A 56541-nucleotide genomic window follows, 5' to 3' on the forward strand; every position below is an offset into this window, starting at 1 on the left:
ACATCCAGCACGACCAGGTCGACCGGACCAGCATCGAAGGCGACCCACATTTCCGGTCCCGAAGAGGCGGGGCGGACCTGATAGCCATGTTCCTGGAGTGCGCGGGCCGTAAGCGTGCGCAGCGGCGGATCGTCTTCGACGAGGATGATCGACGGGGCGGTCATGAGAACGTCAGCGCACAAAATGTCATGGTGGGGAGATAGAGCCGGCCGGAACGGGGGTCAACCGCGCCGCCCCTCCGAAACCGCCGATCGCGACAACAGCAACACTTTGTCACGGCGGAGAAAAGCGTTCGCCGGGCAAGAGCCGGGCCTGGTGAACCAGGCCCGGCAATCGCATCCGTCAGAAAGCGGCGGAAAGGGAAAACACAATCTTGCCCTTCGCGATGGAAGACCCGTCGGTGTCCGCGAAGTTGGGCCACAGATAGGCGGCGTCCCCACGGCTGATATTGGTGCCGACATAGGCGATGCCCGCTGTCACCGGCGTGCTGGGGATGGCGACGTCCGCGCCGACCAACCAGTCGAGATATTTGCCCGTGGGCGCAATCGACGTGCCGTTCGGACCAAGGCCGCTATTGCCCTTCGACCAGCCCAGATGCGCCTTCAGCGAGACCGGCGTGTTCGGAACGGCGCCGCTCACGTCGCCCCAGACGTAGAAATTGTCCTTCTTGGCGCCCGGATGGTCGGGAATGCCGGTCGCGATGCTGGCGGCATCATTATACCATTTGCCCAGCGCTTCCTGCTTGGGCGCATAAGCGACGCCGATCAGGCCCTTGACCGGCCCGAACTCGCTCGACAGCTTGACATAGGGTTCGGCGAAGTCGGTCTTGTCCGCGCCCGACGGGTACATGTACCAGGTCAGGCCGACGTCCAGCGTCGCGCCGCCCAGCGGAATGGCATAGCCCGCGAACAGGTCCAGTTCCATGCTGGAACCACCGAAAGTGCCCCAGCCGGCCAGGTTGGACCCCCAGGTGCCGACATAGGCGCCGCTTTCATGAGTCGCGGTGATGCCGCCCTGGATCGCCATGCCCTTGTCGGTCTGCGACACGCCACGGAAGCGATAGTCGGAAACCAGCGCGACGCTGCCGGAAACGGTGATGGGGCTGGCTGGTGCTTCCTGAGCGAATGCCGGTGCGCTGGAAAGGAGCGCGAGGGCGACACAGGCGATTTGGTATTTCATGAACATTCCCCTTTACGAAAGAATGTTCCGTCCTGCATCCGAAGCGGCCCGAAGATCTTTGGTTGATCGTCCTCGATGCCGGCGGATGCGTTTGGACTATGCTGTCCCGCCCGGAAGGAAAACCGGTTTTCCCGCACCTGCGAAAGGATCGGGGATGCTGTGATATGGGAAGCACGGTTCTTTTCTTATCACGCAATGAATATTGCTATTATGTTTCCATATTGAAACAAGAAAATGCCGCCGTGCCAGGGGGCACGGCGGCACAAGACGTCGCCTATCTGAGGGGGTTGGTTCAGGCGACGAGCTGACGCATCCGTCCGGTTGCGCCGAACAGTTCGACCGGCGCCCCCGCGCCGCGACGGCGATCCACCCATTCGCGCAGCATTTCCGCGCATGTATGGTCGATATGGCCGAGGCGCTCGACATTCAGGATGACCAGACCGGCGGCCGGCAGCGATTCGAGCTTCGCCGACAGCTTGGGCAGGCTGAGGAAGGTGGCGGTGCCGCGCAGCGCCACTTCATGCGCGTCGGCCCGGCTTTCTTCCTCGACCTTCAGGCTCAGCCGCTTGGCGTGCGGCAGCAGTTCGAGCATCGACAGGCCGATGCCCACCAGCACGCCGGTCAGCAGGTCGGTCGCCACGACGCAGATCAGCGTTGCCGCCCACACCACGGCCGGAAGCGGACCGTAGAGGTGGAAGAGATGCTTGACGTGGGCCACGCTCACCAGGCGGACGCCGGTGATGACGAGGATGCCGGCCAGCGCCGCCATCGGGATCTCCCGCAGCAGCCAGGGCAGCAGCGCGACGAAACCCAGGATCCAGACGCCGTGCAGGATAGCCGAGACGCGGGTCTTGGCACCGGCCTGCACGTTGGCCGAGCTGCGGACGATGACGCCCGTCATCGGCAGCGCGCCGGCAAAGCCGCAGAGCAGGTTGCCGACACCCTGCGCGCTCAGTTCGCGGTTATAGTTGGTGCGCACGCCGTCGTGCATCCGGTCGACAGCAGCGGCCGAGAGCAGGGTTTCTGCGCTGGCGATGAAGGCGATGGCGAAGGCGGTGGTGATGACGGCAGGGTTCATCAACTGCGCCAGCAGACCGGCTTCGGGCAAGGCGACCGCCGCGACGATCGATTCGGGCACGGTCACGCGCGCCACCTGCAGACCAAGCGTGAAGGCGACGAGCGTCGCCAGCACCACGCCGACCAATGCGCCCGGCACCAGTTTCAACGAGGCGGGACGGAATTTTTCCCATCCCAACATGCCGAAGATGGTGACGAGGCCCACCGCGAAGGCCGTAGCAGCGTCACCGTTCGACAGGCCCAATATCTGACCCGGCATGGCGATCAGGTTATGCAGGCCGCTCGACAATGGCTTGTCGTCGAACAGCACATGGAACTGGCCGACCACGATCAGCACGCCGATGCCCGCGAGCATACCATGCACCACGGCGGGCGAAATGGCGCGGAACCAGCCACCGACCCGAAGCAGGCCCGCGACGACCTGGATCGCGCCGGCCAGGATCAGGATAGGGCCAAGAGCGGACAGTCCCTGTTGCCGCACGATTTCAAAGACGATGACCGCCAGGCCAGCGGCCGGGCCGCTGACCTGCAAGGGCGAACCCGCGAGCACGCCGACGACGATACCACCGATGATGCCGGTGATGAGGCCCCTTTCCGGTGGCACGCCGGAAGCCACGGCGATGCCCATACAGAGCGGCATCGCCACCAGGAAGACGACGATGGACGCCGTAAAATCGCGGCCGAAATTACCGCCGGAAAGAGCCTTCAACATTATTTACTCCGCCGCTTGGGCATAGACCGTTTCGCCGGCGAGGCGACGGCCGTGGGGAAGTGCGATCGGCATCGGTTGGCCTTCACGCAGGGGTGAGAAGCGGCCGGTTTCGCCATCCAAGCCGAGCACCTGACCGGCATGGATGTCGACATACCAGCCGTGCAGCGCGATATCGCCCCGGGCGATCCCCGACGCGACCGACGGATGCGTGCGCAGATGGGCGAGCTGGGCGACGACATTTTCCAGCGCCATGTTGCGCAGCTTTTCCACGTCGCTCAGATCATCGGGGTAGCTTTCGCGGCAAACCTGTTGCGCGGCGTGGCTGTGACGCAGCCAGGCAGCAACATTGGGCATCGCGGTAAGATCGGCATTCGTGGACAGCGCCTTCATCGCACCGCAGTCGCTATGGCCGCACACGATGATGTCGCGCACGCCCAGGACCATCACCGCATATTCGACGGTGGAGGTGACGCCGCCATTCTGGGTGGCGTGCGGAGGGACGATGTTGCCAGCGTTACGGCAGACGAACAGATCGCCCGGCGCCGCCTGCATGATATGTTCAGGCACGATGCGGGAGTCGGCGCACGAGATCATCAGCGCCTTGGGGCTCTGCCCATCGCTTGCCAACTGGTTGTAGAGCGCGCTTTCGTTCGGGAAGACCTTGGTCTCGAAACTGAATACGCGACCGATAAGCTCGTTCATGGAGACTATCCTCTTCTTTCTATGGCGTTGCCGGCCCAGGGGGGAGGTCGGCGTAATGTGAAGGATAGGGAAGCGACTTTGCTGCAGCGCAGCGGGTTTGTTAAATAACATGTCTGGCTATTGAAGCGTGCCCTCGCCGCGCCGAGCCGCTGAAATGCGCGGATCGGCGCAGAAAACGGGCGCTCAGCGCCGATCCACGACCGCGCTGAACATATAGCCGACCCCCCGCACCGTAACGATCGGTGCGGACCGGCCGCTTTTCCCCAGCTTGCGGCGGAGGCGGCTGACCAGCACGTCGATGCTGCGGTCGGACGAGGGCGTATCGCGGACGCCGGCCAGTTCCATCAGCCGGGCGCGCGCAATGACCGCCTGAGGATGATCGAGAAGCACCGCCAGCAGCGCAAATTCCGCGGCAGTCAGTTCCACCGGCTGGCCCCGCGGATCGCTAATCTCGCGCCGGGCGAAATCGACCACCCAGCCATCGAAGACCGCCTGGGTCTGCCGGCGCAGCCCCAGCGCCCGTTCCCCCCGCCCCCGGCGCAGCACCGCGCGCAGGCGGGCGGCGAGTTCGCGCGCGGAATAGGGCTTGGCCATATAGTCGTCGGCGCCCAGTTCCAGCCCGACCACCCGGTCGACCTCCGAACTGTTGGCGCCGACCAGGATGATCGGCACGTCGCTGCGTTCGCGCACGTCCCGGCACAGATCGAGACCATCCGAGCCACGCAGCGCCGCGTCCAGGACGACGACGCCGACCGGCGCACTGGTCAGGGCATTGAAGATATCGTGCGCGGAAACGGCAGGAAGCGCGCGAAACCCGCTCTGCTCCAGAAATTCGCGGACATTATGTCGCAAATCCTGCTGGGTTTCAGCGATCAGGACCAGCGGCGGATTCATCCGCTCTACTTGGCGCCCTGCATGGTCAGCGTACGTACACCGTCCAGTTCGTTCATCAGCACGGCGCGATCCTGCTGCGCAACCGCCACGGCTTCGGCTGACTTGGCCTTCGAATAGCGGGCGACTTCCGCGTCGATCTGGCTGCGCGCGGCGGTGCAGCTACCCGCATAGCTGCCCGAAAGCGGGGCGAAGCGGTGGATCGCCTTGCCGAAGGCAGGTACGGCATGGCCCTGCGCGGCAACCGCGCGATTGACGGTCAGGTCGGCCTGCCAGCGGCACACCGGGATCGCGCCGCGATTGGCGAAGCGCGGTTCGACTTCACGCAGGCTGACGGCCGGCTGGGCATGATAGCTGGCGGTATAGACCCGCGCACCATGGCTGATTTCGGCGCTGTGGACGGGGGTGACGGCGGCGGCCATGGCGGCCACGAACTGCGATGCAACTATGAGGAACATGGACGCACTCCTTTGCGCCCGGCCGGAACGACCGGGTGATTGCGTCGGGTGTAGGTCCGATGAATGTCTACGTAATTGGCCGAACGTAACAAATCATTGCTAGCGCAATTATCTGCGCCTCATTGCGCCGCGAGCAAAACCGGCTGGGGCTGCGCCAGCCCCGCGACATGCGCGACCAGCGCCGCCAGCCACAATGCGTCACCCGCCGCCCGATGCCGCACTGCACCCTGGCTGTCGGCATGAACGACCGCCGCGGCGATCCGCGCCTCGTCCGCGCCCTGTTCGTCGAACAGGGTTGCGACATGTTCGATCCGAAATGGTGTCGGCGTACACACCGCCTGCGCCAGCGTGTCGAGCCAATATTGATCGATCAGGCTGTCGGCGATGACCCGCCGGCCCTGCACCGCAAAGCTCAGCTCCGCCAGCACGGTCTCGACCGGCCGCCCTTCCGCCTCGATCCGCGCGCGACTCAGACCATGAAGCGCCTCCGCCTCCGCCGTCCAGTCCCAGCCGGCCCAGCTCTTATGCGGCCGGATCAGCCAACTCCGCGCGATCCCGTCGCCCGCGATACCCACCTCAATCGGGAAGGAACGTCCGTGGCGGGGCAGGCAGGATGCCTCGAAATCGATTGTCATTATGGTCAAGTGTCAGGCTCCGGTCGTGCGCGCTGCCGGCCCTCTCCAGCCTGTACAACGCGCTTCGTCTTGCGCCCCTTTCTCTGCCCGAACTATGTCAGGCCGAAGTCAGGCGCCACCCCCTTTGGCAAAAATCATATGAGCGGAAGCAGCGATGCGGCCAAATGCAGTCAAATGAGACGGAGCCGCCAGCTTCTGCTAATCGACGGAAACAGCTAGGAAACAGAAGCGAATATGACAGTCATTGCCGCTTATCTCTACCGCGCGGGCCAGCGCGTGCGGACGGTTTCGATCGACGAGCGAGTCGCACCCAGCGAGGACAAGTCCGAGTTCGTCTGGATCGGCGTCGCCGACCCGACCGTGGAGGAGATGCAGACGCTGGCCAAAGCCTATGATCTGCACCCCCTCGCGGTGGAAGATGCCCTCAACGCCAACCAGTTGCCCAAGGTCGACATCTATGGCGATCAGTTGTTCATCGTCGCCCGCACCGCCCATGTCGAAGGGGACGCCATCTGCTATGGCGAAACCGCGATCTTCGTCGGCCATGGCCATATCATCAGCGTCCGTCACGGATCGGCCCGTGCCCATCTCACCCTGCGCAAGGAGCTGGAGGCTGTGCCGTCCCGCCTGACGCAAGGGGTGGATTATGTGCTCCACGCTATCCTCGATTTCGTCGTCGACGGCTATCTGCCGATCATCGAGAGGATTGAGGATGAGGTGCTGACGATGGAGCAGCAGGTCATCGATCACTTCCTTGGCCGCGATGAAATCACGCGCATCTTCAACCTGCGCCGCCAGTTGATCCGGTTCCAGCGCATCCTTGGGCCGATGCAGGAAGTCGCCACCAAATTCGTCAAGCTGGACCTGCCCTGCATCGATGCGGAGGCGCGCCCCTATTTCAGCGACGTGCGCGACCATGTGCGCCGCGTCCAGACCATGGTGGACGATCTGCGCGAGGTGCTGAACAGCGTGTTCGAATCCTCCAACCTGCTCGAACAGCAGCGCACCGGGGACATTACCCGCCAACTCGCCGCCTGGGCCGCGATCCTGGCGGTGCCGACCGCGATCGCCGGCATATATGGCATGAATTTCGAGCATATGCCCGAACTCAAGACTCTCTTCGGTTATCCGGTGGTTCTGAGCGTGATCGCGGTGGTGTGCACCCTGCTCTACATACGTTTCAAGAAGCTCAAATGGCTGTAGCGATCGGGGTCACGCCCCCTTCACGATCTTCTTCGGCAATAACTGGCTATCGGCCCGCAAAACCTGTATCCTGACGACGGCTGATACAGGCTGGAATCAAATGGCCGATGGGCCGCGAGTCGAAAACAGAAAGCGGATATGACAGGTCTTCCGGCCGAACCGAGGGAGAGGATTGGCGACAGCGGCGTAAAGCCCGCATCGCCCCGACATGATCCGCTGTCGCGGATCAGCGGTCGCCTCACTGCACCTTCCACCGATCGCACGCCGATCTACGAGCGGGCCGTCCAGCATCTGTCCCGCTGGGCGGGTCCGGCGGTCCTGATCGGTACGGTCCTGCTGATCGGCTGGTGGATCGTCCGCTGATTCGGGTCTGACCGCGATACGGCTTTTGTTTCTGTTCATTTCTCCCGCAGCGCAGCGGTGGGCGCGCTCGGATCGTCGTAACTTTGGGGCAACATGTCCACGACGCCGCTCAGGTCGTCGAAAAAGCCTGTCTTCGTGCCTTTCTACCGATTGCCAGCGCCCGTTTATTGTGGCGTGCTGCTGCGCAACATAAATCAACACAAACCAAAGCGTAGTGGATGTCCTGATCACCGAACGGCCATGGCAGCATGGTGCGGGGCGTGACGTCATGACGCGAAAAGGGTTGCAGATGTCGAAAATCGATCTGGCGATCAAAGATATTCCTCGCTTTCAGCCCGCCACCGCAGCCAGCCTGCGGAACATACGGCTGATCCTGTGCCTGCTGCTGCTTGTCGCGGACATGCTGGCGCTGGCCACAGGCTTTGCGGTGGGGCTGAAGGTCGCGGGCCTGCCGGTGCTGACGAACCCGTTGTGGCAACCGCTGACTGGCGGGATGATCGTCTATGGCGTCCTTGCCTTCCATAATCAGGCGTTCAACCCGCGCTGCCTGACCGGCATCACCGCCACTTGCCGCAGCGCGATCATGGCGCTGGCCGGCACGCTGCTCATCTTCCTGCTGGTCGTCTTCTCGCTGAAGGCGACGGACGATCTGTCGCGCCTGGGCGTAGCGTCGGGCATCCTGTGCAGCGCCGCGCTCATCATGCTGCAACGGACGATGATGGTGCAGGCGGTTCGGCGTCATTTCGGCGACGGGCTGTTCGCCCAGTTGCTGATCGTCGACGGCGGCGTGATACCCGATCATGTCGACGGGATGACGGTGGTCGAAGCGGACGCGGCCGGCCTGCGCCCGGACCTAGACGATCCCTACATGCTGCACCGGCTGGGCATCATCCTGGAAGAGTTCGACCGGGTGGTCATCGCCTCGGCCGTCGACCGCAAGGACGATTGGGCGCAGATGCTCAAGGGCGGCAACATCATTGGCGAAATCATCGTGCCCGACCTCGATTCGATGGCGCCGCTCGCCGTCCAGAGCTGTCGCGGCGTGCCGACCCTGGTGGTGGCGCGCGGGCCTCTGAATCTGGCCAACCGGGCAAAGAAGCGGTTGCTGGACATCGCCCTGACCGTGCCGGTGCTGATCCTGCTCGCGCCGCTGATGGCGGTGGTGGCCATCCTCATCAAGCTCGACTCGCCCGGCCCGGTCTTCTTCCGTCAGGAACGGATCGGACGCGGCAACCGCATTTTCCACATCCTCAAGTTCCGCAGCATGCGCGTGAACCAGATCGGCATGGATGGCGCCACATCCACCCGGCGCGACGACGACCGCATCACCCGCGTCGGCGCCTTCATCCGCAAGACCAGCATCGACGAGCTGCCCCAGCTCATCAATGTGCTGATGGGCGAGATGAGCCTGGTCGGCCCGCGCCCCCACGCCCTGGGATCGACAGCGGAAGACCAGCTTTTCTGGCAGGTCGACCGCCAATATTGGCACCGCCATGCATTGAAGCCCGGCATCACCGGCCTGGCGCAGATTCGCGGCTTCCGCGGCGCGACCGAGACCCGCCGCGACATATTGAACCGGGTCGAGGCGGACCTGGAATATCTGCACGGCTGGAGCCTGATGCGTGACATCGGCATCCTGGTGGGCACGCTCAACGTCCTGGTCCACCGCAACGCCTATTGATTGGCCCTATGATCGGGGTGGGACGAATGCGACGAACCGTTGCCCCGCCGCCCCGCCTGCGCATCTTTCGTTAACTTTGATCCGGTAATCCCGTCCGCAGAAAGAGCGGGCGGGATTTAGATTTTATGCGGAACCACAAATCGGCTGCGACCATCGCAGCCCGATCGATCAGCAAATTGGATTCGCCGACGCACATAGCTGCCCAGCCTGGCGCCCCGCTCCTTGCCGACCGTCTCGAAAATCTCGTTCAGTTCGTCTCACGCTGGGCCGGAATCGCCGCTTTGTTGGCGACCGTCGCCGCAATCGGCTGGATGATTTTCTAGCCCGGATTCGCGAGCTTTAGCTTGCTGCCAGATTAACAAGAACGACCTTGCAGGCTCCAGCCTGTAAGCCGCGCATTTCGGACAATCCGAAGCGTTGTTTTGCTGCGACCAACTGCATCTCGCCGAGTGTGCACGGGATGTAAACGCCGCTAGCATGGCTCTATTGCTGCAACGCAACAAGGGTTTCTGTTTTTGATTGAATTATATCGTCCGCATTTGCGGAGGGGTTTTCGTGCGCCTGGGATAAACGTCAGGCCGCGTCGGCCGTGCTTCATGCGCGCCGCGATCGGTACGGCTGCGCTCCTCGCCGCCACGCCTTTTGCTGCATATGCGCAGGAAGATGGCGCACCCTCCACCCCGCGCCGCGCGACAGAAGATCCGCGCCTGGCCGACTATGGCTTTCATCTGACGGCGGGACTCGATTTCCTCTATGACGACAATGTCTATCGCGTCGACGATGCGGTCGATAATCCGAAAAGCGACCTGATCGTCACGCCATCGATCGAAGCGACCTTCGGCCGGCCGATCGGGCGGCATGACATATTGCTGCGCGGCAAGATCGGCTATGATCGCTTCCTGTCCGAAGAGCAGCGCAGCAAGCTGCGGATCGACACCGAGGCGAAGGCCAATATTCGTTTCGGCGCCACCTGCCTGGTCACGCCACGCGCCTCCTACCTGCAACAGCGCGCCGATTATGGCGACCTCAACAGCGCGACCGAAAATCTCCAGCGCTTCACTTCGTTCGGGGCGAAGTTCACTTGCGAGCGGCCGGGCCTGTTTCCCGTCGCCGCCTACAGCCATGACCTGACGCGCAACGCGAACCGGTTCGACTATGCCGACCAGACCAGCGACAGCTTCCTGGGCGGCGTCGGCTTCAACAAGCCCAGCCTGGGCACGCTCACCGCTTATTATGAGCGGGTCAACAGCAAGCGCGATACGCTGGGGATCGAGAACCGGATCAACAGTTGGGGTCTGCATTTCGAACGATCGGTGTCGCCACTGACCCAGATCGACGCCGACCTGCGCTGGCTGAACGTCGACAGCGATTCCGCGGCAGTCGGCAGCTATGACGGGCTGGGCTGGAAGGTCAGCCTGTCGACCAGCGCCATTCCGCGCCTGAAGCTCACCGCCACGACCCAGCGGGGCATCACCAACGACAGCCTGATCGCCGCCGGATTCGCCATCGAGACCAGCTATCGCGTGCAGGGCGAGTTCGCCATTTCCGAACTGACATCGGCGGGTCTCTATGCCGAATGGGAACGGCGGACGTTCCGGCAGGACGCTGCGCTGCGCCCCTATACGATCACGGCCGACCGCAACCAGCGGCTGGGCGCGATATTGAGCCGCAAATTGTCCGACCGCTTCGCACTGACGCTCGACGCGCAACATTATCGACGCCGGACCGACACCGACATTTCCCAGTTCAGCGGCACGCAAGTGACGCTGGGCGCGACCATGAAATATTGATTCAGCCAGGGAGTCCCGACCTGTGAGAACAGCCAAAACCCTGACCATCCTCCAGGCCGCGATCTTGATCGCGCTACCGGTGGGGGGAGCCATCGCCCAGACAGCAACAGGGCCAGCGGCGGGGCCGACCCCGGCCAGCAGCGCCGTCGCCACCACCGCTGCGCAACAACCTGCGGCCGACGCCGGCTATCTGCTCGGCGCGGACGATGAGGTGAAAATCGCCATCTTCGGCCAGCCGGACCTGTCCACCACCACCCGCGTCAAGGCCGACGGCACCGTCCTGCTCGCACTGATCGGCGCAGTCCGGGCGACCGGCAAGAGTTCGACGCAACTCGCGCAGGACATCGCCAACGGCTATGCCAATGGCGGCTACCTGACCAAGCCGTCGGTCAGCGTCGAAGTCAGCAATTATGTCAGCCGGTTCGTGACCGTGCTGGGCAATGTACCGCAGGCGGGCAATTATCCGCTCGACCGGTCCTATACGGTCGCGTCGATGCTGGCCAAGGCGGGCGGGTCAAGCAAGGACGGCGCCAATGCCGTCATCCTGACTCCAGCCGATGGCGGCGGGCCGGTGCGCATCTCGCTGGCCGACATGTCGGCGGGAGCCAACCGGCCACTCAAGCCAGGCGACATATTGTTCGTGCCCCCGGCCGAGAAAATCTACGTCTACGGCCAGGTGCAGCAGGCAGGCGCTTTCTCCTACGCGCCGGGACAAAGCTTCCGCCAGGCGCTGGCGCTGGCAGGTGGACCGACGTTGGCCGGTTCGACCAAGCGCATCATGGTTCGCCGGGCGGGCAAGGAAATCCAGGCCAATCTGGACGATCCGGTCCAGCCTGAAGACGTCCTCATCATCCGGGAGAAGCTGTTTTGACCGCGATCGATCAAGGATTTTTCGAAGAGCGCCCCGGCCTGCTGAGTCGCTTCTTCTCCTCCGCCCGCGGCAATGCGCAGCGGCGCGACGACCAACCCATCCCCGACGAGGCGGCCCCGCAGCCGGACAGCCGTGCGCTGCCCGGTTTCCGCCACGATCCTTCGGGTGGGGAGGAGGTGCGCGCCCAACCGCTGTCCCTGTCGATCAGCGCCATGGCAGCGCCGATCCGGCCGATCAGCCTGCGCCGCGACAGCATCTATGCCGCCTTCAGCACGGCCATGCCGGTGACGGACCGCCATGGCCTGGCCGGCCGCAACAGCGAGCTGGAAAAGCTGGTCGAGGCGATCGTCGTGCAGCGCAAACATGCCGTGGTGTTCGGCACGCGCGGGTCGGGCAAGACGTCGCTGGCGCGCGTGTTCGGCGACCTGGCCGATGAAGCGGGCTGTATCGCGCTGTACGCTTCGGCGAGCGGGGAATCGGACTTCGACGCGCTGTTCCGTCCTTTCCTGACCGAATTGCCGATGAGCACGGCCGGGCGCGAGCGGTTGCAGACGATGCTGGGCGAGCGGCTGGACGTCGCGCGCCTCGCCGCGCTGCTGGTCGAGGAGGTGCGCGAACGCGCCATCCTCATCATCGACGAATATGACCGGGTTCAGTCCGACAATGCCAAGCTGGACGTCGCGACGCTGCTCAAGCTGCTGACCGACATTCATTCGCCGGTGCAGGTGGTGCTGGTGGGCATTGCCAGCGACATTGACGGGCTGATCGCGGCCCACCCCTCCTTACGCCGCCATCTGGTGCCGCAGCGGGTGATGCCCATCCCCCGCCCCCAGTTGGAACGGCTGCTGGCAAGCTGCGCCGCCAATGCGCGCCTGACGATAGCGGGCGACGCCATGGAGGCGCTGGCGAGCGCAGCCATGGGATCACCCTATCATGCGCGCCTGTTCGGGATGCACGCCGCCCTCATCACGGAGGCGGCGGGACGCGAGCAGGTGACGCTGGCCGACGCAGAACAGGGACTGGCCGATGCGCTGACCGGCTGGGCGGAAATGAGCGACGCCACCCATGCGCTGTTCCGTCGCATCCTGTCGGAAGCGGGCGCCAGCCGCCGCATGATCGGGCTGGCCGCCGTGGTCGGGGCGCAGATGTCGGCCATTTCCTACGAACGGCTGGTGCGCCTGGGTCATGAAGTGCTGGGCGGCGGGTCGATCAACGAAGGCCAGGCGCGCGACGCCATGGCGCGGTTGCAACCCGCGCTGGTCGCCACGCCCAATGGCGAATTGTGGATGTTCGAGGACACGCTGGCCCCGCAATTCCTGCTGTTGATGGCCAAGCAGCCGGTGCCGGCCGCACCGTCCGAAATATCACTGGCCGAAGAAATGCGCACATTGCTGCGAGGAGTAGACGGGCTATGAGCATGAACCCCATCGATTTGCTGGCCGCGCTCCAGGCGCGCTGGCGCATCGCCGCGATGATCGGCGGCATCCTGTTTCTGCTGGTTGCGGCCGCCGCCTTCATGCAGCCGCGCCAATATTTGGGTACGACGTCGCTGCTGCTCGACCTGTCGCAGACCGATCCGACGGATACCAATACGGCGCAGGGCGTGCGGCCGGACACGGATTCCATCCTGGGCACCCAGACCGACATCATCCGCAGCGCCAAGGTCATGAACGCTGTCGCCAAGGAATCGGGCTTCGTCGACGCCCTGCCTGCCGAACTGCCCGCCGACGCCAGGCTGCAACAGGCCGCCACGCAGGTGAGCAAGAACATGATCGTCACCACAGGGCGTCAGAGCAATGTGTTGCAGATACAGTATCTGGACCCCGATCCACAGGTCGCGGCCAAGGTCGCCAATCTGATCGCCAGGACCTACATGCGCGAACAGGTGGAATTGCGGGCGTCCCCGGCGCGCGGATCAGCCAAATGGTTCGACGAGCAGACGGAGGAAGTGCGCCACCGGTACGAGCTGGCGCAGAAGAAGCTGTCCGACTTCCAGCGGGCGCATGACATCATCGGCATCAACCGCATGGACCTTGAAGCCGAGAAGATGAAGAACATGTCCTATCAGTTGACCCAGGCGCAGGCGGAAGCCGCCGCCGCCCGGTCGAAAGCCGGCGCGGGCAGCGTGTCCGACATCGAAGGATCGCTGATCGTCCAGAATTTGCAGGAGCAAGTCGCGGAACAGTCGGCCAAGGTGTCCGAACTGCAAAAGACGCTTGGTCCCAACCACCCGACCATGGCGGCGGCCGATGCCCAGCTATCCGAGCTTCAGTCGAAGCTGGCGGCGGCGCGAGCCAGCCAGGCCGGCGCGGTCAGCGCCAACAGCGTGGCGGCCAACCGGCGTGAGGGCGACCTCAAATCCAACATGGCGGGCCAGGAAGATCGCATGATCCGCATGTCGGGCGTGCAGGACCAGTTGATGGTGCTTCAGCGCGACGTGGATGCCGCGCGACAGACCTATGACACGGTGCGCCAGCGCTTCAACGAAGCGGTGCTCAAGAGCCAGATCTCCCAGCCCAACGCCAGCCCGCTGGACGAGGCGACCGTGCCCCTGCTGCCCGCCAAGCCGAATATCATGCTGTGGCTGGTGGCGGGCATGGCGCTGGGCCTGGTCGGCGGCGTGGCCGCGGTGATCCTGATGGAGATCGTCCATCCCCGTGTCCGTTCCGCCGCCGGCGTCGCCCGTGCCACCGAAGTCGATGTCATCACCGAACTCAAGCCCATCCCGGTTCGGGCCGGCTGGTTCTTCAAGCAGAAAGAGGCCGCATGAGACTGCGTTCCACGGCGGGTGCCCCGCCGCAGTTGACCCCTGGCGGCGTCGCCGCCTCTCGCCCCCGCACCCGCGACAGCAAGGGCTTTGCCCGGCTCGCGGTGGAGCATGGCTTCCTGGCCGAAGCCGATGTCGCGCGGATCGAGGCCCATGCCCGCACCGAAGGCCTAGCGCTGCATGACGCGGCCGTCGACCTGGGGCTGCTGGACAGTGAAGACGCCGCCATGCTGGCCGCGCTGCAGGGCGGTTTCGCCCTGCTACCGGTAGGCGATCCGCGCATCGACCCGCTGGTCGCCGCCGCATTCGACCCGGCCGATCCCTATGCGGTCAAGATCCGCACCATCCGATCCAAGATGCGGGCCATCGCCAGAAATGGCGATCCGGCCGCGCTCAAGCTGGCCGTGCTGTCGATTGAGGCAGGCGACGAAGGCGCGATCATGGCCGCCAACCTTGCCGTCGTCATGGCGCAGATGGACGGGCCGACCATGGCGGTCGATGTCGACATGGACCGCCCCTCGCTCGACCGGCTGTTCCGCGTCGCCAACAAGGCGGGCCTGGCCGAACAACTCATCGGCAGCGCCGCGCTGCTGCCCGCCGCCAAGACCCCGGTCGAAGGGCTGTGGCTGATGACCGCAGGCCGCGCATCGGGCAGCGCATCCAGCCTGGTGACGCGCGGGCCGCTGGCTGAAACCGCCAGTGGCTGGGGCCTCAAGGACATGACGATGCTTTTCTACCTGGCCCAGCGCAAGGGCGAGCAGACGCCCTATGGCAGCATCCTCTCCGGCTTCGACGCGGTGACTTTGATCGTGCGGCGCGGGGACACCGCCATCGCCGACATGCGCCGCGTCATCGACGATCTCGACCGCCATAGCGTGCCTATCGCCGGGACGGTGATCGCATGAACGACCTGACTGTTGGCAATCCGCTGCCCTGGCCCGAAGGGGCGCGGCCGGAACCCTTCGTCGCGCATGTGGGCGGCATCCCTGTTTCGACCCTGTCGCTCCAGGGCCTGATCGACAAGATGGTGCTGGAAGCGCCGCTGCGCCGGTCGCTCGACCAGCCTGCCTGGCTGGTGTTCGACTGCAACGGCCAGGGCCTGTCGATGAATGCCAGCGACCCGGCCTTCCGCGCCGACCTGGCGCAGGCGGACCTGATCCATGCCGACGGACAGGTCGTGGTGGCAGCATCGCGCTGGCTCAAGGGGCCGGTGATCGCCGACCGGTCGAGCACCACCGACATGTTCATCGACAGTCTGAAACCGGCGGCAGCTTCGGGCGCCCGCTATTATCTGCTGGGCGGCACGGAGGCGGTGAACGCCGAATGCGCGCAGCGGATCACCGCCATGGCGCCGGGGCTGCAACTGGCCGGGCGGCGCAACGGTTATTGGACGACCCAGGACGAGGATGCGGTGATCGACGCGATCAACGCGGCCGCGCCGGATGTGCTGTGGGTCGGCACCGGCAAGCCGCGCGAGCAGGCCTTCTGCGTGCGCAATCGCCACCGCATCAAGGCGGGGTGGATCGTCACTTGCGGCGGGCTGTTCAACTATGTGACCGGCGATTATCCGCGCGCGCCGATGTGGATGCAGAAATCCGGGCTGGAATGGCTGCACCGCATGGTGACACGCCCGCGCCAGCTTGCCTGGCGCTACCTCACCACCAATCCCCATGCGCTCTGGCTGATCTGGAAACATCGCCATGGCTGAAGCCCAGATCGCTGAAGATCGCCCGGCGGCGGGCCGGATCCAGCGTCTGGGCAGCGTGCTCGGCCGCTTCGGTCTGGCCAGCCTGTCGTCAGCGATCGTGTCGGTCAGTCATCTGGCCGTCCAGCTTTTCTCCATTCACCATCTGGGGACAACGGCGATCGGTACGCTGGCGTTCCTGCTGGTCATCATCCAGTTCGGTTACAGCCTGTCCAACGCGCTGGTGTCCACGCCCTATACGATCGCCGTCAACCAGGGCGAGGATGCGGATGCGCGCCGCTTCGACTTCTTCTTTCCGGTCAATCTGCTGCTGGCGGCGAGCCAGGGGCTGATCTGCGCCGCCATCGCCTGGGCCACCGCCTCTCCCCTTGCAGCCTTGCTGTTCGGGCTGGCGGGCACATTTTCGCTGATCCGCTGGTTCGGCCGGTCCAACGCCTATGCCCATCACGCGCCGATGCGCGCGGCGCGATCCGATCTTGCCTATGCTGGAACGATCATCATCGGGCTGATCGTCGCGATGCGCACCGGGGCCAGCCTGCCAGCCATCGGCGCGATGCTGGTGGCGGCCAGCCTGATCGGGATGCTGCCCTTCGGCCTTGCCTTCCTGCGCCGCCATGGCGCGATGAGTCCGGGCCGCGCGCTCAGCGCCTATCGCCCGGTATGGCGCGAACAATCCGCCTGGACGCTGGTGGGCGTGCTGTCGACCGAGGCGACCTCCAATTCGCACAGTTATATCGTGACGTTGCTCGCCGGCCCGACCGCCTTCGCTCCGATCGCGGTGGGTATGTTGTTCTTCCGCCCGGTCAATGTCTGCATCACCGCACTGACCCAGTTGGAACGGCCGCGCATGACCCGCGCCGTAGCGCGCGGCGATCATGACGCGGCGATCAAGTCCGAACGCATGTTCCTGGCCGCGCTGATCCTGCTCTGGCTGGGCACCTGCGTTGTGGCGGCGATCGTTCTGGAAGTCTTTCCCGGCCTGATCCTCAAGCCCACGCTCGACCATCGCGCTGTCATCATCGCGGTAGCATTGTGCGCCCTGCTCTCGCTGGTCCAATGCGTGCAGACGCCGATGAGCGTGATGACGCAGGCGCGCCGCGCCTTCCGCCCGCTGGCCGCGCAGAGCCTGCGCAGTTGCGGCGTCGGCGTCGTCGCGGTGACGCTGCTGATCGTTCTGGGCGCCGATCCGGTGCTGTCGATCGGCGGCGTGGTGCTTTCACAGCTTGTGATGATGCTCGGCATCTGGCGGCTCGACCGCCAGTGGCGCCGGACCCAGCGGGTGGAGGGCTGATCCATGGCCACAAGCTGGCACCGCATCGGCTACGCGCCCGCCGCCACATCAACGGACAATGGAAGCGAACGCCTGGTCTGGGTCGCGCAGATCTTCTACTTCATCTTCCTGATGCTGGTCTTCATCGGCCAGCAACCCTTCGCCACGCGCACGCAGGACGAACTGGTGGCGATGGCGCAGGACAGCGACGGCTCGGACATCTTCAAGCAAGCGCTGTTCATCGGCTTCGCGCTACTGCTGACGGCGGTGCAGATCCTGCGCAAACAACCGCTGCGGTATAAATTCAGCTTCTGGCCACTGGCCGTCATGCTGGTCTGGTTCTTCATCACCTGCGCCTGGGGCGTCGATCCCTTCGTATCGTTCAAGCGGGCGATGCAGCAGTTGATCGTGATCTACATCACCTTCTGCGCCCTGTCCCTGATCGGGCCGCAGCGACTGTTCGACGCGCTGCGGGCGGCGCTGATCACATCGCTGCTCATCTGCTGGATTTCGTTGCCGTTGACGTCGGCCGCCGTCCACCCCCCGACCGAAAGCGACAAGGCGCTGATCGGCGCGTGGCGCGGCTTTTTCTTCCACAAGAATATCGCGGGCGCCGTCATGGCGCTGACCTTCATCGTCTGCGGCAATGCGTGGATCGACCGGCGGAAATATTATTATGCGCTCTTTGCCGTCATGGCCTTCGTCTTCGTGATCGGGACGAAGAGCAAAACGTCGCTGGCATTGTGCGTGGGCATGTTGGCGATCAGCAACGTCTATCGCGCGCTCAGCGGCAATACGCAGAAGCGCGCTATCCTGCTGCTGATGCTGGCCTTCGGCATGGTCGGCTTCCTGGGGCTGTACGTCGCCTATCAGCCGACGATCGAGCGGCTGTTCGCCGATCCCACCGCCTTTACCGGGCGCGTGTCGATCTGGCGCGTGGTGTTCGACTATCTGGCCGATCACCCGTTCCTGGGCGCCGGTTTCGGCGGCTTCTGGCAGGTCGGCGCCCAATCGCCCGCGCATGATTATCTGAACCAGGCATTCCAGATGCTGACTGCCCATTCGCATAATGGCTATCTGGAAATCTGGGTCACGACCGGGCCGCTCGGCCTCATCATGCTGCTGATAAGCTTCCTTGCCCTGCCGGCCTACTGGTTCCTGACGGGGTCCACCCGCGAGAACCAGCATCTGATGGTGCCGGCCTTCGCCATATGGGTTTTCGTCATGTACCAGAATCTGCTGGAAACCTCCTTCTTCGACAAGGATCGCCAGGTCTGGGTGATCTTCCTCGCGGCTGTCGCGACCGCGCACGCCACCTTCAAGGCGCGGCCCCAGACCGCCTGGAACCGGCGTTATCTCTCACGCAATGAGGAGGCCACCCATGGATAAAATCCTCATCGGCATCGCGACCTGCAACCGGCCCCAGGGATTGCTGCGCACGCTCGAATCCATCGCACGGCAGGACAGCAGGCTCCAATTGGAGATACTGATCGCGGACAATGACGCCTCCCGCCAGGAAGGCATGGCCGTGGTCGAACGGGTCGCGACTCAGGGCTATCGCTGGCCGATCCGCGCCATATTGGTCGAGGAACGCGGCATACCGCGCGTCCGCAACGCGCTGGTCGCGCAGGCCCTTGGCGATCCGGCCGTGACGCATCTTGCCATGCTGGACGATGACGAGGCGGCCTCCCCCCGCTGGATCGAGGCGATGGTCGCCACCGCCCGGCAATGGAATGCCGATGTGGTCGGCGGCGCGGTGCTGCGGGAAATGGACGCGCCCGTCCCCGCCTGGGCCGCACCCCATCCCCTGCTCCAGCCCAAGAAGCGCGGCCAGTCCGGACCGGTCGAACTGGTCGACAGCACCGCCAATGTCCTGATCGCCGCCCCGGCGCTACGTGCCATGGGGGCCGCCCCCTTCGACGAGCGCATGGCGCTGACCGGTGGGTCGGACAAGCAGCTTTTTTCCCGGATGCAACGGGCCGGCCACCGTTTCGCCTGGTCGGAGGAGGCGGTCGTCACCGAGCTGATCCCCGCCAGCCGGGTGACGGCGAAATGGCTGCTGATGCGCGGCTATCGTATCGGCATGACCGACATGATGGTCGAACGCTTTCACAAAGGGCGGGTGCGCGCGCTGCTGGGCGAAACGCCACGCATCCTGGGCGGCGCGGCCTCCGGCGCGCTGGGCGCTGTGCTCACGCTCGACCGGGGCAAACGGGTTCAACGGCTTGGCCGTCTCTATCGCGCGGCCGGCAAGATCGCCGGCCTCGCTGGCTTTCATTATGAGGAATATCGAAAGGTGCATGGCGCATGAGCGATGCGGCGCATCCGGGCGACCGCCCCTTCTTCTCCATCGTCATCCCGCTCTATAACCGGGCGGCGATCGTCGGCGACACGATCCGGTCGGTGCTGGCGCAGGATTGGCAGGATTTCGAGATCGTCGTGATCGACGACGGGTCGAAAGACGATCCCCGCCCGGTGATCGACGCGATCGGCGACCCGCGTATACGCTATATCCGGCAGGACAATGCCGGCGGCGGCGCGGCGCGCAACCATGGCATATTGGCGGCGGACGGCCGGTATATCGCCTTTCTCGATTCCGACGATCTGTTCCTGCCCGGCAAGCTGTCGATCATGGCGCAGGCGCTGGCGAGCGACGACGGACGCGCCGTGCTCTATTCGCGGATGCGGGTGGACCGGGGCGTCGACCGCTACTGGATACGGCCCGACCGCGGCATTCGCGAGGGCGAGGATGTCGGCGAATATCTGTTCTGCGCCAACCAGTTCATACAGACATCGACCATGGTCGTGCCCACCGGCATGGCGCGGCAGGTGCTGTTCGACCCGGCGCTGAAGAAGGGGCAGGATCTCGACTTCTGCGTCCGGTTGCAGGGGGCGGGTGCACGTTTCCGCATGATCGACCAGCCGCTCACCGTCTGGCTCGACGCGACGGAGGCGGGACGGACATCCTATGTGAAGGGTTATGAAACCTCGCTCGACTGGCTGAACCGGTGCGGCCATATGCTGACGCCGCGTGCGCGGCGCGGCTATCGCGCGACGGTGCTGGCCTATCATATGGCGCCGATCCGGCCCGTGATGGCGATCCGCGACCTTGTGGTGGGGCTAGTCGCAGGCGGCGTGCCGCCCAAGATCATCGCCCGGCAGGTGCTGCGATCCTATCTGCCCAAGCCGCTCTACCGATCGCTGGTCAATCGGTTCGTGCTGCATTTCGGCAGGGCGGAATCCACCCGCCGCCCCCCGCAGCCCTCATGAAGCTGATGGATATCGCTCCTACCCGCACCGGCACCACGGCCACGCCGATCTTTTCGGTCGTCATTCCCAGCTATCAGCGGCGGGAGGCGACCGTCGCCGCCGTCATTTCCGCGCTGGAACAGAGCATTGCGGAAATCGAGGTGATCGTCGTCGTCGATGGATCGACCGACGAGACCGACGTCGCGCTACGCGGCATCGACGATCCCCGGCTGACCGTGATCGTCCAGTCCAATCGCGGCGCGGCGGCGGCGCGCAACACCGGCGTCGACCATGCGCGCGGCCTCTATATCGCCTTCCTGGACTGCGACGACCTGTTCCTGCCGCATCATCTGTCGGACCTGCTGGTGTTGTTGCAGCATGGGGAGGATGTGGTCGCCTATGGCCAAGTCGTCGCCGACCGGGGCGCCGGACGCCATTTCCTCAAGCCCCCCCGCGCCATAGCAAGCGGCGAGGCGATGGACCGCTATCTGATGTGCGAGCGCGGCTTCATCCAGACCAGCAGCATGGCGCTCAGCCGTGCGCTGGCCCTGAAGGTCCGCTATCGCGAGGATGTAGGCTTTGGCGACGATACCGATTTCGCGCTGCGCCTGTCACTGGCGGGCGGGCGCTTCCTGATGACGGAGCGGCCCGGCACCATCTGGACCGACCGGCAGACCGGCGACCGGCTGTCCCAGGTACGCGACAATGTCGGCAATTTGGTCTGGCTGCGCGACCTGCGCCCCCATATCTCACCCCAGGCCTTTTCCGCCTATATGGGCTGGCACGCGGCCAAGAGCATCTGGCCCACCAGCCGCCGCCAGGCGATGCGCTATTATTTCAGCGCCCTCTGCCGGGGGGCGTTCGGGCCGCGCCTGGCCGCGACCATCCTGCTCCAGATCGTCATGCCCGATCCGGTTTATCGCCGCATGTCGGATCGCTGGATCGACTTTTCCCACATGCTCGCAGGCAAAGGACAACGACTATGAGAAGGCGTGAATTTCTGGCCGGGTCATTGGCCCTCTCCGCCTGCGCGCCAATGCCGAAAAGCTACGCGCGTGACGACATGGCCAGCGAAAGCCTCTCCGGCTGCGCCCGCCGATCGGGCCGCTGGTACGGCGCGGCGGTCAAGTCCCGCCTGCTGCGCGAGGATGCGGATTTCACCGCGGCTGTCGTGCGCGACTGCGACATGCTGGTCGAGGAATATGAACTGAAACGCGGCACGACCGAACCCAGGCCCGGCCAATATGACTTTAGCGGCGCCGACCAGATCATCGCCTTCGCGCAGGAGCACAAGATGCGCGCGCGGGGCCATGCGCTGGTCTGGTACGCCGCCCAGCCGCCGTGGCTGGAGCCGGCATTGCAGGCGGCGCCCGGCCCGGAACGGCAAAGGCTGATGACCAGCTATATCGACGCCGCCATGCCCCGCTATGCCGGGAAGATCGCCGAGTGGGACGTGGTCAACGAAGCGCTGGAACCCAATCAGGGCCGCGCGGACGGGATGCGGCAGGACAGCATGTGGATGCAGGCGATGGGCGAGGACTATATCGACATCGCCTTTCACCATGCGCGTGAGACGGACCCGAACGCTATGCTATTCCTCACCGATTTCGGCCTGGAGCATGATTCGCCGCGCTGCGAACGGCGGCGCACCGCGATGCTCAAGCTGCTGGACCGGTTGATGGCCCGCAACGTGCCGGTCGATGCGATCGGGATACAAGGGCATCTCAAACCCTTCAAGGAAGGATTCAGCCAGGAGGTTTTCGCCAAATTCCTGAAACAGCTCAGCGACTACGGCCTGGCGCTGTCGATCACCGAATTCGATGTCGCCGACCGGGGCGGGCCGCCCAATCCGGACAAGCGCGACCAGGACGTCGCCGCCGTCGCCAAGGCCTTCCTGGATGTCGCCTTCGACAATCCGGCGACGCAGGCGCTGCTTAGCTGGGGGCTGTCGGACCGCTATAGCTGGCTGTCCAACTTCCCCGAATATAAATGGCCCGACGGGCAATTGTCGCGCGGCCTGCCGCTGGACGACAAGATGCATCGCAAGCCGCTCTGGGACGCGATCGCCGCCGCCTTCGACGCCGCCCCCGCCGCGCAACATATGGCCGGTCTCAGGAGGCGCGATTCATGAGGATATCCTCGCTTACGGGCCTGCGCGGCGTGGCGGCGGTATCGGTGCTGCTCTACCACATCCCACATAATCCCGCCTTTTCCGGCTTCGCCATCCCGCTCTTTTCGCGCTCCTATCTGGCGGTCGACCTGTTCTTCATCCTCAGCGGCTTCGTCATTTCGCTGGGCTATCATGAGCGGGTGATGGGCCGGCCCGGCTGGGCCAGCTATGCCGACTTCCTGGTCAACCGCATGGCTCGCGTCTGGCCGCTGCATCTGGTGGTAACGCTGGTGTTCATGGCGCGCCACCTGCTCAACATATCGGGCAACCAGGCGATCGACCTCAACGCCGCCAATGTCGTCAGCAACCTGTTGATGGTGCAAAGCTGGGGCTGGGGCACGGAGCCGATCGCGGGCAATAGCTGGTCGGTCAGCACGGAGGTGGCGGCCTATCTGCTCTACCCCCTGATCGCCCTCTTCGCCTTTTCCCGCTGGGCCTGGGTGCAGGGCATTGCCGCCGTCGCGCTGCTGGCGCTGGTGGCGGCGTCGGGGCGCGGGTCGAGCGGACCGCTCGACGTCAATGACAGCGACACGGTGCTGACCTTGTTGCGCTGCCTTGCCGGCTTTTCGATGGGCGTGCTTGCCTATCGTGTCGCCGACCGCCGCTGGTGCCGGGCGCTGATCGACCGGCCGGGCGGCTTCGCGGCGGTCTGCGCCGTGATGGCGCTAGCGCTCTGGCTGCCGGGCAAGATCGACCTGCTCGTGGTCTGCCTGATGCCCGCGCTGGTGCTGAGCTGCTATTATAACGGCCCGGTGGTGCGCGCGGTCATGTCCAACCCGGTCAGCTTCCACCTGGGCCTCATCAGCTATTCCATCTATCTGTGGCATCCGCTGGTGCGCGATGTGATGGCGCGGGTCATGACCATGGCCCATCGGCACGGCATCACCGGCATGGACGGGCTGTTCATCGCCGCGATGCTGGTCGCGACCTGGCTGCTCTGCTGGGCGAGCTATGCGCTGGTCGAGGTTCGTGGACACCGTCTGGTCAAATGGCTGCAACAGGGTGGACGCCAGCGCGACGGCAGGCAGGCGACCGCATGAATGCAGCGGGCAAGCCGATCTGGATCGCGATTCCGACCTTCCGCCGGCCCGAACAATTGCGGCATTTGCTGGAGACATTGCCGGGGGCCGTCGCCGGGCATGACGTGATGCTGCTGGTCGCCGACAATGATCCCGCCCGGCAGGAGGGCGCGGCCGTCGCGCAGGAATTGATCCGGTCGGGCTATGACCTGCCGATGCTGCTGCTGCCCGTGCCGGAGCCGGGCCTGTGCGCCGTGCGCAATGCCATCGTGGCGGCTGCGCTCGGCGATCCGGCGATGCGCTTCCTCGCCATGATCGATGACGACGAATGGCCCCAGCCCGGCTGGCTCGACGCGCTGCTCGCCTGCCAGGCGACCATCAACGCGGATGTCGTCGCCGGCCCGGTCGATTCGATGTTCGTCGGCCCCGCGCCGCGCTGGGCAAGGCAGACTTTGGTGTTCCGCGCGGAGGAACGGCCCGCTGGCGCGACCGACATGCTGTGGGCCAGCAACAATCTGCTGATCCGCCGCCGCGCGCTGGAGATGCTGGAGCAGCCCTGGTTCGATCCCCGCTTCAACCGCAGCGGGGGCGAGGATCTCGACTATCTGGCCCGGTTGTCGCGGGCCGGCGCGCGTTTCGGCTGGGCGCCCGACGCGCGGGTCAGCGAATGGGTGCCGCCCGAACGCGCGCGCCTGTCCTGGGTGCTCCGGCGCATGTGGCGCATCGGCTGCACCGAAACCATGGCCCGGCGCAAGGAAACGCCCATGCCGCTGCTGCTGATCCGCTCCATCGGCATATTGGCGGTGCGCACGGCCGGCCTGGCCGCCCTCCTCCTGCCCGGCGCGCGTCGGGTCGACATCGCCGGGCAGTGGATCAAGAGCTGGGGCCGCCTCTACGCGCTCGCGGGCGGCGCGCAGAAGGCTTATGGCGCGCTATAGATCTTGAAGCTGCGGATAATCATGTCGCCCGATCCGTCGGCATAGGCGCCGTCGGTCTTCACCGCGACATCCATGATCGGGTAGAAGCGGAAACCCTGGAAGGGGTTGACCGACTGGTAGGTTTCCACCCCGTCCACGAACCAGGTGATATAGTCGCGCTGGATATCGACGGCGAATTTGTGGAAATCCTGCGAATAGCCGCTAAGGCCATAGGCCTGCTCGCTCTGGATCACGACCCCGCGCGAAGCATAGCGCGTACTGTTCTCGCCGATATGAATGGTATGGGAGATATGCCGGTCGAAATCCCAATAGCTCTGATAACCAAAGCCCTCATAAATATCGATTTCGGGCGGCCAGCCGCTGGTCGAAATCAGCCAAAATGCGGGCCACGACCCACGCCGATTGGGCATTTTCGCTTCCCATTCATATTGGCCATAGCCAATCTGCGTATCGGTGAAATTGCGCCCGTCCAGCACCGAAGCGCCATAATTCCAGGTCTGCCCTTCATAGCTGATCGGCGTCGCCAGCTTCTGCGTGTGCAGCACCAACCCCTTAGGCCCCCAATAGACCGGCCCTTCGATGCCGGGCCAGAGCGAGGAATCGACATAGAGGCCGGTTTCCTCATTGGCGATTTGCGTGCGGCCATGAGACAGCGACGTCGCCCAGCGGTTCCAGCCGCCATCCGGCGATCGCTTGTGCGTGTCTTTGAGCAGTTCGAACTGAAGCGTGCCCGTGGGCGTGAAGGTTCGCGCCTCGCGGAAGGTGCCGGTGGCCTTCTCCGTCGCCGGCGTCGTGCTGGATGCGGTGACACTCGCCGTCGACTGCCCCTGCAATCCGCCCCAGGGCGCTTCGCGCAGCTTGAGCTGGAAATTCTGCCCCTCGGTCGCTCCGATGATCGGCACCTCGACCGTCTGTTCCAGCGGATCGCCGGGCCGGAAGATCACTACCGTGTCGACCGTCTGGTAATTATAACCCGACAAGGCGCGCAGCGCGCCCGATCCGTTCACCGTTATGACCCGCGCAATCACCGTATTGGGCGTCGGCTGGTTCAGTGTGACGGGCACATAAGCCGTACCGCTGCCGGGCTGGAAGACGGCGTCACCCAGCGACAGGGTCGCCTTGTCCGGCAGTTTCGTGCCGTTCCCGAAGTCGAACGTCGAGAAGTCGTTCGCCGACGCCGTGGCGCTGCTGGACGATGCCGTGGTGCTGGTCGACGTCGATGAAGTCGACGTCTGACTGCTGTCCGTAGAACTGCTCGTACTCGTATCCGATGCCGGATCCGAGGATAATATAGTGGCCGCCCCTGCCGCAAAAATGCAGCACAGGGCTAGCCCGGCTCCCAACCAGGAGCCAGTTCGAATGGCGACCATTGTTCTCCCCCATGTTTGTGAGCCTCAAGGGTCGTTCATGAAGGTTAACAAATACTTCCACAGGTCAACCGCTTATCGCGTTCTATTGCCTCTTTCGCGATGAACTGTGCGGTGCAGCAAAAAAGGCCGCCAGGCCACAAATGGGTCTGACGCATAAAATTCGAAAAATGATCGGGAAATGGTGCACCCAACTGGATTCGAACCAGTGGCCCCCAGATTAGGAATCTGGTGCTCTATCCTGCTGAGCTATGGGTGCCCGGCGACGGCTCTATTGCGCCTCGGCCGCTCGGTCAATTCTTGGCGTGCGGCGGGATGACGGGAAAAGGCAGGGGCGCCACCTCCACCCCCTCGGCGATCAGCGCCTTGGCTTCCGCCGGCGCAACCTCGCCATGGATGCTGGCGCGATCCTGTTCGCCATAATGCATCGCCCGCGCCTGTTCGGCGAAACCGCGACCAACCCAGGTGGACCCTTCCAGTGCCTTGCTCTGCGCCTGCCCCAGGGCTTCGACCAGCGCCTGCATCTTCGCCTGGTCGACACCGCTCATCGCCGGCATGACCGGTCCCTCGGACGGGACATCTCGGACAGAAGGCGCACGGCTGTTGCCCTTCGCCCCGATGGCGGGCGCCATCACCGCCTTGGCCACATTCCCATCGCCGCACATCGGACAGGCGATCAGCCCGCGCGCCTGCTGCGCCTCAAAGTCGGCGCTGGACCCGAACCAGGCCTCGAACACATGGCCATGGCTTTCGCATTTAAGGTCGAACACGATCACGAAACAGTCACGTCCTTCGGTATCATACGGCGGTTGGCGAGCGCGGGCACGCGCCCGCGCACATCCCCTATGCGCGTCAGGTCGATATCCGCAAGCCCCAGTCCGGCTTCCCCGCCCATGTCGAGCAGCACTTCGCCCCAGGGATCGATCACCACGCTATGGCCGTAGGTAGTGCGGCCGTCTTCATGATGCCCGGTCTGCGCCGTCGCGATCATGAAGCAGCCTGCCTCGATCGCGCGCGCGCGCAGCAGCACATGCCAGTGCGCCTGCCCCGTCGGCACGGTGAAGGCCGCCGGCGCGAGCAATATCGTCGCACCCGCATTGCTCAGCGCCCGATAGAGATCAGGAAAGCGCATATCATAGCAGATGGAAAAACCCATTCGCCCCCAGGGCGTATCGGCCACCACCACCTGTTCCCCCGGCCCATAGACCGAAGATTCACGCCAGCTTTCCCCGGTGGCGAGGTCGACGTCGAACAGGTGGATCTTGTCATAGCGCGCCCGAATCGCGCCACTGTCGTCGATCAGGAAACTGCGATTGGCCCAGCGTCCGTCAACCCGCTCGCCCTTCAGCGGCAGCGATCCGATATGCACCCATAGCCCTTCGCGCGCCGCCGCTTCGCGCACGGCGGCCAGCACGGTATCCTCCGCCTCCGGCCGCAACGTCTCCGCCGCGCGCGCGCGGTCACGATCCAGACAGCCCGCCATTTCGGGGGTGAAGAGCATATCCGCCCCCTCCCCCTTCGCCCGTTTCACCATCTCGACCATGGCGGCAGCGTTGGCGGCAGGATCGATCCCGCTGGTCATCTGGAACAGGGCGACGCGCATCCCGCTCATAGCCCCAGCATCGCGTCCAGCTTGCCATCGCGGTTCAGCGCCGACAGGTCGTCGCTGCCGCCGACATGGCTGCCGTCGATGAATATCTGCGGCACGGTCGTTCCGCCATGGGCGCGGTCCAGCATCTCGTCGCGCTTCGGCCCGCCCATGGTGATGTCATATTCCTCGAACGCGATGCCCTTGCTCTCCAGCAACGCCTTTGCCCGCGCGCAATAGCCGCACCAAGCCTTGGTATAGATTTCGACTTTCGCCATGATGATATGAGGCTCCTTTCCCCTGAAATTGGGGGAATGCGTCGCTTTGTCAATCGGCCCCGTCGCGAGGCAACGCCCGCGCCCAGCAGAGTAGCCGCACCTCCGCCGCCCCGCCGCGCTTCAACACCCGGACACAGGCCGCCGCCGTCGCGCCGCTGGTATGCACATCGTCGATCAGCAGCACCCGTCGCCCCTTCATCCCATGTGCCTGCCGCAAGGCGAAGGCGCCGCGCACCGCCTTCGCCCGCTGCGCCGGGTTCATGCCCCGCAGCGGCATAGTGCGTTTCACCCGCTGCAACGCCCGCTTTTCGACCGGCCATCCGGTCAATTTGCCAAGATGATCGGCGATCAGCGCCGACTGGTTGAAGCCCCGGTTCCACAATCGCCAGCGGTGCAGCGGCACCGGCACGATCAACGGGGCGTCCTCCCCCGCCTCCCCCACATGGCGCAGCATCTGCCGCGCGACCAGTCGCGCCAGACCGATGCGTCGCCCATATTTGAGCCGTAGCGCCACTGTCCGCGCCACATCGCCATAGGCCAGCACCGCCCGTGCGCTGTCCCAGGGCGGCGGCGCGGCAAGACAGGCGCCACACTCCGCCCCCGCCCCCATCTCATGCGGGAAAGGCACGCCGCAGCGCGCGCAGCATGGCTCGCCCAGAAATTCCATCCCGCTCCAGCAAGGCAGGCAAAAGGCGAAATCCTCCGCCACATGTCCACCGCAACCGGGGCAGCGCGGCGGCAGCGCATAATCGACGACCGGGCGAACTACGCCCTTGAGAAGCGGGAGGAGCGACATCATCTGCCTTGTCCGCGCTCCGCGCCCGATGCACAAGGCCCGCCATGACCGTTCCCGACCCGCGCCCCGACATTTTCGACCGCAACCTGCGCGCGCGCCGCCGCGACCGGATGCTGCCCGTCTTCGCCGATCATGATTTCCTCTACCGCGCGATGCTGGACGAACTGCTCGACCGATTGGGCGACGTGCAGCGCGACCTTCCCGAAGCCCTGGTGATCGGCTGCCCGGATGGCCGTGCGAAGGCGGCGCTGGAAGCGATGGGCAAGCGCGTTGCCTGCGCCGATCCCGGCTTCCTTGCGGCCAAATCAGCAGGCGGCGTGCAGACAGACGAAGATGCGCTGCCCTTCGCCGACGCGAGTTTCGATCTGGTGATCGCCTGCGGCACGCTCGACAGCGTCAACGACCTGCCCGGCGCGCTGATCCTGATGCAGCGCGCGCTGCGCCCCGACGGGCTGATGCTGGCTGCCTTCGTGGGCGCGGGCAGCCTCCCCCGCCTCAAAGCCGCGCTGCTCGCCGCCGAAGGCAACCGGCCCGGCCAGCATGTCCATCCGCAGGTCGATGTGCGATCGGCCGGCGACCTGCTCAGCCGCGCCGGCTTCGCCATGCCGGTCGCGGACGGGGAGGTGCTGAATATTCGCTATGGCGACGTGGTGCGCCTGATGCACGACCTGCGCGGCATGGGCGCGGGCAATGCGCTGGCCACGCGACCGCCTGCATTGTCACGCGACGTACTGATGCGCGCGGCCAGCCATTTCACCGAAGCCGCCGATCCGGACGGCCGCACGGCGGAGCAGATGGCGATCGTCTACCTGTCAGGCTGGAAACCCGACCCCAGCCAGGCAGGACCGGCACGGCGCGGAAGTGCGACGGTTTCGCTGGCGGCAGCGCTGAAAGGGAAGGAATAATCTCGATGCAAGCGGAAGGGCGAGCCTGACACCCGCCCTTCTGCTCCGCTTCACTCGATCGTAACGCCTGCCACACGCCAGCCGCCATCCTCTCGATCCAGGCTGACTGTCTCGATTGCCTCCGCCTTGTTGGCGAAGCGGGTACGGAACTTCACCACTTCATACCCATAGGGAGGTGCAGGCAGATTTTCCTGACTGACGAAAGTGCGGGATAATGCAGCGCCCAAGGGTACGCGCGCTTTTTCCGATGTGTTGGCCCAGACCTGTGCGGTGTTCATCTTGCGAAATGACGCGGTGGTCCCACGGTAGCTTTCATCCCAACGCCCATCATCTACCAGCATTAGCCATCGACGTGCCGCATCCACAACCTCCGGGATTGGCGCTGCACTGGAGGCTATCGGCGCCGACGACGGCGGGGTGGAAGCGAGTTGCGGCAAGGCGGTCAGCGCCAACAGGCCAAGGGCAAGCGTCATGAGACATACTCCGATGATGATCCAGAAAGGACGGGTTGCCCGCCCCGCGCCGCCGGTCGGCACGTCCTCCTGATCCTTCAGAGCCTTGGGCACGTCTGCCCCGATTTGCCTGTCCCCAACATATTCGGGGGGTAATATCACCGGATCGCCACCCTCTGCTTCCAGTAACAGACGGGCTGCCTCGCGGCTGCTCGATACGGCCATCTTGCGCCGCGCATCGCGGAGGCGTTCGTTGATCGTGTAGACCGATAGGCCGACGGTGCGCGCGATCGATTTTGCGTCATGACCGCGGACGATCAGACGAAGGGTCTGCTTCTCCTTTTCGGTCAGCGCCCAAAAACCTTCTGTCATTCGCGTACTCATACCCTCCCGGACCTAAGGCAGGCGCATTTCCGTAACTACCCCGAAAATTTTGTATCTTCATGCAATGGAAGGATGGCGAGCGTCTCCACCTCACCCACAGGCGGCGGGGCGTTCCCCCGCGAATTTACCGATCAATGGATGCAGGTCGAGTAACATGTCCCCGGCCCATGGTTTCGCGCCGGACCCGAATCCCTTTCCCCGGAGTTATTGCGGTATGGAAACGAAACGCCTTCCCAGACAAGCCATCCTCGTCGTCAACGCCCATAGCCGGCGCGGACAGGACATGTTCACCCAGGCGAAGGAGAAATTGACGGCAGCGGGCGTCGATCTGATCGCGGCCCATGCCGTGGACGATCCGGACCAGATGGCCGCGACCGTCCGGGACGCCGTGGAAAGCGGCGCTCCAATGGTGATCGTGGGCGGAGGCGATGGCTCCATGTCGGGCACGGTGGACGAACTGGTAGGAAAGGATTGCGTCTTTGGCGTGCTGCCGCTCGGCACCGCCAACAGCTTCGCCCGGACATTGGGCCTTCCGCTGGACCTGGACGGCGCAGTGCAGGCGATCGCGACCGGCCGGCGTCGGCGCGTCGACCTTGGCATGATCGATCGGGACTATTTCGTCAATTCAGCCTCCCTGGGCCTTTCGCCCATGATCGGGCAGACGGTGCCGCATAAGCTCAAGCGCTATCTGGGGCGGATCGGCTATCTGCTCTGGGCGGTCAAATGCTCGGTCGGTTTCCGCGCCTTCCGCCTGACGATCGACGATGGCGTGAAGGAACGGCGCATATGGTCGACCGAGGTGCGCATCCTCAACGGTTCCTATCATGGCGGGGTGCAATTGTCCGACCATGCCGATGTCGATACCGGCGAGATTGTGATCCAGGCGGTGGTCGGCCGCAGCCACGCCCGGCTCGCCTGGGACTGGTATGCCAAATTCTTCAAGCTGCGCGACCGGAACGCCCATACGGAAGAATTTCACGGGAAGTCGTTCCACCTCGACACCAAGCCGCGCCAGCGCATCTCCATTGATGGCGAGGTGCTGGCGAAGACCCCCGTGACGGTGAAGATCGCGGCAGGCGCGGTCGAGGTGGCGGCGCCGGTGGAGGGTTAATACCAGAATAACTTATCAAAATCGGCTGGTTGTTCCCCGGCGAAGGCCGGGGTCCAGTCCAGGTCGTGGAACTGGACCCCGGCCTTCGCCGGGGAACAGGTTGCTAGGGTTTCCCTCAATGCATCCTGGTGTGACACCGAGAACCTCCGTTGGAACGAAAACCGCCCCTACAGCCCCTTCTCGTATATCTGGTAGATCTTGTTCACCTTGCTATCGATGGCGTCGGCGATCGCGTTCATGCCCTGATTATCGTCCAACACCCAACCGATCTCGCCGCGCGTCGATCCATAATGGGCGGTGGCGTTGCGGCGGATATATTCGATCATCATGAAGGCGAGCTGGCTGGCCATGCGGGAGGATTGCAGCCGCTGCACCACGCCCATCAGCGGGACGCGCATCGTCCTGCATTTGGGTTTCCGCAGCCATTTGAGTAGCTTGATCCAGCCGAAGGGCAATAGCGAGCCGTTGAGCGGCGCCACCACTTCATTCAGGTCGGGCAAGGTCATCATGAAGGCGACCGGCTCGCCATCCAGTTCGGCGACCATGATGAGATCCTCGAACACGATGGGTTTCAGCTTCTTGCCGGTATGCGCGACTTCCGCATCTGTAATCGGCACGAAGCCCCAATTATTGCCCCAGGCGTCGTTCAATATACCCAGGATGATCGCGGCTTCCTGATCGAACCTGGACTTGTCGACCTTGCGAATGCGGATGCGGTCATTCTTCTCGCCCGACTGGACGATGCGCTGGATCAGCGGCGGGAAATTCTTCGTGATGTCCAGTTCGTAGGTCTTGAGCTGCTTGACCGGCGCATAGCCCGCGCCCTCGATCATCGCCTGATAGGCGGGGCTGTTATGCCCCATCATCACCGTGGGCGGATGGTCATACCCGGCGATCAGCAGGCCCGGCTCCTCCCAGATGGAGAGCGAGATCGGTCCCAGCACGCGGGTCATGCCCTTGCCGCGCAGCCATTGTTCCGCCGTTGCGATCAGCGCCTTGCCGACTTCGGCATCCTCCGCCTCGAACAGGCCGAAATTGCCCGTGCCCGGCCCCATGCCCTGCTCGACCGGCTGGGCGAGCGCGAGATGGTCGATATGGGCGGAAATGCGGCCGACCACCGTGCCGCCACGCCGCGCCAGGAAATATTGCGCCTCGGCATGGCCGAAAAAGGGGTTCTTGCCCGGCGTCAGCAGTTCCTTCACCTCCGCCTTGAGCGGTGGAACCCAATGGGGATCATTGGCGTAGAGCCGCCAGGGCAGATCGATGAAAGCCTTGAGATCAGCCTTGCCGGAAACGGGAGTAATAACCAGATCGGATTGCGCCACGGGTGCCGCCTTGAGGAAAATTGGGGTGCGGAGCAGTTCGACGCTTGTTTGCGGAATGTCAATCAGGCGCAGGACCAATCCGCCATTGGGGCCGGGGCGCAACAGGGTGAAATGTCATGGTGCTGCCATGATATCAGCGCATTTGGAGGCTAGGACCGCCCGCATGACAGTGCATGATCCCATTCTTGCCGCCGCGCAGCGGGCGCGCGCGGCGATCCCCGACGACACCGCAATGCTGCGTGCGGCAGCGGAATTGGCGCGCGACTATGCGGTGGCCAATCCGCGCATCTACTGGCCCGACCTGCTGGCCTCCGCCCTCATCGGCTGGGCCGCGCTGGCCGGCGCGATCCTGGTGCCAAATGTGGCGGTCGCGGTCGCCTGCGGCATCGTCGCGATGCTGGCGCTCTACCGCGCGGCGAGCTTCATCCATGAGCTGACCCATATCCGTAAGGGCGCGCTGCCCGGCTTCCGCCTGGGCTGGAACCTGATCGTCGGCGTGCCGTTGATGATCCCGTCCTTCATGTATGAGGGCGTCCATACGCAGCATCATGCCCGCACCCGGTACGGCACGGCGGACGATCCGGAATATCTGCCACTGGCGCTGATGAAGCCCTGGTCGCTGCCGCTGTTCATCGTCGTTGCCTCGCTCGCGCCGATCGGCCTGGTCCTGCGCTTCGGCCTGCTGACGCCGCTGTCGCTGCTGATCCCGGCGCTCCGCCGCAAGGTGGTGGCGGAACTCTCGGCCCTGTCGATCAACCCGGCCTATCGCCGCCGCGCGCCCGAGGGCGAATTTGCGCGCCAATGGGCCTGGCAGGAAGCGGGTGCTAGCCTGTTTGCGCTGGCGCTGGTGGCGAGCGTCTTCGCTTTCGGCTGGAAGCCTTTGCTGGTCTATATGGCCGTCCATTCGGCGATGACCGTCATCAACCAGTTGCGCACCCTGGTCGCGCATCTGTGGGAGAATGAGGGCGATCCGATGACGGTCACGGCGCAATATCTGGACTCGGTCAACGTGCCCCCGCCGGGCACCCTGCCCGCGCTCTGGGCGCCTGTGGGCCTGCGCTACCATGCGCTGCACCATCTGCTGCCGAGCGTTCCCTATCATGCGCTGGGCAAGGCCCATGCGCGGCTGATGGCGACGCTCGATCAGGATTCGCCCTATCGCAAGGGCAACTATAAGGGGATGCTGCCGCTGGTCGGCAAGATCGCCCGCAGCACCATGGCCGCGCGCTGACAGGCAGGATCGGGCGGCCACGCAGCGCCGTTCGATTATTTTTCAGTTGCAGCTTGAAACCGGGAAAGCCGCGCCCATATCGAAGCTGTTCCGGTCTCTTTCCCTCCCCCTATGAGGATCGGAACACCCCTCAGGAAGCCCTGGCGACACCCCTTGGTCGCCGGGGCTTTTTGCTGCCTCACTCTTCCGTGCGGAACAGCACGGTTTCGCCGACGAGGAGGAACAGGAAGAAGGGCGCCCAGGCGGCCAGGATCGGCGGATAGGCGCCCAGGCTGCCCATGGCGAGCGAGAAATTGTCGGCCACGAAATAGGCGAAACCCAGCGCCATGCCCATGACCGCGCGCACGAACAACTGGCCCGACCGCGCCAGACCGAAGGCCGCAACCGACCCCAGGATCGGCATCAGCAATGCGGACAGGGGACCGGACAGCTTGTGCCAGAGGCTCCCTTCCAGCTCCGACGTCGGCCGGCCGGCGTCATGCAGGTCGGTGATCGCAGCGTCCAGTTCGCGGAAGGTCATCCCGTCGGGATCGACCTTGGCCAAAGTGAACTGATCCGGACGGATGTCGTGGCCGAAGCGAACCGTGCCGATATCGCGCATCGTGCCGCGCGCCACGTCAAACTGGCGCGCATTTTCCAGCACCCAGCTTTTGGACGCGACGTCATAATGACCCTTGGGCGCCTGGATGATGGTGATGAGGGCGTTATTGACGCGGTTGTAGATCTGGACCTTGCGCAACTGCACCGCCGTGCCGCGACCGGCGACAATCCCTGCGTTGATAAGATTATTGCCGTCGCGGACCCAGGTATTGGCCATGACCCCCCTGTCCGCCGGGACTGGCCCGTAATCCACTGCCTCCCACGCGCTGAGCGTGCCCGTCGAGCGGGCCACGATCCGATCGTTGAAGACGAAGCTGATGGCCGAGACACCCAGCGCCGCCACAACCAGCGGCGCCAATATCTGGTGCGCCGACAGCCCCGCCGCCTTCATCGAGATGATCTCGCTATTCTGGTTGAGCGTCGCCAGCATGATGAGCGTGCCCAGCAGCACGGAAAAGGGCAGGAATGTGGCCGCGATCTGCGGCGCGCGCAGGCCGGCATAATACCATAGCTGCGCGTCGCCATTGCCGGGATAGGCCAATATGTCGCCCGATTCTCCCAACATGTCGAGCGTGAGGAGTATAGCGACCAGCATCGCCAGCACGGCGAAGGTTCGGGTCAGGAACAGGCGCACCATGTAGAGGCTGATCTGGCGCGACGGGAAGAAATTGAGCTGCATGGGTCAGGCGGCTCCTTCCGCCGGGGGGCGTCGTCGCCCGAAGCGCAGCAGGCGGACGACCTGCTTGCCCAGGGTGGAGAAGGCATATTCGAGCGCCGCGATCGGCTGGCCGCCGGGCCGGTGCGCGATCACATGATACATCCACAGGACCAGCCCCGACGCCAGCAGGAACGGCCCCCACAGGGCGATGATCGGGTCCACCTTGCCCAGCGACCCGACGCTTTCGCCATATTGGTTGATCTTGTGATAGGTGACGATGAACACGATCGACAGGAAGACGCCCAGCGCCGACGTCGATCGTTTGGGCGGGATCGCGAAGGCGAGCGCGGCGAGCGGCAGCAGCATCATGAACACCACCTCGACCATACGGAAATGGAAGTTGGCCCGCACTTCGTTGCGCAGATCATGGGGCGTCGTCTTGTTATGTCCGATCAGCACCAGTTCGGGAATCGTCTTTTCCCGGTCGACGTCGCGGCCGCGAAAAGCCTCTATCTGGGGCAGGTCGATCGGCAGGTCATGGCTGGAGAAGGACAATATCCGCGGGGTCTGATATTTGGGCGCTTCGTTGACGAGCACGCCATCATGCAGGCGGAAGATGATCGTGTCCGGATCGTCGGTGGCAAGGAAAGTCCCGTGCGCCGCCGTCACCGCGACCGACTGGCCGTCGCGATTGATCGCGCGCACGAAAATGCCCTGGAGATTGCGCCCCTCATCCTGGCTGCGCTCGATCCGCAGCGTCATGCGTTTGCCCAGGGTGGTGAACTCGCCCACCTTGATCGAGGCGCCGAGCGCGCCTGAACGTAGTTCGAAGCGCAGCGCTTCATAGGCGTGGCGCGACAGCGGCTGGACGAAACCGACAATGCCGAAATTGATGAGCGCCAGCGCGATCGCATACATATAGGGCACGCGCAGCAACCGGCCGTAGGACAGGCCCACCGCCCGCATCACGTCCAGTTCGGACGAGGTCGCCAGCTTGCGAAAGGCGAGCAGGATGCCCAGCATCAGGCCGATCGGGATCGCCAGCGACATATATTCGGGCAGCATATTGGCGAGCATTCGCCATACCACGCTGACCGGCCCGCCCTGCGCCGCGACGAAGTCGAAGAGGCTCAGCATCTTGTCGAGCAGGAACAGCATCGCGGCGATCACCAATGTGCCCAGCAGGGGCATCGCGATCAGACGGGCGAGATAACGGTCGGTGGCGGTCAGCATTCTCTAAGTCGTCGTCCCATCACCATGTTTTGGCCGCAAACCCATCTCATATGCGAGTCAGGTAGAATTGCGGGGCGAACAGGGGCTCGCCATCCGGTCCATCCGGGTGGCTATAGCCGCCAGGAGTCTGATGGTCATGGTAAAAGTTGCACTGGGTCTGATGTCGGCAGCAGCGATGATCGCTGCGGTTCCGGCTATGGCCCATGGGCAGGAGATCGCCAACGAACTGGAACGTTGCGGAACCGATGCCAAGGGACCGGCAATTCTGGTCGATGTGCGCGGCTTTGCCGCCGCCACGGGCACGGTCCGCCTTCAGTCCTACCCCGCCACCAAAGCCGCCTGGCTGACCAAGGGCGAATGGCTCAATCGAATCGATATCGCCGCGAAACCGACCAATGGCGCGATGCGATTCTGTATGCCCGTGCCGCGTCCGGGCCGATATGGCATCGCCGTGCGCCACGACCGCGACGGCAATGGCAAGACCGACCTTTCGCGCGATGGCGGCGGCTTTTCCAACAATCCGTCGATCAGCATCTTCAACCTGGGCAAGCCCGGTGTGGAAAAGGCCGCCTTCTATGCCGGTCCCGGCGTGACGAAAATCACGATCAACCTCCAATATATGTGATCCAAAAACATGGTCTGCGTCGCGCTCCTGTCCAACCCAAAATCCACGGGCAACCGTCAGACGCTCCCGCGTGTGCGCAGCTATTGCGCCAGCAACCCGGACATCTTCCATTATGAAGTGGAGCATGTCGATCAGATCGGCCGGGCGTTCCAGACCATCGCCCGCGTCGATCCCAGCGTCATCGTCATCAACGGCGGCGACGGCACGGTGCAGGCGTCGCTGACCGAACTCTATCAGGGCGAGCATTTCAAGGGCCGCGTCCCGCCGATCGCAGTGCTGCCCAACGGCAAGACCAACCTGATCGCGCTCGACCTGGGCATTCATGGCGACCCGATCAAGGCGCTGGAGCGGATCGTCCAGATCGCCAAATCGGGCGTTGACGACCATGTCGTCGCGCGCGAACTGATCGCCCTGTCGGACGGCCAGGCCGGAACCCGGCCGGTACTGGGCATGTTCCTGGGCGGCGCCGGCCTTGCGGATTACATGCTCTATTGCCGCAACCAGATCTATCCGCTGGGCCTGTCCAATGGCCTCAGCCACTTCATCACCGCGCTGGCGGTGATCGTGTCGCTCCTGTTCGGCATTCGCGCCCGTTTCCTGCCGCCTTCGAGCCACCCGGTAAGCATTTCGCTGATTCGCGACGGTCAGTTGGCGGGGCGTTTTTCCGTGCTGATCGTCACCACGCTGGAACGATTGCTGCTGGGCGTGCAACCGGGCGACAGCCGCCGGGGGAACATGAAGCTGATGGCCGTCGACCAAAGCCTGCCCGCCCTGCTTCGCTTGGTCTGGGCCAGCATATTCAAGCGCGTGGGCAAGGCGCATATGGAGGGCATCCACCTGGAACAGGGCGACACCATCCGCATCGAGGGCGACCATAGCAGCGTCATCCTGGACGGCGAACTGTTCCAGGCGTCGAAAGGCAGACCGATCGTCCTGCGCTCGACCCAGCCGGTGCCCTTCCTGCGCCTGGCGGCGTAAGACCAAGGCAAGGCGGGATTCTCCAGATCGGCGCACTGGCTGATTGGGGTGGAACCTAGACCAAATCGACATTCACGGTTTTAGGTGCTTCCTACGCCGTCATGCCGGACCCTTCGGCAGGCTCAGGACAGGCTTGATCCGGCATGACGTTGAAAATGAGGCCAAGGCTTCTGCTTTATCCTGAATGTCGATTTCCCCTAGCCCCCTCCCATTTCCGTTCAAGCCGAAAAAGCCGGGGCGGCCAGCGCACGGGCGTGGTCGCGGATGCCGGACGGCCAGTTTTCCGACAGCGAAACGTACAGCTCTTCGTCCCTTGCATAGAGCGCGCGGATCGCGGCTTCGTAGCCGGGGCGGTCGCCCGCCATGACGGTGAGGAAATGATAGGCCGCGTCCATCGCCGCGCGCGGGCTGGGTGCGTCGACGCTGGCCTTGCGCGCTGCCTCCACCAGCCGCCGCAGTGTGGCGGACGCGCCGCCCGACTGGGCCGACAGCCAGTCCCAATGCCGCGGCAGCAACGTTACCTCGCGCGGCTGAACGCCCAGCTTTGGGCGTCCTCGCCCCTTTGGCGCTTTCTCTGTGGCGCCGCGCAGGTCGATGTCGACCTGACGCCCGGTGGCGTCGTCGAACAGCAGGATATTCTGCGCCTCGTCGCCCATCACGCGCAGCGCCTCCAGCATTTCCTCTTCGTCGCCGGTGGCGATCCACAGGTCGCCCGCAAAGGCCGTCAATGTCCGTTCCATGTCGAATCTCCTTCGACACGGCTATTATTATCCGGATTATATTGAGTCAATATATCCGGGTAAAATTAGGGTCACATTCTATGCCGGGCGCAGTTCCACCCAGGTCGGGGCGTGATCGCTGGCCTTTTCCCGACCGCGAAACGCCTTGTCGACCTGCGCGTCGATCAGCCGGTCGGCCGCCGCCGGGCTGAGCAGCAGATGATCGATGCGAAAGCCCGCGTCGCGCGGCCAGGCGTTCATCTGATAGTCCCAGAAGGTCCAGACCCCGCCCGCCGGGTGCCGGCTGAGGATCGCGTCGGTCCAGCCGTCGCCGAGCAGGCGGCGATAGGCGGCGCGACTTTCAGGCTGCATCAGCGCGTCGTCGGCCATGGCCTTGACCGAATAGGTGTCCACGTCGCGCGGGATGACATTATAATCGCCCGCGAGGATAGCCGGCACCTCCTCCGCCCAGATTTCGGCGGCGCGGTCGCGCAGCCGCTTCATCCAGCGCAGCTTATAGTCGAATTTGGGGCCGGGCTGCGGATTGCCGTTGGGCAGGTAGATGCTGGCGACGCGCACGCCCTTCACATCGGCTTCGAGATAGCGGCTATGCTCATCCTCCGGCTCGCCCTCCAGGCCCCGGCGCACCTCGACCGGGGTTTCGCCGCGCGCGAGGATCGCGACACCATTGAACCCCTTCTGTCCATGCCAGATCACACCATAACCGGCTGCCTCGATATCCTTGACCGGAAAGGTATCGTTGGAAGTCTTGATCTCCTGCAGGCAGGCGACGTCCGGCCGCGTTTCGTCCAGCCATTCCAGCAGGCGCGGCAGACGCGCCTTGATGCCGTTGATGTTGAAGGTGGCGATGCGCATGGACTGACCCGATCCCTTTTCGTTCGTGCGGCGTCAAAGCGCTCGCATAATATGGAATGTGCTCCTGCGAAAGCAGGAGCCTAGGGCCGACCGCAATGCCCTGCATCCTGGGCTCCTGCTTACGCAGGAGCACATCAGTGCGGATCAAACCGAGAAGCTGGTCCCGCAACCGCAGCCGGCGGTGGCGTTAGGGTTCGTGACCTTGAACGCCTGCCCGCCCAGGTCGGACACGAAATCCACCGCTGAGCCGCGCACCAGGTCGATGCTGACATCATCCACCACCAGCGTCACGCCGTCGCGCTCGACCGACAGATCGTCCGCCTCGATCCCCTCGGCCAGGCCGAAGCGATATTGGAAACCCGAACAGCCGCCACCTTCCACCGACAGGCGGAGAATGGCGGGCTTGCCCTGCTTGGCGGCGATCGTCGCGACTCGCGCGGCGGCGGAAGGGGTGAGGTCGATGTCGGCCATGATGTCCCTTAGATAGGGTGACGCAGAAGGCCCGGCAACCCATGGGGCGCCGGGCCTTCTGAAAGAGTTCGGATCAAGGCTCAGTCGGCGGCCTTTTCCTCGGCCTTGGTCGGGCCGCCCATGGCGACCGGCGGCTTGGTGTTCATCGCCACCAGATAGTCGGGACCGGCGACGAAGGGGATGGGATTGATCGCCGTGCCATCGACACGGACTTCATAATGGAGGTGGCTGCCGGTCGAACGGCCGGTCGAACCCATGAGGCCGATCAACTGGCCACGCTTCACATAGCTGTTCGCCGCGACCAGCAGCTTCGACATGTGGCCATAACGGGTTTCCATGCCGCCGCCATGGGTGATCTGGACCAGATTGCCATAGCCGCTGGCCCAGCCGGCGCGGCTGACGACGCCGTCGGCGGTGGCGTAGATGGGGGTGCCCACGGGGCCGGGAATGTCGATGCCCTTGTGCATCCGCGCGCCGCCGTTGAAGGGGTCGGAACGGACGCCGAAATTGGAGGTCAGGGTAAGCTTCGCCACGGGACGGCCCGACGGGATATAGGCCGCCGCCTTGGGCGTGCCGTCAAGTCGCTGAAGGCTGGCGAAAAGATCGGAGAAAGCGAGATCGACCGTGCCCTTCTGGGCAGCGGCAGCAGGTACGTCGCCATAGGGATCATCGTCGTCCGAGGCGGCATGGGCCGGAGCCGCGGCGCAGAGGGCGCCTGCGATTCCGAAAGCTCCAAAAATTTTCACGAATTTCGACGCGGACTGGAACCTTTGCGATCCGCGCGCATTTAGCGAATGAAAAATCGACATGCAGACCCCGACTATGTCACCGGAGCCTTAGTGCCTCTCGGTGCTTCCCGTGTTTTGTATTTGGCGACCTAAATCGCCCCCGCTAAGGGATACAGACTGCAAATCCCGGATCAGGTTGCAAGCGCGGCGTAGAATTCTTCGGTTAAACCGGCCTGTCGACGCGCTGAGTCGTTGAATGGCGGCTTAACGCTGCCGCGAAAATGGCGCTTCACAAGCATTTGATAATGTTCGGCGGCCCCCACCCCCAGTCTGTTCGTCGCGACCGTGAACCACTTCGTCCCCGCCGCGACATGGCGAATCTCATCTGTCATAATCCGCCGCAATAGCCGTGCAGAAATTGGGTCTCCTGCGCCTTCGAAACGCTCGACCGTCGCCGGCGTGATGTCCAGCGCGCGCGCCTCCAGCACCATGGGCACGATGGCGAGCCGGGCGAGCGCGTCATCCGCCGTCTCGATCGCCGCCTGCCACAGGCCGTCATGCGCGGGCAGCGCACCGTAGAAACTGCCCAATTGCCGCAGCCGCCGGTCGAGCAGCGCAAAATGCATCGCCTCCTCCGCCCCGACCTGCATCCATTGATCGGTAAATTCGCGCGGAAATTCCCCGCCGAAACGCCCGATCAGGTCGAACGCCAGGTCGATCGCGACAAATTCGATATGGGCGATCGCATGGAGCATGGCGATGCGCGCCCGGTCCGAACCCATCTTGCCGCGCCGGGGCATCTGGGCGGGCGGCGATAGTTCGGGCGCTTCGGGACGCGCGGGCCGATCAGGCATCACGACATCGAAATCATGCGCCAGCCGCCCCAGCCGCCAGGCCCGCGCCACCGCGCGCGCCGCCATCAACTTGGCATGGGGGTCAGGCGTCACCATCACATGGGCGCAGGCCGCGCCCACCGTCATGATCGAAACCGGCAGGGTCAAAGCGCCTGCACCGCCTCCAGCACCTGCGCGGCGTGGCCCTTCACCTTGACCTTGGGCCAGACGCGCAGGATCGCGCCGTCCGCCCCGATCAGGAAAGTCGCCCGCTCGATCCCCATATATTTGCGGCCATAGAGCGACTTTTCGACCCAGGTGCCGAACGCTTCGCAGGCCGCGCCCGGCTCGTCCGAGGCGAGAAGGACGGTCAGGCCATATTTCTCCGCGAATTTCTTGAGCTTCGCCGGCTTGTCCTTGGAAATGCCGACGACGCGCACCCCGGCGGCGGCATAATCGGCGGCGAGGACGGTGAAATCCTTCGCCTCATTGGTGCAGCCGGGCGTGTCCGCCTTGGGATAGAAATAGACGACCAACGGCTTGCCCCGGTAACGGTCCAGCGTGAAGTCGACGCCGTCCGCATCCTTCAGCGCCACGGCGGGGACGCTATCGCCCTGTTCCAGCATCATGTTTCCTCCTGATAGGGCGCGGCGAGCGCGGCCCAGGCTTCCGCCACGCATTGCCGCGCCTGCGCGTAGCTTGCAAGCAGCCCGTCCCAATCCTGCGCCCCGCAGGCGCGCGCGACCAGCGGCCGGGTGGCCTCCGGCGGTTCGGTCGACTTGGGCGAGACCAGGCGCGAAACGACCAGATAGCGGGTGATGAGGTCGTGCGCGGCAATCAGGTCGGCGGGCAGATGACCGGCCGCGACCAGGGCGGCCAGCGCGTTGGAAAGATCGGGGTCGAACGCCGTGCCATGGCGAAACTGGGTGATGTGGATCAGGAACTCCAGATCGACCAGACCGCCCGGCACCAGCTTCACGTCCATATCGCTGGCTGGCGGCTTGTGGCGGGCGATGTCGCCGCGCATCTTCACCGCCTGCCGTGCGAGCTGGTCGAAGTCGCGCGGGCGCTGGAGCGTTTCGGCAAGGATGGCGTCCATCGCCGCCCGCGCCTGGTCCGACCCGAAGACCGGACGGGCGCGGGTAAGCGCCAGATGCTCCCAGGTCCAGGCTTCCTCCCGCTGATAACGGGCGAAACTGTCGAGACTGACCGCCAGCAACCCCTGCGCGCCGGACGGACGAAGGCGGGTATCGACCTCATAGAGCGGGCCGGACGCGGTGTGGACCGAAAGCGCGTTGGTGATGCGCTGGCCCAGGCGGTTGAAATATTGGGTGGCGCCCAGCGGCTTCGGCCCATCCGATTCGGTCGCGAAGTCGCCGGTAAAAAGATAGACGAGATCAAGGTCGGAGGCGTGGGTCAGCACCCCGCCGCCCATGCGGCCAAGCGCCAGGATGAGCATTTCGCCACCCGGCACCTTGCCATGGGCGGCTTCGAACTGGACGACGGTGCCACTGGCCAGCGCCTCGATCGCAGCTTGCGCGACGCGGCCATAGCCCCGGCCCGCCTCCAGCGGATCGCCGCCGCGGATGATCTGCGCGCCCAGCGCGAAGCGGCGGTCGCCCACGCGCTGGCGCACGCGATCGAGCAGCGCCTGATAATCCTCGCCCGGCTCCAGCGCGCCAAGCTGCTGCGCCAATATCTCCACCGGCGGTGGCGGGTCGAAGGCGGTCGCGTCGATCAGCCCGTCGATCAGCTCCGCCCGGCGGCCGAGCGCATCGGCCAGGGTGGGCGCGTGGCTCAATATCTCCGCCAGCAGTTCGACCAGCGCCGGGCGGGCGGCGAGCAGCTTGAAGAAATTGATCGCGCTCGGCAGGCGGGCGATCATGTCGTCGAGCCGGTTGAGCGCGCGCGAGGGATCGGGCGCCTTGGCGAGCGTGCGCATCAGGCCAGGCAGCAGCGCCTCCAGCGCTTCCCGCGAAGGCGCGTTGCGCAGCGCGCGGATCGTGCCGCCGCGCCAGCGGGCGATGCGCGCCAGCGGTGTTTCGGGATCGACGAAGCCGATCTCGATCAACTGTTCCTTCAGCCGGTCCTCATCGTGCGAGAGGGAGGCATCCGCCTTTTCGGGACTGAGCCGGTCATAGTTGCGGCCTACCCATTCGACCTGCGGGCGTAGCAGGTCCAGCAGCGCGGCGCCGTCGGACAGGCCATGGAGCCGCGCGACATTATCGAGCGACTCCGCCGACTTGGGCAGTTCATGGGTCTGGCGATCCTCCACCATCTGGAGGCGATGCTCGATCATGCGGAAGAGGATATAGGCTTCGTCCAGACGGGTGGCGACGTCGCCTTCGATCACGTTGGCGGCGGCCAGCGCCCGCAGCGCCTCGCGCGTATTGCCCGACCGGAGCGAGGGATCACGGCCGCCATGGATGAGCTGATGCACCTGCGCGAAAAATTCGACCTCACGGATGCCGCCGCGCCCGCGTTTCAGATCATAGCCGGGGCCGAACGCCTGGCCCTGCGCATAATGGTCGCGGATGCGGCGGCTGATATCGACGATCGCGTCGATCGCGCCGAAATCCAGGCTGCGCCGCCAGACAAAGGGACGGATCTGGCGCATGAAATAGTCGCCCAGGCTGAGGTCGCCAGCCGCAGGCCGGGCGCGGATGAAGGCGGCCTGTTCCCAGCCCATGGCGGTCGATTCATAATAGCCGATCGCCGCCTCCACCGGCAGCGCGATCGGCGTGGCCTCCGGCGAAGGCCGCAGGCGCAGGTCAACGCGAAAGACATAGCCGTCGCCGTCGCGGGCGGTGAGCAATTCGCTGACCCGCCGACCGATGCGCACGGCGGCGTCGGCAACATCCTCCCGCTCGCCATGCGGCAGCGTGGTGGGATCATAGAGCAGGATCGGGTCGATGTCCGACGAATAGTTGAGTTCGCGGCTGCCGTGCTTGCCCAGCGCCAGCACGACGAACCCGCGATGCTCGGCATCGGGATAACGTTCCCGCATCGCGGTGGCGAGCGCTTCCTCCAGCGCCTGGTCGGCGAAGTCGGACAGGGTGCGCGTCACCCGGTCGAGATCCCAGGCGCCCGCAAGATCGGCCGCCGCTACGGCGAGCGCAATCGCCCCGCGCCGTTGCCGGAGCGAACGGACGATACTAGCCTCCGGGCCGCCCGCAGCCTGCGCGGCGCCCAGCGCGGCGTCGAAATCGCCCGCCGCCAGCCGCTCGGTCACGGCGGGGAAACGGTCGAGCGCGCGGGCCAGAAAGGGCGAATGCGCCCGGATGCGCGCCTGCGTTTCCTGCCAGTTCGTCACCATCGTCTCTCCTTTCCGGGGCCTATCGCGCGCACATGCGACGAATGCCAGAAACTTTTCAGCAAGATGGTCGTTTGTGGGTAGATGGAAATGCAGCGCAAATCTCTGGATCGAGCGGTACTGGGGCGGGACGGCGAACGCGGCCGAATCGTCACCGTTGGCCTGCCGCTACCCTATGAGGGCGTCGGCAATGCGCTCCGTTCCACCTATGCGCCGCCGTGCGACGCAGTTCCCGATGACATGATGGCGCTGCTCACCAAGCTGGACCGGTTTTAGGGCGAAGCGATATTCCCCGTTTTAGGGGCTTCCTGCCTGGTCATGCCGGACTTGATCCGGCATCCAGGGCCACAAAGGGCAACACCTGCGACTCTGGATGCCGGATCAAGTCCGGCATGACGCTAAAAATGGGAATAAGGCTTCTGCTTTAACCTGAATGTCGATCCGCCGCAGGGCAGGCGGCGTCCGTATCAGATCACGCCCTTGAAAGTGTTGCACTGGGCGGGATCGCCCGTGGACAGCCCCTTGCGCAGCCATTCCACCCGCTGCGCGCTGGTGCCGTGAGTGAAGCTCTCCGGCACCGGCCGCCGCCCGGCCGATTTCTGCAACGTATCGTCGCCGATCGCCTGCGCTGCCGTCATGCCTTCTTCCAGATCGCCCGCTTCCATGAGGCCGGTGCGCTTGGCCCAGACGCCGGCATAGCAGTCCGCCTGCAGTTCCACATTCACCTGCAGGGCATTGCCCGCCGCTTCGCTGACGCGGCGCTGCTGCTGGTTCACCTGGCCCAGCGTGCCTTCCAGATCCTGGATATGGTGGCCGACCTCATGCGCGATCACATAGGCCTGCGCGAAATCGCCCGGCGCGCCGAAGCGCTGGCGCAGTTCGGTGAAGAAATCGGTGTCGAGATAGACCTTCTGGTCGTTGGGGCAATAAAATGGCCCCATGGCGCTCTGCGCCGCGCCGCAGCCGGACATGCCGTTTTGCGAATAGAAGGACAGGACCGTCGGCTTATATTGCTGGCCGGCCTGCTGGAAAATCTGCCCCCAGACCCGCTCGGTCGATCCCAGCACCTTGAGCGACCAATGCTGGATTTCGGTCAGCTTGCGCGCATCCTGACTGGCCGAGGAGCTTTGCGGCACGGGTTGCTGCTGCCCACCCCCGCCGACCAGGCTCAAGGGGTTCATGCCCATCACCATCATGATGATCAGCACGACGACGATGCCGCCACAACCGAACCGGCTGCCGATCAGGGGCAGCAACATGCCCAGGCCGCCGCCCAGCCCGCCGCCGCCGAAACCGCCGCTGCGGCCGTCCTGGACCTCGAAATTGCTGCTTTCCTGTTCGTCGTCGAGCCGCATCGCACCCTCCCTGTCCTGTCCCCTGCCTACGCGATTCATGCGTCGCGGGAAACCGTCTGCCGACGGGAAGGTTGCGGCAAACCGTGATTTGTTACGAGACATTAAGTTGGAATGATGGCGGCAAAACCTATATTGCACTGCGACATGGCAGACATCGAACCCCAGCACGCCGAGGCGCCTCCCCCGCGCCGGGCACGGACGCCGCTCCCCCTTCCCCGCGAAGTCGCCTTGCTGTTGCAGGGCGGCGGCGCGCTCGGTTCCTTCCAGTCGGGCGTCTATGAGCGGCTGGACGAGCTGGGCGTCGATGTGACCTGGGTCGCGGGCATTTCGATCGGCGCGGTCAACGCCGCGATCATCGCGGGCAACCTGCCGCATCGGCGCATCAGCCGGTTGAAGAAATTCTGGTATACCCTGTCGGGCGGGATGCCCAACGTCATCCTGCCGGAAATCGACCATATCCGCGAAGCCGCGCATCTGATGGCGGCGGGCACGGTCGCGACCTTCGGCGTGCCGGGCATGTTCCGCCCGCGCCTCTGGCCCGCGACGCTGATGCCCGAAGGATCGTCGGGCGCCATCAGCTTCTATGACAGCGCCCCGCTCAAGGACACTCTCGACGCCTGTGTCGACTGGGATCTGCTGAATGACGGCCCGGTGCGCCTGTCGGTCGGCGCGGTCGATGTGGAAACGGGCAATTTCTCCTATTGGGACACGCGCGGCCCCGGCGGCAACACGCGAATCGACGCACGCCACATCATGGCGTCGGGCGCGCTGCCCCCCGGCCTGCCGCCGATCGAGATTGACGGGCGCTGGTATTGGGACGGCGGCATCGTGTCCAACACGCCGCTCGCCCATGTCCTCAATCACCAGACCGAAGACATGCTGGTCTTCCAGGTCGACCTCTTCCCGGCCGAAGGGCCGATGCCGCGCCAGATGACCGACGTCTATTCGCGCATGAAGGACATTCAGTATAGCAGCCGCACCCGCCAGGTGACGGACCAGTATCTGCGCCTGCGCCGCGAGCATGGCGCGATCAAGGCGCTGCTCGACAAGCTGCCGCCCGAGATGCAGGACGGGCCGGAAGCCCAGCGATTGCGCGACATATTGGATGAAGGTTCGGTCAACATCGTCCATCTCATCTACCGGTCGCGCAACTGGGAAAGCGGCGCCAAGGACTTCGAATTTTCCCGCTCGACCATGCTCGATCACTGGAGCCAGGGCCGCGACGCGGTGGAGGAAGTGATGCACAAGGGCGACCTGATCGCCCGCAACATCCTCAATGGCAAGAGCGCGACCTTCGACCTCGACGAACCCGATCACCTGAAGGAGAAAAAGGCATGAGCAAGTCTTTGGCCGGCAAGGCCGCCCTCATCACCGGGTCCACATCCGGCATCGGCCTTGCCTATGCCAAGGCGCTGGCCGGCGAAGGCGCCAACATCGTCATCAACGGCTTCGGCGACAAGGACGCGATCGAGAAGGAGCGCGTGGGGCTGGAGGCGCTGTCCGGCGCAAAGGCGCTCTATTCGGGCCATGACCTGACCAAGGTCGACCAGATCGAGGCAATGATGAAGGAGGCGGCCGACAGCTTCGGCGGGATAGACATCCTCATCAACAATGCCGGGATGCAGCATGTCGCCCCGGTCGAGGAATTTCCGCTCGACAAATGGGATCTCATCATCGCGCTGAACCTGAACGCGGCGTTCCACACGACGCGCCTGGCCATCCCCTATATGAAGTCGAAGAAATGGGGCCGCATCATCCAGACCGCGAGCGCCCACAGCAAGGCCGCCTCCCCCTTCAAGAGCGCCTATGTCACCGCCAAGCACGGCCTCAACGGCTTTACCAAGACGGTGGCGCTGGAAGTCGCGACCTTCGGCATCACCGCCAACTGCATCTCGCCCGGCTATGTCTGGACCCCGCTGGTCGAAAACCAGATCCCCGACACGATGAAGGCGCGGAACATGACGCGCGAACAGGTGATAAACGACGTGCTGCTGGACGGCCAGCCGACCAAGCAGTTCGTCACCGCCGAACAGGTGGCCGCCACCGCCCTCTATCTGTGCAGCGACGCCGCCGCACAGGTCACGGGCGCGAACCTCTCGATCGACGGCGGCTGGACCGCGCAATAAGGCGCCGGCAGGAAGGGGAAGGGACGGCGACGTCCCCCTTCGACAGATGCGATTGCATCGTCAGCTAACGGCCATTCCTGCCATAGCCTTCATCGTCACCCTGAACTTGTTTAGCTTCGCTGGCCTGCGGCTCAGGGTCCATTTCTCCTCTTGAGCCAATGAACGCGGTGGCGCGATGGATGCTGAAACAAGTTCAGCATGACGGATGAAGGGATACTGTCGACCATTTGTGGACATGGAATCCTCCCTTGGAAGGGGAGGGGGACCGCCGAAGGCGGTGGAGGGGTGTCCCCCTATCGATAGCGGGAACACCCCACCGTCAGGGCTACGCCCTGCCACCTCCCCTGCCAGGGGAGGAAGACTGGAAACGACCACTTTATGCCTTTCCCTGTGAACGCTGTTGTGCCCGAAACCTGCCATGGCCGATGTTGCGAAAGACCCTCCTTCCGCAACGTTGATGCTGTCGTTGCTTCCTGTTGCTTTTAGCGATAGCATCGATCCGCTCAGGTCTGCCGGTTCTACGGTGCGGAGGTCGATATGCTTTGGCTCACTCTGGCGGCAGCGGCATCGAGTGCCATGCCTGTTCCTCCAATCGTCGTCGATTTCGAGAAGTTTTGCGAAGCACAGGATCAATCGACACAAGCGATCCTGGTTCAAGCCGATCAGGCTGGATGGAAAACCAGTGCGGTTGGGGCGCCCAAGGATTTCGATCCTGCGACGCAGCGGCTCAAGGATAGCGATCAGGGCCTGTTGAGACTCGCCATTACCAGCACGCGAAGTGCCGGCGAACAGCGACAAACCTGTGGCCTGACCTCCACATCGGGCGTGCCTGGCATCGTCGCTGCCATGCAGACGGCTTTAGGTTTCAAACCCGCGCTCAATATGGGGACGGCCGCAACCTTCTACGCTGTTCGGACCGGCAACGCCTGGCAGTCGGGCGCAGGGTTGAACCCGTCCGAGTTCGCAACGGCAAAAGCGAAGGGACAATTTTACAGCATTGTTGCCAGCACCATGGAAACCGGCGCGGCAATCTATGCGCTGCATGTCATGCCTGCGAAAGCGCCTTAGCGCTGCCCCTTTGCAATGATCGGGTCGGAACCTAGTGGTCCGATCAATGGGACCGCGTATCGCAATCGGCCAGGCGGTGTCAGGCAGGATCGATGGCTGGCGGCGGCATCAACTCCCTGATGACACCGCGATAGCCATAGGTGATGTGCGCGTTCGCCGCATAGACCGGATCGGTCATCAGATGCCCGTGCAACCGGCGCAGATTGGCGCCGGGCACCGACGGGAACAGATGATGTTCCAGATGGTAGCCGACATTGAACGGCGCGATCAGGAACCGGTCCAGCAGGGTGGGGATGACGGTGCGCGTACCGTTCAGTTCCCGCTCGTCGGCCACGCCGACATGCTCGGCCATCGCCCGGATACGGTTGAAGACATTCGCCCAGATGAACTGCGGGATCATGAACAGGCCCAATAGCTGCCAGCGCCATGGCGACCACAGGATCAGGCCATAGAACAGCAGCGCCCAGACCACATAGCGGATGCGCAAGGCGAGCCGGAAATCGAAGCCGAAGCGCCGGGGATTGTGGAAATTGGCCAGCGGGGACCAGACCCTGGCCGCACGCGCCACGCGATAATAGTTGAGCCCGAACAGGCTGCGGAAGAACAGCACCAGCATCTGGCGGCCGCTTTTCGGGAAATGCTGGTCCGGGTCTTTCCGCTGGACGCGATAATCATAGTCGCGGACCGTATTGGTATGGCGATGGTGCACCATATGGGCCACCCGGTACAGGTCGATGCTCAGGGCCAGGGGATAGGCGACGAAAAGATCGCCGATCAGATCGTTGACGCGGCGATTGCTGAACAACAACCCATGGCAGGCCTCATGCATCATGACCGCCAGGCACTGGATGCGCGATCCGATGACGACACCGGCCAATAGATAAACCGGAACGCGATCGACATGGATCGCGATGGCGCAGGCGGCCGCGATGATCGCCCATTGCAGCATCAGCAGCCAAGCGTTGCGCGCATTGTCCACAACCGAAAGCCGGCGGATCAACGCAAATGTGTCGCGCCGCGAATAGCGATATCCGGGCGGACGTTCCGTGGCGCTATCGTCCATGGACGCTATTTCCCCTTCATATGCCAGCCTGCCCCGGATCGTAGGAATCGTGTCAGCCATCGTCAAGCATCGCGCCTGGCACGGGGAATTTCTTTCAATGTAGGATTTTTCCTGATCTATCCTCCGGGATGCAAGCTGCGCGCGCTCCCTGTCCCTCCCCGCACCCCACCACGACACGCCTGTCGCTTCGCAGGCGCGTGGATGTCGCGTCCGTGGCGCGCGACTGACGCATCGGTGGCGCGTTCGTGTGACCATGGTGACGCGCCGGTGTCACCTTCCTGTCGCTTTCCAGGCGCAAATCCCGCCCAATCGGGCAATATGCGCCGACAACGGTGTGAACTTCGGGACTGTCGCGTCCCTGTCGCGTCCGGGGTGGGCCAATCCCCCTTCCCGTGCCGCCCCCTCTCCGCTAGCCAGTGCGCCACAAAAACGGGGAGCATGTTTATGCGTTTGACGATTTCGCTGGCCGCGCTGGCGCTGGCCATCCTGCCCATGGCCACCCACGCCCAGGATGCGGGCAAGAAGAAGGACGAGAGCCGAAAGGAAGAGATTGGCGAAAGCCCCGTCCCCGCCCCCAATGTCTCCGTGACGAAGCATAAGGGCGTGTTCGGCGGCAAGGCGATCAGCTACACCGCCACGACCGGCGAAACCTATTTGAAGGACAAGGACGGAAAGCCGCTCGCGGCGATCTACGCCACCTCCTATGTCAAGGATGGCGGGGACAAGAACCGGCCGATCACCTTCCTCTATAATGGCGGGCCGGGTTCGGGGTCGCTCTGGCTGCATATGGGCGCTTTCGGCCCCAGGCGCGTGGTGCTGCCCGACGCGCAGGATGACGGCGCGCCGCCCTATCCGCTGGTCGACAATCCCGAATCGCTGCTTGACGTCACCGACCTGGTCTTCATCGATCCGGTCGGCACCGGCTTCTCCCACACCATCGGCAAGAAGGAACCCAAGGATTACTGGGGCGTATCGTCCGACGCCAAGTCGATCGCCGAATATATCCGCCTGTGGCTGGGCGAAAATGGCCGCTGGTCCTCGCCCAAATATATCGGCGGCGAAAGCTATGGCACGACCCGTTCCGTTGCGCTCATCAACGAGTTGGAAGGCAGCTATAATGATGTCGCGGTCAACGGCATCATCCTGATCTCGACCATCCTCGACTTCGGCATCACGGCCGAGGTGCAGGGCAATGAAATGCCCTATATCATCAACCTGCCGTCGATGGCGACGACCGCCTGGTATCACCACAAGATAGGCAACCCGCCCGCGACCGTCGCCGAAGCCGCACAGCAGGCGCGCGCCTTCGCGATCGGCCCCTATGCCGCCGCGCTGCTCAAGGGCAGCCAGCTACCGGCCGAGGAACGCGCCGCCATCCGCACCGAACTGGCGCGGCTGACCGGCCTGTCCGAGCAATTTATCGACAATGCCGACCTGCGCGTGTCGCCCGGCCGCTTCTACAAGGAATTGCTGCGCGATCGGGGGGTCAGCATCGGCCGCCTCGACACCCGCTATACCGGCAAGGATTATGACCGCGCAGGCGAAGAGCCGGACAATGACCCCAGCTTCTACGCGATCGACGGCGCCTATACCGCCGCGATGAACAGCTATGCGCGCGACGAGCTGAAATACAGGACCGACCGCCAATATGTGACGATCGGCGGCGTCAGCGGCTGGGACTGGAAGCTGGACGGCAAGAGCGGACGGGCGAGCGAAGTTTACACCAGCGTCGCCCCCTATCTGGGCAAGGCGCTGCGCGAGAATAGCGGCCTCAAGGTCTTTGTCGGCCAGGGCTGGTATGATTTCGCCACGCCCTTCTTCGGCGCGGAATATGCGATGAGCCGCACCGGCTTCGACACGTCGCGCATCCAGTATCATTATTATGACGCCGGCCACATGATGTATGTCCGCCCCGACGACCTGCGCAAACTGAGCGCGGACATCAGGGCGTTCATCACGACGCGGTAAGGGGCACGTTGGTTGCGCGCCGCCCTTCCCGGTGGTGCGCAACCGGCAGGCGCTGGTATCGGATGAACTGCTCTTTCATTGCATTGAAACATAGAAAAATCATGTTATCATAGCCTCATAACGTCACTCCGTCTTATATAAGGGGGCTAAATAGATGGGAGCTGGCATCTCCAATGTGCGCGCCATTCGGCGTGCTGTATATTCTTGTGTTTCGATTTGGGCGCTGGCCTTGGCCATGCCCGCACTGGCCGAAGAGGGCGTGGGTCTGCCGGAGTATGCCTCCGACATGCAACCCGCTGCCGCCACGACATCCTTCATGCCTGCCGATGCCGGCCTGCCGGTCACTGCGATCGCCACGTCATCGGCAGGCATGTTCGACCTGGCGGATCTTTCGCCCGCCGCCGCCTCCGTCCCTGACATGGCTGCGATCGCCGGTCCTCCCGAAAATACGGAAGATACGCCGACGGCCGTCGACCCGTCACGCTACCGCTCGCTCGGCAGCCGCATCGGCGCCGCCAAATGGGAAACGCTGGGATTGTTCGCCTATATCACGGCTACCCAGGCTTATTGGACCGACGACGTCACCTCCTTCCACACCAAGGATGAGGGCTGGTTCGGGCGGAACACCAATAATCTGGGCATCGACAAGCTCACCCACGCCTTTAACGCCTATCTGTTCGCCGAATTTATAGGCGCGCGCATCGGGCGCAAAACGGGCGATCGGGCGGCGGCCGCCCTGCCCGCGGCGATCATTTCCACTGGCCTGCAATTTTACGGCGAATTGTGGGACGGGCATAAGACCGACAGCGGCTTTTCCTATCAGGACGTGCTCTTCAACACCGCTGGCGCGGCTTTCTCCGTGTTGCGGCACACGGTGCCGGGGCTGGAGGAAAAGCTGGATTTCCGCCTGATGATGATGCCCAATTCGAATGTCTACAGCTTCAAGGGCAAGCGCCATTATGAGCAGCAGCATTTCCTGCTGTCGCTGGAACTGGCGGGTTTCCAGAAACTCAAGACCAGCCCGCTGCGCTTCGTGGAGTTGCAGGTCGGCTATCGCGGCAAGGATTTTTCCAATGCCGACCGGGCCGCCGGGGTCATACCCAAGCGCGATATCTTCTTCGGCGTGGCGCTGAACATCAAGGAACTGTTCTTCAAGAACAGCCGGTCGCGAGTGGGCCGCGCCATCGGCAGCAGTCTCAATTATTTCCAGATTCCCTATACCGGAGTGTATGATTATTATTGACGGTGAAGCCGGTCCCTCGACGGGGACCGGCATCGTTACAATCCCCCTTTAACGTTCGTGAAATCGCCCTATGCTCCGGCGCAGCAAGGGAGATTCACACATATGCGCCACGCGCTCACGGCCATTCTGGCCGCCGTCAGCTTTTCGTCCATCGCCGTCGCCCAGACCGACTTCGTCACGCCCCCCGCTCCGCCGCCGCAGAGCGAGATCGGCGCGACGGTGGCCAAGGATATGGACGGGCTGATGACGCTCTACCGCGACCTGCACGCCAATCCGGAACTGTCGCTGCAGGAAGTGAACACCGCCGCCAAGCTCGCCAAGCGGCTGAAGGCGCTGAAGTTCGACGTGACCGAGAAGGTCGGCGGCACCGGCGTCGTCGCGGTGATGAAGAACGGCACCGGCCCTGTGCTGCTGATCCGCGCCGACATGGACGGCCTGCCGGTGATCGAGCAGACCGGTCTCGACTTCGCGTCGAAGGTCCGCACCAAGACGCCTGAAGGCGTCGAAACCGGCGTGATGCACGCCTGCGGCCATGACACCCACATGACCGCCTTCATCGAGACGGCGAAACTGCTCGCCGGACGCAAGGATCAGTGGAAAGGCACGCTGGTCATGATCCTCCAGCCCGCCGAGGAAGTGGGCAAGGGCGCGCGCGACATGCTGGAGGACGGCCTCTACACCCGCTTCCCCCGCCCGACCCACGCCATCGCCTTCCACGACGCCGCCAATCTGGAGGCCGGGGTCATCGGCTATACGCCGGGCTATGCGCTCGCCAATGTCGACAGCATCGACATATTGGTGAAGGGCGTGGGCGGCCATGGCGCCTATCCGCAGACGACGAAGGACCCGATCGTGCTGGGCGCGCGCATCGTCACCACACTCCAGACCCTGGTCAGCCGCGAGCAGGAGCCGCAGGACCCCGCCGTCGTCACCGTCGGCAGCTTTCAGGGCGGCGCCAAGCATAATATCATCCCCGACCAGGCGAAGCTGCTTCTGACCGTCCGCAGCTATTCCGACGAAACGCGCGCCCGGCTGATCGAGGGGATCAAGCGCATTTCACGTGGCGAAGCGATCGCGGCGGGCGTGCCGGACGACAAGATGCCGGTGGTGACGGTGCAGGATGAATTCACCCCCTCCACCTATAATCCCCCGGAGTTCGCCGAGCAGATGGCGGGCCTGCTGAAAACGCATTTCCCGGCGGGCCGCGTGGTCAAGACCCCGGCAGTGATGGGCGGCGAGGATTTCGGCCGCTTCTATCGCGCGGACAAGTCGATCCACAGCTTCATCTTCTGGGTCGGCGGCGTGCCGGCGGACAAGATGGCGCAGGCGCAGGCCGGACAACTCACCCTCCCCTCGCTCCACAGCCCCTTCTGGGCGCCACAGGCCGACCAGGTGATCGCGACGGCCAGTGAGGCGATGACCGTGCTAGCGCTGGATATATTGAAGAAGGATTGAGGACGCGCCACTGCATCAAATCGTTATAGCGAGCAGAGCGAAGCCATCCATCAAGACAAGCATGGATTGCTTCGCTCTGCTCGCTATGCCGGAATCGGCAGCTTTACGCGCCGAAGCCGCCGTCGATCGTGTGCATGGCGCCGGTGATGATGCCCGCTTCCGGCCCTGCCAGATAGGCGGCAAGCCCGGCGATCTCCTCACCCGTCGCGTGGCGCTTGATCGCCATGAAGCCGTGCATCATGCCCGCCATCGGGCCATCGGCGGGGTTCATGTCCGTGTCGGTCGGGCCGGGCTGGATGATGTTGACGGTGATGCCGCGCGCGCCGAAATCACGCGCCAAACCACGGGCCATGCCCTGCAGCGCCGATTTGGTGAGGGCATAGGCCGCCCCGCCCTCAAACGGCATACGGTCGCCATTGACCGATCCGATCACGATGATCCGGCCGCCGTCGCGCATCTGCCGCGCAGCCTCGACCGCAGCGTGATAGGGCGCACGGATATTGATGTCGATCATCCGATCGATCGCATCGGGATCGAGCGTCAACGGATCGCCCAGCAGTGCGGCTCCGGCATTGACGATCAGGATGTCGAGCGGTCCCTGCGCCGCAACCACATCCACCACCGCCTGCCTGTCGGCTGCGTCGGAGCGGAGCGGCGTGGCGCCGGTATCGCTGGCCAGCGCCTGGGCGGCGTCGTGCGACCCGGCATAGGTGAAGGAAAGCTGCGCGCCGTCGGCAGCGAGGCGGCGGACGATGGCAGCGCCGATGCCACGGCTGCCGCCCAAAACAAGGGCTTTCTTGGAGGTAAAGTCGGTCATATCGCACTCCTTGAGATATTTGTAACGATCGCTATATAAAATGACGAAAGAGGCGTTCAAGGAATTTCATAGTGGTCGATAAAGAAAATTTGAAAGGCCGCGGCCGCCCTCGCGCATTCGATCGGGAAGAGGCGCTCGATCGCGCGCAGGCATTATTCCATGCGCAGGGCTATGAGGGCGTCGGCGTCGCCGCACTGGCCGAGGCGATGGGCATCAATCCGCCCAGCCTCTATGCCGCCTTCGGCAACAAGGCGGAATTGTTCGACGAGGTGCTGGGCCGCTATGCGCGCGCCGG

General features: G+C 64.3%; 56 protein-coding genes and 1 tRNA gene (2 of these 57 running past the window's edge). 30 read left to right on the forward strand and 27 right to left on the reverse strand.

What is annotated here, in order from left to right:
• From MOK15_RS08410 to MOK15_RS08440, 7 genes are all read right to left on the reverse strand, one after another.
• Positions 1 to 164, reverse strand: the beginning of a protein-coding gene (locus MOK15_RS08410) for a response regulator transcription factor (RefSeq protein ID WP_242931192.1). 547 nt of this gene lie to the left of the window's left edge; only the first 164 of its 711 coding nucleotides appear in the window; its start codon is at positions 162 to 164; the stop codon falls past the left edge of the window.
• A gap of 178 nt (positions 165 to 342) precedes the next feature.
• The gene (locus MOK15_RS08415) at positions 343 to 1185 is read right to left on the reverse strand and encodes a TorF family putative porin (protein ID WP_242931193.1); all 843 of its coding nucleotides are present in this window, start codon (positions 1183 to 1185) and stop codon (positions 343 to 345) included.
• 286 nt (positions 1186 to 1471) lie between these two features.
• Entirely contained in the window at positions 1472 to 2968 is a 1497-nt protein-coding gene (locus MOK15_RS08420) for a SulP family inorganic anion transporter (RefSeq protein WP_242931194.1), read from the reverse strand.
• Between the two features lie 3 nt (positions 2969 to 2971).
• A complete protein-coding gene (locus MOK15_RS08425) occupies positions 2972 to 3670 on the reverse strand; it encodes a carbonic anhydrase (protein ID WP_242931195.1) in 699 nt (232 codons plus the stop codon).
• Between the two features lie 183 nt (positions 3671 to 3853).
• Positions 3854 to 4564, reverse strand: coding sequence for a response regulator transcription factor (locus MOK15_RS08430; protein WP_242931196.1), 711 nt, complete (start codon positions 4562 to 4564; stop codon positions 3854 to 3856).
• Positions 4565 to 4569: 5 nt separating this feature from the next.
• Positions 4570 to 5019: a hypothetical protein gene (locus MOK15_RS08435; protein WP_242931197.1), complete on the reverse strand. Its 450-nt coding sequence runs from the start codon at positions 5017 to 5019 to the stop codon at positions 4570 to 4572.
• Between the two features lie 119 nt (positions 5020 to 5138).
• Positions 5139 to 5654 (reverse strand): hypothetical protein, encoded by a 516-nt coding sequence (locus MOK15_RS08440; RefSeq protein WP_242932690.1) that lies wholly within the window; start codon positions 5652 to 5654, stop codon positions 5139 to 5141.
• 234 nt (positions 5655 to 5888) lie between these two features.
• Between MOK15_RS08440 and MOK15_RS08445 the strand changes: the two genes are divergently transcribed.
• From MOK15_RS08445 to MOK15_RS08525, 17 genes are all read left to right on the forward strand, one after another.
• A complete protein-coding gene (locus MOK15_RS08445) occupies positions 5889 to 6857 on the forward strand; it encodes a magnesium and cobalt transport protein CorA (RefSeq protein ID WP_242931198.1) in 969 nt (322 codons plus the stop codon).
• Between the two features lie 138 nt (positions 6858 to 6995).
• On the forward strand, positions 6996 to 7220 hold the full coding sequence (locus MOK15_RS08450; protein WP_242931199.1) for a hypothetical protein: 225 nt from the start codon (positions 6996 to 6998) through the stop codon (positions 7218 to 7220).
• Positions 7221 to 7509: 289 nt separating this feature from the next.
• Entirely contained in the window at positions 7510 to 8901 is a 1392-nt protein-coding gene (locus MOK15_RS08455) for a sugar transferase (RefSeq protein ID WP_242931200.1), read from the forward strand.
• Between the two features lie 596 nt (positions 8902 to 9497).
• A complete protein-coding gene (locus tag MOK15_RS08460; protein ID WP_242931201.1) occupies positions 9498 to 10691 on the forward strand; it encodes a hypothetical protein in 1194 nt (397 codons plus the stop codon).
• A 79-nt stretch (positions 10692 to 10770) separates the two neighbouring features.
• Positions 10771 to 11562, forward strand: a complete 792-nt coding sequence (locus MOK15_RS08465) for a polysaccharide biosynthesis/export family protein (RefSeq protein WP_347567220.1) — start codon at positions 10771 to 10773, stop codon at positions 11560 to 11562.
• Positions 11559 to 12977 (forward strand): ATP-binding protein, encoded by a 1419-nt coding sequence (locus tag MOK15_RS08470; RefSeq protein ID WP_242931203.1) that lies wholly within the window; start codon positions 11559 to 11561, stop codon positions 12975 to 12977. The genes MOK15_RS08465 and MOK15_RS08470 overlap by 4 nt, the downstream gene beginning before the upstream one ends.
• Positions 12974 to 14332, forward strand: coding sequence for a GNVR domain-containing protein (locus MOK15_RS08475; RefSeq protein ID WP_242931204.1), 1359 nt, complete (start codon positions 12974 to 12976; stop codon positions 14330 to 14332). Before MOK15_RS08470 ends, MOK15_RS08475 begins: the two co-directional genes overlap by 4 nt.
• Complete coding sequence (locus MOK15_RS08480) at positions 14329 to 15234, forward strand: capsular biosynthesis protein (protein ID WP_242931205.1); 906 nt, start codon at positions 14329 to 14331, stop codon at positions 15232 to 15234. Before MOK15_RS08475 ends, MOK15_RS08480 begins: the two co-directional genes overlap by 4 nt.
• Positions 15231 to 16037: a WecB/TagA/CpsF family glycosyltransferase gene (locus tag MOK15_RS08485; RefSeq protein WP_242931206.1), complete on the forward strand. Its 807-nt coding sequence runs from the start codon at positions 15231 to 15233 to the stop codon at positions 16035 to 16037. Before MOK15_RS08480 ends, MOK15_RS08485 begins: the two co-directional genes overlap by 4 nt.
• Entirely contained in the window at positions 16030 to 17325 is a 1296-nt protein-coding gene (locus MOK15_RS08490; RefSeq protein WP_242931207.1) for a polysaccharide biosynthesis protein, read from the forward strand. Before MOK15_RS08485 ends, MOK15_RS08490 begins: the two co-directional genes overlap by 8 nt.
• A gap of 3 nt (positions 17326 to 17328) precedes the next feature.
• Positions 17329 to 18693 (forward strand): O-antigen ligase, encoded by a 1365-nt coding sequence (locus MOK15_RS08495; protein WP_242931208.1) that lies wholly within the window; start codon positions 17329 to 17331, stop codon positions 18691 to 18693.
• The gene (locus MOK15_RS08500) at positions 18686 to 19615 is read left to right on the forward strand and encodes a glycosyltransferase family 2 protein (protein ID WP_242931209.1); all 930 of its coding nucleotides are present in this window, start codon (positions 18686 to 18688) and stop codon (positions 19613 to 19615) included. Before MOK15_RS08495 ends, MOK15_RS08500 begins: the two co-directional genes overlap by 8 nt.
• Positions 19612 to 20574, forward strand: a complete 963-nt coding sequence (locus tag MOK15_RS08505; protein ID WP_242931210.1) for a glycosyltransferase family 2 protein — start codon at positions 19612 to 19614, stop codon at positions 20572 to 20574. The genes MOK15_RS08500 and MOK15_RS08505 overlap by 4 nt, the downstream gene beginning before the upstream one ends.
• A gap of 5 nt (positions 20575 to 20579) precedes the next feature.
• On the forward strand, positions 20580 to 21539 hold the full coding sequence (locus MOK15_RS08510; protein WP_242931211.1) for a glycosyltransferase family 2 protein: 960 nt from the start codon (positions 20580 to 20582) through the stop codon (positions 21537 to 21539).
• On the forward strand, positions 21536 to 22684 hold the full coding sequence (locus MOK15_RS08515; RefSeq protein ID WP_242931212.1) for an endo-1,4-beta-xylanase: 1149 nt from the start codon (positions 21536 to 21538) through the stop codon (positions 22682 to 22684). Before MOK15_RS08510 ends, MOK15_RS08515 begins: the two co-directional genes overlap by 4 nt.
• Positions 22681 to 23763, forward strand: coding sequence for an acyltransferase (locus tag MOK15_RS08520; RefSeq protein ID WP_242931213.1), 1083 nt, complete (start codon positions 22681 to 22683; stop codon positions 23761 to 23763). The genes MOK15_RS08515 and MOK15_RS08520 overlap by 4 nt, the downstream gene beginning before the upstream one ends.
• On the forward strand, positions 23760 to 24680 hold the full coding sequence (locus tag MOK15_RS08525; protein WP_242931214.1) for a glycosyltransferase: 921 nt from the start codon (positions 23760 to 23762) through the stop codon (positions 24678 to 24680). Before MOK15_RS08520 ends, MOK15_RS08525 begins: the two co-directional genes overlap by 4 nt.
• Here the strand turns inward: MOK15_RS08525 and MOK15_RS08530 are convergent.
• From MOK15_RS08530 to MOK15_RS08555, 6 genes are all read right to left on the reverse strand, one after another.
• Positions 24665 to 25744: a family 16 glycosylhydrolase gene (locus MOK15_RS08530; RefSeq protein WP_242931215.1), complete on the reverse strand. Its 1080-nt coding sequence runs from the start codon at positions 25742 to 25744 to the stop codon at positions 24665 to 24667. The two genes, MOK15_RS08525 and MOK15_RS08530, sit on opposite strands and share 16 nt — an antisense overlap.
• A 485-nt stretch (positions 25745 to 26229) precedes the next feature.
• Positions 26230 to 26306, reverse strand: a tRNA-Arg gene (locus tag MOK15_RS08535).
• A gap of 34 nt (positions 26307 to 26340) precedes the next feature.
• Positions 26341 to 26823, reverse strand: a complete 483-nt coding sequence (locus MOK15_RS08540) for a DUF1178 family protein (RefSeq protein ID WP_242931216.1) — start codon at positions 26821 to 26823, stop codon at positions 26341 to 26343.
• Positions 26820 to 27650 carry a carbon-nitrogen hydrolase family protein gene (locus MOK15_RS08545; RefSeq protein ID WP_242932691.1) on the reverse strand — a complete coding sequence of 277 codons (831 nt, stop codon included), beginning with the start codon at positions 27648 to 27650 and terminating at the stop codon, positions 26820 to 26822. Before MOK15_RS08545 ends, MOK15_RS08540 begins: the two co-directional genes overlap by 4 nt.
• Positions 27651 to 27655: 5 nt before the next feature.
• A complete protein-coding gene (gene grxC / locus MOK15_RS08550) occupies positions 27656 to 27913 on the reverse strand; it encodes a glutaredoxin 3 (RefSeq protein ID WP_242931217.1) in 258 nt (85 codons plus the stop codon).
• Positions 27914 to 27962: 49 nt separating this feature from the next.
• Complete coding sequence (locus tag MOK15_RS08555) at positions 27963 to 28712, reverse strand: ComF family protein (protein WP_242931218.1); 750 nt, start codon at positions 28710 to 28712, stop codon at positions 27963 to 27965.
• Positions 28713 to 28753: 41 nt separating this feature from the next.
• On the opposite strand from MOK15_RS08555, the gene MOK15_RS08560 reads away from it, so the two are divergent.
• A complete protein-coding gene (locus tag MOK15_RS08560) occupies positions 28754 to 29614 on the forward strand; it encodes a methyltransferase domain-containing protein (RefSeq protein WP_242931219.1) in 861 nt (286 codons plus the stop codon).
• A 50-nt stretch (positions 29615 to 29664) separates the two neighbouring features.
• Here MOK15_RS08560 and MOK15_RS08565 read toward each other — a convergent pair whose 3' ends face one another.
• Positions 29665 to 30438, reverse strand: coding sequence for a DUF4019 domain-containing protein (locus MOK15_RS08565; protein WP_242931220.1), 774 nt, complete (start codon positions 30436 to 30438; stop codon positions 29665 to 29667).
• Positions 30439 to 30664: 226 nt separating this feature from the next.
• On the opposite strand from MOK15_RS08565, the gene MOK15_RS08570 reads away from it, so the two are divergent.
• Positions 30665 to 31561: a diacylglycerol kinase family protein gene (locus tag MOK15_RS08570; protein ID WP_242931221.1), complete on the forward strand. Its 897-nt coding sequence runs from the start codon at positions 30665 to 30667 to the stop codon at positions 31559 to 31561.
• Between the two features lie 167 nt (positions 31562 to 31728).
• On the opposite strand, the gene MOK15_RS08575 is transcribed toward MOK15_RS08570, so the two are convergent.
• On the reverse strand, positions 31729 to 32886 hold the full coding sequence (locus MOK15_RS08575; protein ID WP_242931222.1) for a GNAT family N-acetyltransferase: 1158 nt from the start codon (positions 32884 to 32886) through the stop codon (positions 31729 to 31731).
• Positions 32887 to 33049: 163 nt separating this feature from the next.
• Between MOK15_RS08575 and MOK15_RS08580 the strand changes: the two genes are divergently transcribed.
• Positions 33050 to 34117, forward strand: coding sequence for a fatty acid desaturase (locus MOK15_RS08580; protein ID WP_242931223.1), 1068 nt, complete (start codon positions 33050 to 33052; stop codon positions 34115 to 34117).
• Between the two features lie 178 nt (positions 34118 to 34295).
• Here MOK15_RS08580 and lptG read toward each other — a convergent pair whose 3' ends face one another.
• Both lptG and lptF read right to left on the reverse strand, forming a co-directional pair.
• Complete coding sequence (lptG, locus tag MOK15_RS08585) at positions 34296 to 35396, reverse strand: LPS export ABC transporter permease LptG (RefSeq protein WP_242931224.1); 1101 nt, start codon at positions 35394 to 35396, stop codon at positions 34296 to 34298.
• 3 nt (positions 35397 to 35399) lie between these two features.
• Complete coding sequence (gene lptF, locus MOK15_RS08590) at positions 35400 to 36608, reverse strand: LPS export ABC transporter permease LptF (RefSeq protein WP_242931225.1); 1209 nt, start codon at positions 36606 to 36608, stop codon at positions 35400 to 35402.
• 130 nt (positions 36609 to 36738) lie between these two features.
• Here lptF and MOK15_RS08595 point away from each other — a divergent pair, with 130 nt between their 5' ends.
• Together MOK15_RS08595 and MOK15_RS08600 are read left to right on the forward strand one after the other, a co-directional pair.
• Positions 36739 to 37233, forward strand: coding sequence for a DUF2141 domain-containing protein (locus MOK15_RS08595; RefSeq protein ID WP_242931226.1), 495 nt, complete (start codon positions 36739 to 36741; stop codon positions 37231 to 37233).
• 9 nt (positions 37234 to 37242) lie between these two features.
• A complete protein-coding gene (locus MOK15_RS08600; RefSeq protein ID WP_242931227.1) occupies positions 37243 to 38211 on the forward strand; it encodes a diacylglycerol kinase family protein in 969 nt (322 codons plus the stop codon).
• Positions 38212 to 38429: 218 nt separating this feature from the next.
• Here MOK15_RS08600 and MOK15_RS08605 read toward each other — a convergent pair whose 3' ends face one another.
• From MOK15_RS08605 to MOK15_RS08635, 7 genes are all read right to left on the reverse strand, one after another.
• Complete coding sequence (locus MOK15_RS08605) at positions 38430 to 38951, reverse strand: DUF2239 family protein (RefSeq protein WP_242931228.1); 522 nt, start codon at positions 38949 to 38951, stop codon at positions 38430 to 38432.
• 78 nt (positions 38952 to 39029) lie between these two features.
• Positions 39030 to 39806: an exodeoxyribonuclease III gene (gene xth / locus MOK15_RS08610; RefSeq protein ID WP_242931229.1), complete on the reverse strand. Its 777-nt coding sequence runs from the start codon at positions 39804 to 39806 to the stop codon at positions 39030 to 39032.
• Positions 39807 to 39950: 144 nt separating this feature from the next.
• Positions 39951 to 40277, reverse strand: a complete 327-nt coding sequence (gene erpA, locus MOK15_RS08615) for an iron-sulfur cluster insertion protein ErpA (RefSeq protein ID WP_242931230.1) — start codon at positions 40275 to 40277, stop codon at positions 39951 to 39953.
• An 80-nt stretch (positions 40278 to 40357) separates the two neighbouring features.
• Positions 40358 to 41086 carry a M23 family metallopeptidase gene (locus tag MOK15_RS08620; RefSeq protein WP_242931231.1) on the reverse strand — a complete coding sequence of 243 codons (729 nt, stop codon included), beginning with the start codon at positions 41084 to 41086 and terminating at the stop codon, positions 40358 to 40360.
• 110 nt (positions 41087 to 41196) lie between these two features.
• Positions 41197 to 42006: a ferritin-like domain-containing protein gene (locus MOK15_RS08625; RefSeq protein WP_242931232.1), complete on the reverse strand. Its 810-nt coding sequence runs from the start codon at positions 42004 to 42006 to the stop codon at positions 41197 to 41199.
• Positions 42003 to 42464 (reverse strand): thioredoxin-dependent thiol peroxidase, encoded by a 462-nt coding sequence (bcp, locus tag MOK15_RS08630; RefSeq protein ID WP_242932692.1) that lies wholly within the window; start codon positions 42462 to 42464, stop codon positions 42003 to 42005. The genes MOK15_RS08625 and bcp overlap by 4 nt, the downstream gene beginning before the upstream one ends.
• Complete coding sequence (locus MOK15_RS08635; protein ID WP_242931233.1) at positions 42464 to 45154, reverse strand: bifunctional [glutamine synthetase] adenylyltransferase/[glutamine synthetase]-adenylyl-L-tyrosine phosphorylase; 2691 nt, start codon at positions 45152 to 45154, stop codon at positions 42464 to 42466. Before MOK15_RS08635 ends, bcp begins: the two co-directional genes overlap by 1 nt.
• An 87-nt stretch (positions 45155 to 45241) precedes the next feature.
• On the opposite strand from MOK15_RS08635, the gene MOK15_RS08640 reads away from it, so the two are divergent.
• Positions 45242 to 45427 (forward strand): hypothetical protein, encoded by a 186-nt coding sequence (locus MOK15_RS08640; protein ID WP_242931234.1) that lies wholly within the window; start codon positions 45242 to 45244, stop codon positions 45425 to 45427.
• Between the two features lie 191 nt (positions 45428 to 45618).
• Here MOK15_RS08640 and MOK15_RS08645 read toward each other — a convergent pair whose 3' ends face one another.
• Positions 45619 to 46506, reverse strand: a complete 888-nt coding sequence (locus MOK15_RS08645; protein ID WP_242931235.1) for a neutral zinc metallopeptidase — start codon at positions 46504 to 46506, stop codon at positions 45619 to 45621.
• A 144-nt stretch (positions 46507 to 46650) separates the two neighbouring features.
• On the opposite strand from MOK15_RS08645, the gene MOK15_RS08650 reads away from it, so the two are divergent.
• From MOK15_RS08650 to MOK15_RS08660, 3 genes are all read left to right on the forward strand, one after another.
• Entirely contained in the window at positions 46651 to 47844 is a 1194-nt protein-coding gene (locus tag MOK15_RS08650; RefSeq protein ID WP_242931236.1) for a DUF3734 domain-containing protein, read from the forward strand.
• Complete coding sequence (locus MOK15_RS08655; protein ID WP_242931237.1) at positions 47841 to 48632, forward strand: 3-hydroxybutyrate dehydrogenase; 792 nt, start codon at positions 47841 to 47843, stop codon at positions 48630 to 48632. Before MOK15_RS08650 ends, MOK15_RS08655 begins: the two co-directional genes overlap by 4 nt.
• A 576-nt stretch (positions 48633 to 49208) precedes the next feature.
• Positions 49209 to 49700, forward strand: a complete 492-nt coding sequence (locus MOK15_RS08660; protein WP_242931238.1) for a hypothetical protein — start codon at positions 49209 to 49211, stop codon at positions 49698 to 49700.
• Between the two features lie 79 nt (positions 49701 to 49779).
• Here the strand turns inward: MOK15_RS08660 and MOK15_RS08665 are convergent, their stop codons facing one another.
• Positions 49780 to 50763: a fatty acid desaturase family protein gene (locus tag MOK15_RS08665; protein WP_347567221.1), complete on the reverse strand. Its 984-nt coding sequence runs from the start codon at positions 50761 to 50763 to the stop codon at positions 49780 to 49782.
• A 444-nt stretch (positions 50764 to 51207) separates the two neighbouring features.
• Here MOK15_RS08665 and MOK15_RS08670 point away from each other — a divergent pair, with 444 nt between their 5' ends.
• The 3 genes from MOK15_RS08670 to MOK15_RS08680 all read left to right on the forward strand — a co-directional run bounded on the left by MOK15_RS08670 (position 51208) and on the right by MOK15_RS08680 (position 55429).
• Positions 51208 to 52731: a peptidase S10 gene (locus MOK15_RS08670; RefSeq protein ID WP_242931240.1), complete on the forward strand. Its 1524-nt coding sequence runs from the start codon at positions 51208 to 51210 to the stop codon at positions 52729 to 52731.
• Positions 52732 to 52966: 235 nt separating this feature from the next.
• Entirely contained in the window at positions 52967 to 53974 is a 1008-nt protein-coding gene (locus MOK15_RS08675) for a DUF2279 domain-containing protein (RefSeq protein ID WP_242931241.1), read from the forward strand.
• A 102-nt stretch (positions 53975 to 54076) separates the two neighbouring features.
• Positions 54077 to 55429: an amidohydrolase gene (locus tag MOK15_RS08680; protein WP_242931242.1), complete on the forward strand. Its 1353-nt coding sequence runs from the start codon at positions 54077 to 54079 to the stop codon at positions 55427 to 55429.
• A 103-nt stretch (positions 55430 to 55532) separates the two neighbouring features.
• Here MOK15_RS08680 and bdcA read toward each other — a convergent pair whose 3' ends face one another.
• Positions 55533 to 56246 carry an SDR family oxidoreductase gene (gene bdcA, locus MOK15_RS08685; RefSeq protein WP_242931243.1) on the reverse strand — a complete coding sequence of 238 codons (714 nt, stop codon included), beginning with the start codon at positions 56244 to 56246 and terminating at the stop codon, positions 55533 to 55535.
• 71 nt (positions 56247 to 56317) lie between these two features.
• Between bdcA and MOK15_RS08690 the strand changes: the two genes are divergently transcribed.
• A protein-coding gene (locus MOK15_RS08690) for a TetR/AcrR family transcriptional regulator (protein WP_242931244.1) crosses the window boundary here: on the forward strand, positions 56318 to 56541 show its start. Its footprint extends 370 nt past the window's final position; the window shows 224 of its 594 coding nt (coding positions 1-224); the start codon lies at positions 56318 to 56320; its stop codon lies beyond the right edge, outside the window.

It is taken from the genome of Sphingobium sp. BYY-5, from assembly GCF_022758885.1.
Taxonomy (GTDB): Bacteria; Pseudomonadota; Alphaproteobacteria; order Sphingomonadales; family Sphingomonadaceae; genus Sphingobium.

Bases quoted from the DNA above. Each gene is read 5' to 3' on its own strand.
- MOK15_RS08415 (WP_242931193.1), bottom strand. From the start codon at position 1,185: ATGTTCATGAAATACCAAATCGCCTGTGTCGCCCTCGCGCTCCTTTCC.
- MOK15_RS08420 (WP_242931194.1), bottom strand. From the start codon at position 2,968: ATGTTGAAGGCTCTTTCCGGCGGTAATTTCGGCCGCGATTTTACGGCG.
- MOK15_RS08425 (WP_242931195.1), bottom strand. From the start codon at position 3,670: ATGAACGAGCTTATCGGTCGCGTATTCAGTTTCGAGACCAAGGTCTTC.
- MOK15_RS08430 (WP_242931196.1), bottom strand. From the start codon at position 4,564: ATGAATCCGCCGCTGGTCCTGATCGCTGAAACCCAGCAGGATTTGCGA.
- MOK15_RS08435 (WP_242931197.1), bottom strand. From the start codon at position 5,019: ATGTTCCTCATAGTTGCATCGCAGTTCGTGGCCGCCATGGCCGCCGCC.
- MOK15_RS08440 (WP_242932690.1), bottom strand. From the start codon at position 5,654: ATGACAATCGATTTCGAGGCATCCTGCCTGCCCCGCCACGGACGTTCC.
- MOK15_RS08445 (WP_242931198.1), top strand. From the start codon at position 5,889: ATGACAGTCATTGCCGCTTATCTCTACCGCGCGGGCCAGCGCGTGCGG.
- MOK15_RS08450 (WP_242931199.1), top strand. From the start codon at position 6,996: ATGACAGGTCTTCCGGCCGAACCGAGGGAGAGGATTGGCGACAGCGGC.
- MOK15_RS08455 (WP_242931200.1), top strand. From the start codon at position 7,510: ATGTCGAAAATCGATCTGGCGATCAAAGATATTCCTCGCTTTCAGCCC.
- MOK15_RS08460 (WP_242931201.1), top strand. From the start codon at position 9,498: ATGCGCGCCGCGATCGGTACGGCTGCGCTCCTCGCCGCCACGCCTTTT.
- MOK15_RS08475 (WP_242931204.1), top strand. From the start codon at position 12,974: ATGAGCATGAACCCCATCGATTTGCTGGCCGCGCTCCAGGCGCGCTGG.
- MOK15_RS08480 (WP_242931205.1), top strand. From the start codon at position 14,329: ATGAGACTGCGTTCCACGGCGGGTGCCCCGCCGCAGTTGACCCCTGGC.
- MOK15_RS08485 (WP_242931206.1), top strand. From the start codon at position 15,231: ATGAACGACCTGACTGTTGGCAATCCGCTGCCCTGGCCCGAAGGGGCG.
- MOK15_RS08490 (WP_242931207.1), top strand. From the start codon at position 16,030: ATGGCTGAAGCCCAGATCGCTGAAGATCGCCCGGCGGCGGGCCGGATC.
- MOK15_RS08495 (WP_242931208.1), top strand. From the start codon at position 17,329: ATGGCCACAAGCTGGCACCGCATCGGCTACGCGCCCGCCGCCACATCA.
- MOK15_RS08500 (WP_242931209.1), top strand. From the start codon at position 18,686: ATGGATAAAATCCTCATCGGCATCGCGACCTGCAACCGGCCCCAGGGA.
- MOK15_RS08505 (WP_242931210.1), top strand. From the start codon at position 19,612: ATGAGCGATGCGGCGCATCCGGGCGACCGCCCCTTCTTCTCCATCGTC.
- MOK15_RS08510 (WP_242931211.1), top strand. From the start codon at position 20,580: ATGGATATCGCTCCTACCCGCACCGGCACCACGGCCACGCCGATCTTT.
- MOK15_RS08515 (WP_242931212.1), top strand. From the start codon at position 21,536: ATGAGAAGGCGTGAATTTCTGGCCGGGTCATTGGCCCTCTCCGCCTGC.
- MOK15_RS08520 (WP_242931213.1), top strand. From the start codon at position 22,681: ATGAGGATATCCTCGCTTACGGGCCTGCGCGGCGTGGCGGCGGTATCG.
- MOK15_RS08525 (WP_242931214.1), top strand. From the start codon at position 23,760: ATGAATGCAGCGGGCAAGCCGATCTGGATCGCGATTCCGACCTTCCGC.
- MOK15_RS08545 (WP_242932691.1), bottom strand. From the start codon at position 27,650: ATGCGCGTCGCCCTGTTCCAGATGACCAGCGGGATCGATCCTGCCGCC.
- grxC (WP_242931217.1), bottom strand. From the start codon at position 27,913: ATGGCGAAAGTCGAAATCTATACCAAGGCTTGGTGCGGCTATTGCGCG.
- MOK15_RS08555 (WP_242931218.1), bottom strand. From the start codon at position 28,712: ATGATGTCGCTCCTCCCGCTTCTCAAGGGCGTAGTTCGCCCGGTCGTC.
- MOK15_RS08560 (WP_242931219.1), top strand. From the start codon at position 28,754: ATGACCGTTCCCGACCCGCGCCCCGACATTTTCGACCGCAACCTGCGC.
- MOK15_RS08565 (WP_242931220.1), bottom strand. From the start codon at position 30,438: ATGACAGAAGGTTTTTGGGCGCTGACCGAAAAGGAGAAGCAGACCCTT.
- MOK15_RS08570 (WP_242931221.1), top strand. From the start codon at position 30,665: ATGGAAACGAAACGCCTTCCCAGACAAGCCATCCTCGTCGTCAACGCC.
- MOK15_RS08580 (WP_242931223.1), top strand. From the start codon at position 33,050: ATGACAGTGCATGATCCCATTCTTGCCGCCGCGCAGCGGGCGCGCGCG.
- lptG (WP_242931224.1), bottom strand. From the start codon at position 35,396: ATGCAGCTCAATTTCTTCCCGTCGCGCCAGATCAGCCTCTACATGGTG.
- lptF (WP_242931225.1), bottom strand. From the start codon at position 36,608: ATGCTGACCGCCACCGACCGTTATCTCGCCCGTCTGATCGCGATGCCC.
- MOK15_RS08595 (WP_242931226.1), top strand. From the start codon at position 36,739: ATGGTCATGGTAAAAGTTGCACTGGGTCTGATGTCGGCAGCAGCGATG.
- MOK15_RS08600 (WP_242931227.1), top strand. From the start codon at position 37,243: ATGGTCTGCGTCGCGCTCCTGTCCAACCCAAAATCCACGGGCAACCGT.
- MOK15_RS08605 (WP_242931228.1), bottom strand. From the start codon at position 38,951: ATGGAACGGACATTGACGGCCTTTGCGGGCGACCTGTGGATCGCCACC.
- xth (WP_242931229.1), bottom strand. From the start codon at position 39,806: ATGCGCATCGCCACCTTCAACATCAACGGCATCAAGGCGCGTCTGCCG.
- erpA (WP_242931230.1), bottom strand. From the start codon at position 40,277: ATGGCCGACATCGACCTCACCCCTTCCGCCGCCGCGCGAGTCGCGACG.
- MOK15_RS08620 (WP_242931231.1), bottom strand. From the start codon at position 41,086: ATGTCGATTTTTCATTCGCTAAATGCGCGCGGATCGCAAAGGTTCCAG.
- bcp (WP_242932692.1), bottom strand. From the start codon at position 42,464: ATGCTGGAACAGGGCGATAGCGTCCCCGCCGTGGCGCTGAAGGATGCG.
- MOK15_RS08635 (WP_242931233.1), bottom strand. From the start codon at position 45,154: ATGGTGACGAACTGGCAGGAAACGCAGGCGCGCATCCGGGCGCATTCG.
- MOK15_RS08640 (WP_242931234.1), top strand. From the start codon at position 45,242: ATGCAGCGCAAATCTCTGGATCGAGCGGTACTGGGGCGGGACGGCGAA.
- MOK15_RS08645 (WP_242931235.1), bottom strand. From the start codon at position 46,506: ATGCGGCTCGACGACGAACAGGAAAGCAGCAATTTCGAGGTCCAGGAC.
- MOK15_RS08650 (WP_242931236.1), top strand. From the start codon at position 46,651: ATGGCAGACATCGAACCCCAGCACGCCGAGGCGCCTCCCCCGCGCCGG.
- MOK15_RS08655 (WP_242931237.1), top strand. From the start codon at position 47,841: ATGAGCAAGTCTTTGGCCGGCAAGGCCGCCCTCATCACCGGGTCCACA.
- MOK15_RS08660 (WP_242931238.1), top strand. From the start codon at position 49,209: ATGCCTGTTCCTCCAATCGTCGTCGATTTCGAGAAGTTTTGCGAAGCA.
- MOK15_RS08665 (WP_347567221.1), bottom strand. From the start codon at position 50,763: ATGGACGATAGCGCCACGGAACGTCCGCCCGGATATCGCTATTCGCGG.
- MOK15_RS08670 (WP_242931240.1), top strand. From the start codon at position 51,208: ATGCGTTTGACGATTTCGCTGGCCGCGCTGGCGCTGGCCATCCTGCCC.
- MOK15_RS08675 (WP_242931241.1), top strand. From the start codon at position 52,967: ATGCCCGCACTGGCCGAAGAGGGCGTGGGTCTGCCGGAGTATGCCTCC.
- MOK15_RS08680 (WP_242931242.1), top strand. From the start codon at position 54,077: ATGCGCCACGCGCTCACGGCCATTCTGGCCGCCGTCAGCTTTTCGTCC.
- bdcA (WP_242931243.1), bottom strand. From the start codon at position 56,246: ATGACCGACTTTACCTCCAAGAAAGCCCTTGTTTTGGGCGGCAGCCGT.